Origin of the sequence: Caballeronia sp. LZ033, from assembly GCF_031451265.1 — a bacterium.
Classification (GTDB): Bacteria; Pseudomonadota; Gammaproteobacteria; order Burkholderiales; family Burkholderiaceae; genus Caballeronia.
Window position 1 is genome coordinate 1,134,419 of sequence record NZ_JARUXQ010000001.1, and the last position, 55,474, is coordinate 1,189,892.

Here is a 55,474-nt window from a genome sequence, read left to right on the forward strand (position 1 = left end):
GCGTTGAAGGAACGGCGCAACCGGGCGCTGGAGAATCTCGATGTCTGGCTCGACACCTTCGAGCGCGAAGCAACCCGGCGCGGCGCCACCGTGCTGTACGCCGAATCGACGCAGGACGCCGCGCGGCTGGTGGCCGAGATCGCGCGCAAGCACGACGTGAAGAAGGTCATCAAGACCAAGTCGATGGTGTCGGAAGAGATGCAGCTCAATCGCGTGCTGGGCGAGATGGGCGTGCAGTCGATCGAAACCGATCTCGGCGAATACATCCTGCAGATCAACGACAACGAGCCGCCGAGCCACATCATCGCGCCGGTCGTGCACAAGGATAAGGACGAGATCGCCGATCTCTTCGCGAAGACGCACCACAAGCCGCGCCTGACCGACATTCCCGAAATGACGCGCGAGGCGCGCGAGGTGCTGCGGCCGCATTTCATGTCGGCGGACATGGGCGTGACCGGCGGCAATTTTTTGATCGCGGAAACGGGTTCGGTGGCGGTCGTCACGAACGAGGGCAACGAAGGCATGTGTACGGTGATGCCGCGCGTGCATGTCGCGGTGACGGGCATCGAGAAGGTGCTGCCGACGCTCGAGGATCTGGCGACCGCCATGCGCCTGCTGCCGCGCTCGGCGACCGGACAGACGGTGTCGAACTATTTCTCGCTGCTGACCGGTCCGCGTGCTCCGGATGACACCGACGGTCCCGAGCACATGTACTTCGTGCTCGTCGATGGCGGGCGCACCGGGCTGATCGGCGGCGAGTTCCAGGAGATGCTGCGCTGCATCCGCTGCGGCGCGTGCATGAACCACTGTCCGGTGTATCAGAAGATCGGCGGACATGCGTACGGCTGGGTGTATCCCGGGCCGATGGGATCGGTGCTGACGCCGGCGTATGTGGGCATCGACCGCGCGCTCGACCTGCCGCAGGCCGCCACGCTATGCGGCGAGTGCAACAGCGTGTGTCCGGTGGGGATTCCGCTGTCGGACCTGCTGCGCAAGCTGCGCGAGAAGCAGATGGAGCGGCGCCTGCGCCCGTGGAAGGAGCGCGCCGGGCTCACCGTGTGGGGCTATCTCGCGAAGCATCCGACTGCCTATTCGCTGTTCACGAAACTCGCGGTGCGCGTGCTGGAGCGCATGGGCGGCAAGAACCGGTCGATTGCACGCCTGCCGCTCGGCGCCGCCTGGACCGCAACGCGCGACATGCCGGCGCCCGTCGGCCGGACCTTTCGCGAGCTGTACAAGGCGCAGCGGTCGCATCTGGGCTGAGCGCTGTAACGAAAAACGGCGCCCGACTTGTCGTCGGGCGCCGTTCTTTGGTGTCCGGGTAGCGAACTCAGTTGCCGACAGGCCCGTTGTGCCAGCGGCCGCCATTGCCGCCACTGTTGCCTCCACCACCGCCACGGTTGCCACCCTGATTGCCGCCCGGGTTCGATGGCGGCGGTGCGGCTTGAGGCCGCATCGGCGGCCCGCCGACTGCTCGCGGCAAAGCCCCGCCGTTGGCCTGAGGCGGAGGTCCGCCTGGACGTCCACCGCCCGCCTGGGGAGGCGGCCCGCCGTGCCCGCCACCGGCTTGCGGCGGAGGACCACCGTTGCCGCGGTTCGGCGGCGGACGGTTATTCCAGCCGCCGTTCCATCCGCCGGGCGGCGGACGGCGCCAGCCGGGGCCGTCGTCCCAATAGCGACCTGGACCCGGGCCGCCGTAGTAGTACCCGCCGCCTACGACCACGCCAGGCTGCACGACGGGCGGACCGCCGTAATAACCGTCGTAGCCGGGCGTGTCATACGCGGTGGCGGGATAGCCGCCGCCGTAGTACCCGCCGGCATCGGGATAAGCCGCGCAACCGCCGAGAAGCGCGGCGGACGAGGCGAACAAAAGACCAGCGACTGCGGATTTCATGATCTTGGAATAATTCGTTGGAGCGTGTCTTATTAAGACACGCCCGATGGCCCGATGTCCCGACAACTTTGTAAGCCTTTATGACTGCGGTTCGCCGTATGAACCTGCGTTTCCGGGGGCATCGTCGGCGGGGCCTTGTTGCCCCGGCTGCAACAAAGCTTTGCTTTTCAATACCTTTTTAAGATTCTCTCATTTCCGTAACATTTCGAGTGTCGGCAAGTGGGCGTTCGCTTCGCTCCGACATCGAATCGAGGTAGTCCAAATGAGAAAGACAATATCGACTTACTGGCCCGTGGTGATGCTGCTGCCCATCGCGTTGGCCTTTTGCATGCAAGCGGGCAGCCACGCCGCGGCCGGCGTGCGCCAGGAACAGACCGACGTCGCGAGCGTGAGCGCCGAACTGGCGCGGGCGATTTCATACGGTTTCGTCGAAGCGGACGATGCCGCCACGATCCCGGACGCACCCCGCACGCTGTAGCGCGCAATAAGGCAGCGCACAAAGGCAACACATGAAGGCAGCGCACAAAAAAAATGGCGCCCATGCGATTCACGCAGGGCGCCATTTCTTCGTCCGGCCGCCGCAGCGACCGAACGTCCGGGAACAGCCTTACTTCAGCACGGCGGCCACCGCGGTCGCGACGGCGTCGAGGTTGCGCGTGTTCAGCGCGGCCACGCAGATGCGGCCCGTGCTGACGGCATAGATGCCGAACTCTTCGCGCAGACGGTCGACTTGCGCCGACGTCAGGCCCGAGTACGAGAACATGCCGCGCTGCTGATTGACGAACGAGAAGTCGCGATCGACGCCGCTCGCCTTCAGGCGCTCGACGAGGCCGTTGCGCATGGCGCGGATGCGGTCGCGCATTTCGCCGAGTTCCTGTTCCCAGGTCGCGCGCAGTTGCGGCGAGGCCAGCACGGCCGCGACGATCGAGCCGCCGTGCGTCGGCGGGTTCGAATAGTTGGTGCGGATCACGCGCTTCAGTTGCGAGAGCACGCGCGCCGACTCTTCCTTGCTGGTGGTGATGATCGACAGCGCGCCGACGCGTTCGCCATACAGCGAGAACGACTTCGAGAACGACGACGACACGAACACGTTCAGTTCAGCGCCCGCGAACAGGCGCACGGCGGCCGAGTCCGCCTCGATGTTTTCCGCGAAGCCCTGATAGGCCATGTCGAGGAAGGGCACGAGCTCGCGCGCCTTCACGACTTCGACGATCTGCTTCCACTGCGCGTCCGAGAGGTCGACGCCCGTCGGGTTGTGGCAGCACGCGTGCAGCACGACCACCGTGCCCGCGGCGTAGCTGTTCAGCGCGGCCAGCATGGCGTCGAAGTTCACGCCGTGCGTGGCGGCTTCGTAGTACGGGTAGTTGACGACTTCGAAGCCGGCGCCTTCGAACAGCGCGCGATGGTTTTCCCAGCTCGGATCGCTGATCGCGACCTTGGCGTTCGGGTTCAGGCGCTTCAGGAAGTCCGCGCCGATCTTCAGCGCGCCCGTGCCGCCCAGCGCTTGCGCCGTGACGACGCGGCCCGCAGCGATCAGCGGCGAGTCCTGGCCGAGCAGCAGCGCCTGCACGGCGGCGTCATAGGCGGCGATGCCGTCGATCGGCAGGTAGCCGCGCGGCAGGGCGGCATCGACGCGTGCCTTTTCGGCTTCGCGCACGGCGCGCAGCAGCGGAATCTTGCCTTCCTCGTTGGTGTAGACACCGACGCCCAGATTGACTTTGGTGGCGCGCGTGTCGGCGTTGAAGGCTTCGTTGAGGCCCAGGATGGGGTCACGGGGAGCGAGTTCGACGGCAGAGAAAAGAGACATGATCTATCGGCAGTGAGAAAAAGACGGTGCGGCGGAGTGGCGCCCGGAAGGCCAAGGAGCGCGAAACTGGCGCGAAGCCAGCCCGGAACGGGGACGATGCCCGCGTGGCGTCTTCGGCGGTCCCTGCAGCGCGGCATGCTGCGCCGCTGCGAGAAATGTCCGTTGCCCGCCGTCGAGCACAGTCGCACATTGTAGCGAATCCGGCCCGGCTTTTTGCCGCCACCTTGCCGAGAGCGCGTGTTTTTCACGCCGTGGTCAGTTCGACCGATTCCGCGCGCGTCGTCAAAAAGGGCCGCAAGGCCGATGCTTGAGATCGGCGGCACGGTCCCAATGTGCTATGGACTCAGGCGCCGCGCCGTCAGTCCCGACCGCCGCGCGCTCCCATCCGCCGGGCCGCGCGTGTTTTCGGCAGCCGCTAGAATAAGTGTTTGCTCCGGCGACGACGCATCGAATCTCCATGTCCGACACTCTCATCGACTCTCCCGAAGAACTGGACGAATCGAAGTTCGTCACCTTCGACGGCTCGCCGTTCCAGCTCTATCAGCCGTATCTGCCCGCGGGCGACCAGCCCGAAGCCATCGCGAAACTGGTGGAAGGGATCGAGGACGGTCTCTCGTTCCAGACGCTGCTCGGCGTGACCGGCTCCGGCAAGACCTTCACGATGGCCAACGTGATCGCCCGCATGGGCCGTCCGGCTATCGTATTCGCGCCGAACAAGACGCTTGCCGCGCAGCTCTACGCCGAGTTCCGCGAATTCTTCCCGCGCAATGCGGTCGAGTACTTCGTCTCGTACTACGACTACTACCAGCCGGAAGCGTACGTGCCGCAGCGCGACCTGTTCATCGAGAAGGATTCGTCAATCAACGACCACATCGAGCAGATGCGGCTCTCCGCCACCAAGAGCCTGCTCGAACGGCGCGACGTGGTGATCGTGGCCACCGTGTCGGCGATCTACGGTATCGGCAATCCGTCCGAATACCATCGCATGATCCTGACGCTGCGCACCGGCGACAAGCTCGGCCAGCGCGACATCATCGCGCGCCTGATCGCGATGCAGTACACGCGCAACGAAGCCGACTTCTCGCGCGGCACCTTCCGCGTGCGCGGCGACACCATCGACATTTTTCCGGCGGAACACGCGGAAATGGCCGTGCGCGTGGAACTGTTCGACGACGAAGTCGAAGCCATGCATCTGTTCGATCCGCTCACCGGCCGCGTGCGCAACAAGATTCCGCGTTTCACCGTGTATCCGTCGTCGCACTACGTGACGCCGCGCGACACCGTGATGCGCGCCGTCGAGGCCATCAAGGACGAACTGCGCGAACGGCTCGAGTTCTTCTACGAGCAGGGCAAGCTGGTCGAGGCGCAGCGGCTGGAGCAGCGCACCCGCTTCGACCTGGAGATGCTGCAGGAGCTCGGCTTCTGCAAGGGCATCGAGAACTACTCGCGGCACTTCTCCGGCGCAATGCCCGGCGAGCCGCCGCCGACGCTCGTCGACTACCTGCCGTCCGACGCGCTGATGCTGCTCGACGAATCGCACGTGCTGATCGGCCAGTTGAACGGCATGTACAACGGCGACCGCGCGCGCAAGGAGAATCTCGTCGACTACGGTTTCCGGCTGCCGTGCGCGCTCGACAACCGGCCGCTCAAGTTCAACGAGTTCGAGCGCAAGATGCGTCAGGCGGTGTTCGTCTCGGCCACGCCCGCTGACTATGAAAAGGGCAAGGCCGGGCAGGTGGCCGAGCAGCTCGTGCGCCCGACCGGGCTGGTCGATCCGGAAATCGAAGTGCGTCCCGCGCGTTCGCAGGTGGACGACGTGCTCTCCGAGATCAACGCGCGCGTCGCCGTGCATGAACGCGTGCTCGTCACCACGCTCACCAAGCGCATGGCCGAACAGCTGACCGAGTTCCTCGCCGATCACGGCGTGAAGGTGCGCTACCTGCATAGCGACATCGACACGGTGGAGCGCGTGGAAATCATCCGCGACCTGCGGCTCGGCACCTTCGACGTGCTGGTCGGCATCAACCTGCTGCGCGAAGGGCTGGACATTCCGGAGGTCTCGCTCGTCGCGATTCTCGACGCCGACAAGGAAGGCTTCCTGCGCGCCGAGCGCTCGCTGATCCAGACCATCGGCCGGGCGGCGCGCAATGTGAACGGCAAGGCGATTCTCTACGCCGACAACATGACCGACTCGATGAAGCGTGCCATCGACGAGACCGAGCGGCGCCGCGCCAAGCAGATCGCGCACAACCAGGCGATGGGCATCACGCCGCGCGGCGTGGAGAAGCGCATCAAGGACATCATCGACGGTGTCTATAACGCCGACGAAGCCCGCGCCGAGCTGAAGGAAGCGCAGACGCGCGCGAAATTCGAGGACATGTCCGAGAAGCAGATCGCCAAGGAAATCAAGCGGCTCGAAAAGCAGATGATGGACCACGCCAAGAATCTCGAATTCGAGAAGGCCGCGCAGACCCGCGACCAATTGGCGCTGCTGCGGCAACGCGTGTTTGGCGCGAATGTCGGCGACCACGTGGCCGGAACCGGCGGCATGTAAGGCTTATGTAATAGATTCTTGAGGCCTCGTTTGAAATACGCGGCGGCCCGGCGGGCCGGCCGCGTTTTTTTGCGCCATGCAAGCCCTGTCGATGCCGCGAAAAGCCTTGTCGGCGCTGGGTTTGTAAGCCCGCTCAAATTGTTCCGGGTGTCGAACGATGCTAAACTTGGCAAACTTTGAGAATGGTTCGTATTAACGTTCACAAAGTTGTGCTAGCGCTGCTCACCGTGGACGTTCGAATCGCCCATCCCTGGCAGAAACTTTCAATCCGTCCGGCGCATCGTCCGGATATCCGGCAGTCGGACCTGATGTCCGGGCAGCAGGCGCGCGTGGCGCCCCGAGCCGGTCGATAACAACAAGGAGTATCTATGGGTTCAACGTTGATGCGCGGCCTCGTGGCCGCCGCGGGCCTTACGGCAATGATGGCGGCGTCGGCCGCGGAATATCCGATCGGCAAGCAGCATATCGAGGGCGGCATGGAAACGGGCGCCGTCTACCTCCAGCCGATCACGATGGCGCCGGAAGGCATGATGCGCAAGGCATCGGATTCGGATATCCACCTCGAGGCGGACATCCACGCGGTCAAGAACAACCCGACGGGTTTCGCCGAAGGCGACTGGATGCCCTATCTCAACGTGACCTATGAACTGAGCAAGGTGGGCACGACCCAGACCGTCAAGGGCGACCTGATGGCGATGGTCGCGAACGACGGCCCGCACTATGGCGACAACGTGAAGCTCTTCGGCCCGGGCAAGTACCACCTGAAACTGCACATCGCGCCGCCGACGGAAACCGGCCATATGGCGTTCGGCCGTCACACCGACAAGGAAACCGGCGTGGGTCCGTGGTTCAAGCCGTTCACGATCGAATACGACTTCCCGTTCGCGGGCATCGGCAAGAAGGGCGGTTACTGATCGTCCGTGGCGCCCGGCATCCCGGACCGGGCGCGTACTTAATCAGGAAGTTCGCATGAAACTGACAAGCCAGATGGCGGCGATCGCGATGTCGCTGTGCGCCGCCGCTGCCGGGATGAACATGGCGCACGCCGCCGACCTGCCCACGTTCAAGCTCGAAATGAACGACGGCAAGCTGAATCCGGCGCGTATCGAAGTGCCGGCGGGGCAGCGCATCAAGATCGAGGTGCACAACATCGGCAAGGGCGCGGCCGAGTTCGAGAGCGTGCAGTTGCGCAAGGAAAAGGTGCTCGCGCCGGGCGCGGATTCGTTCGTCGTGATCGCGCCGCTGGATCCGGGCGAATACAAGTTTTTCGACGACTTTCACCAGAGCGCGCAGGGCGTGATCGTCGCCAAGTAAAGGGTATTGGACGCGCCGCGTGCGCGTCCGGTTGAAGTGGAATCGCTGGAGGTTGGGTATGGGGCAGGTACTTTTCATCGTATGGCGTGAGAGCGTCGAGGCATTGCTCGTCGTCGGCATTCTCTACGCGTGGCTGAAGAACGGCGACCATCAGGCGCGCCGCGGCCTGCCTTATCTGTGGGCCGGCGTCGTCATCGGGCTGCTTGCGGCGGTGGCGCTGGGCGCCGCGCTGATCGGCTTCACCGAAGTGCTGTCGGGCAACGCGCAGGATTACTTCCAGACCGCGATGGTGCTGGTGGCGTGCGTGCTGATCGTGCAGATGGTACTGTGGATGAAGCGTCACGGCCGCACGCTCAAGCGCGACATGGAAATTTCGCTGCAGAAGAGCACGCAGGACGGACACTGGTGGGGCATCGCGCTGCTGGTCGCGCTGGCGATCGCGCGCGAGGGCAGCGAGACGGCCGTGTTCCTGTATGGCGTCGGCTTCGGTCAGTCAGGGCACGTCGCCGCGTCACAATACGTGGCCATCATTCTGGGCTTCGGGCTCGCGCTGCTGACCTTCTACGTGCTGCAACTCGGCGGCAAGATCTTCTCCTGGCGCGCCTTCTTCCGTGTCACGGAAATCATGCTGCTGTTCCTCGCGGCCGGTCTGTTCGAGACGGGCGTGGACAAATTGATTGACATGGAAGTGCTGCCGGTCATCGTCAACCAGGTGTGGAACACCTCCGCGCTCCTCGACGATTCGAGCACCTTCGGCTCGCTGGTCGCTACACTGACGGGCTATCGCGCGCATCCGGCCGGCATGAACCTCGTGGCGTACGCCGTGTACTGGATCGTCATTTATCTTCTGCTGCGCCGTTCGAATCATCAGATGGCGCAAAAACAAAAGGCGGCAAGCCGTCCAGCATGAGTTCTGTAATGCCTCAACCCGGCCGGCTTCAGCAAGCCGGCCAATGGATGCAACGTCACGGCAGCGCGATCCGGATGATTCAGTGGGTCGTCGTTGCCGTGTATGCGTTTCTGATCCTCGTTCCCGCCGTGATGCCGCTGCCCGATGGCTCGGCGCATCTGTGGAACAACCTGACGCTCGCCGCACAGTTCGTGTTCTGGGGCATCTGGTGGCCGTTCGTGCTGCTGTCGATGGTCATGCTCGGCCGCGTCTGGTGCGGCGTACTGTGTCCCGAGGGCGCGCTCACCGAGTTCGCGAGCCGCTTCGGCCGCGGCTGGGCCATTCCGCGCTGGATGCGCTGGGGCGGCTGGCCGTTCGTCGCGTTCGGCCTGACGACCATCTACGGCCAGATGGTCAGCGTCTATCAATATCCGAAGGCCGTGCTGCTGGTGCTCGGCGGTTCGACCGTCGGGGCGATGATCATCGGCGTGCTGTATGGCCGCGAGAAGCGCGTGTGGTGCAAGTACCTGTGTCCGGTGAACGGCGTGTTCACGCTGCTCGCGCGGCTGGCCCCGTTCCACTTCAAGGTCAGCGAAGACGCGTGGCGCCGTTCGTACAAGCAGGGCGAGCACGGCCATCGCGTGATTCCGATCAACTGCGCGCCGCTGGTGCCCTTGCGCAACATGAAGGGCGCCGCCGATTGCCACATGTGCGGCCGCTGCAGCGGTCATCGCGACGCCATTGCGCTCACGTGGCGCTCGCCCGCAGAGGAAGTCGTGAAGCTCGGCGACAAGGCCGCGAATCCGTGGGACACGGCGCTCATTCTGTACGGGCTGCTCGGCATCGCGATTGGCGCGTTCCACTGGACTGTCAGCACGTGGTTCGTCGACCTGAAGCAGTTCTTTGCCGGCTGGCTGATCGACCACAACATTCTGTGGCCGCTCGACACCAACGCGCCGTGGTTCCTCTTCACGCATTACCCCGAGCAGAACGACGTCTTCTCGTGGCTCGACGGCACAATGGTCATCGGCTATATCGTCGTGACGGGGCTCGTGTACGGCACCGCGCTGCTCGCGCTGCTCGCGGCGGGCACGCGCATGCTCGGCAAGATGGAAGCGAGGCGGCTGCATCACCTGACGCTCGCGCTGATTCCGCTGGCGGGCTGCGGTGTGTTCCTGGGCTTGTCGGCGACCACGGTCTCGCTGCTGCGCGCCGAACAGCTGCCGCTCTGGTGGGTGACGGATCTGCGCCTCACGCTGCTGTTCATCGCGAACGCATGGAGCGCGTGGCTCGCGTGGCGCGTGACGGGGCGCTACGCCACGACGCTTGTTCCGCGCGTCCTCACGATGGTATGGTTTGTCGCTGCGCTGGCCGTAGCGGACAGCGCGTGGTACCTGATGTTCTGGGGCTTCAGCCGATAAACCGTCCACGCCGTGACCGACGGCCGCGAGAACGCACGTGAGAACCAAACCCGTACTGACCGACGACGACGTCAAGTCGATGGCCGCCGCCGCCGAGGCGCACGCGAATGATCACAACTGGAACGTGACGATTGCGATCGTCGACGATGGCGGGCATCTGCTGCATCTGCATCGGCTGGAAGGGGCGGGGGCGAGCACCGTCGAGATGGCGACGGGCAAGGCCCGCACCGCCGTGCTCGGCCGCCGCGAGACGAAAGTCTACGAAGACACCATCAAGCAGGGCCGCACGGCGTTTCTCAGCGCGCCGATGACCGCGATGCTCGAAGGCGGCGTGCCGATCTTCGTGGGTACGGACATCGTGGGCGCGGTGGGCGTCTCGGGCGTGAAGTCGGAACAGGATGCGCAGATCGCCAAGGCGGGCATCGCTGCGCTGGGTATCGAGAACGTCTGACGCTTTTCATCAAAGACAAAACGGCACGCCTTCGGGAAGAAGGGCGTGCCGTTCGCTTGTTCATCATTGCGCTGGCCTCATCAGGCGGACCATCACGCAGACGCGCGGGAACCAAAAAAAGCGGCTTCGCTTGCTATCGACGACTGGCTGGTGTTTGCACGAAGGGGTCTAAATTCTCGCGTGCAAGTCGTCCTCGCTGGCTAAGGCCAAACACCTCTTGGAGAGGTGGTCCCCACAATACACGGTACTACTGCTGTTCTTTGCGCTACTTCGTCAAGATCAGCTTGCCCAGACGAGTCGCGCGCAACTGATAGGTCTCCCCGTTATGCAGGATGCTGACATGACTGCGTCCCTGCAACAGCGCATCGCTTTTCAGTGACCGCTCGCCCGGGCTTTCCGCGGCGTGCTGGACGTGAACGGTGGTCACGGTGGTCGCTTTCGGGCGGGTAATCGCGGCGTCGCGGACAGCCGGGCGGCGCAGCCTGAGCGTGGAAGATCGCAGCGTGTCGGTCATGTCGGAAGAGTGCGCTCGTTGATTCGATGGGTCTATAGTAAATGATAACTATTCCTATTTGCAAATAGACTTTCTGATCGAAGCACAATTTTTGATAGCCAAGCTCGATGTAGCGGCGAAGCATTCGCCGCCACGTTTGAACGAGGCTCAGTGCAGCGGCTTGTCGTCGTTCCGGCCGTGCGCGAATTGACGGATCAGATGCACGGTGTCGATGTCCGACTCGCGATACGCCGACTTCACGATCTCCTGCGTCTGCAGTTCATCGGGCGTCGGGTTGGCTTGCTCCGGCAGCGTGGTGCTGTAGGTGAAGCGCAGGAAAAGCTGTTGATCGTCGGGCTCCTCGATCGCCATTGTCAGCGAGCCGCCCACATATTCGGCGGTCGGCAGAATGTCGTAGCGCACGCTCGACTGCGGGTTGAGCGTCACGCGATCACGCACGATGGCCTGGCCATAATGCAACTCGCGCTCCATGCTGTCGCCGTCGCGCGAAAGGATGTCGCAGCGGTCCAGTCCCAGCACGAACAACTGCGGCTGCTCGGCGCGCAGGACAAGGCCTTCCCACAGTTGCTCGCGTGTCAGCGACTGGACCAGCGGATTCTGCGGATCGTTGATCTGGATGAGGTGTTCGAAATTCAAAACGACGTTTCCTTGAACGTTCAGTGTGCCCGCGACGCGTTACGGCGCCAGTACGGAATCGATGTGGATCGGACCGGACAGGACCTTGTGGATCGGGCACGCATTGGCAATTTGCAAGAGACGTTCCCGCTGCTCGTCACTGAGCGGACCGGTCAGCGCGATGCGGCGATCGATACGCGTGCCCGCTGCAGCGCTCTCTATCGACAGTTCCACATGCACGGCCTCGAGCGGCCATTCCTTGCGCTTCGCGTACATCTTCAGCGTGATGGACGTGCAGGCGCCGAGGCTGCCGAGCAGAAGCGAGTGCGGGTCCGGAGCCGTGTCGCCGCCACCGAGGCTGACGGGTTCGTCGGCGCTCCAGTCGTGCGAGCCGTCCGCGAGGCGAACGTGGAAATCGGTAGCGCCGATCTCGGCGGTCACGACGGGGCGGGTCATGCGCTGCTCCTCGATTGATCCGGTGAAATGAAAGTGTGAAACGAAACGGCGCGGAACGAACGGTCATTGTGACGCAATGTGTCCGTTCATGCCGCGCCGGAGTCGCTGAAAATCAGCGCCCTTGCATGTTCAACGCTGAATGCTCAATGCGCGATCGCGCCCATCCGGCCCGCCTGATAATCGATGACGGCCTGGCGGATCTCGTCCTCGGTGTTCATCACGAACGGACCATAACGCACGACCGGCTCCTTGAGCGGCACGCCGCCGATCAACAGCAGTTCCACGGGCTCGTCGCCGGCGGCGAGCGAGACCGTATCGCTGTCGTCGCGGAAGATCACCATCTGCTGGGCGCGCACCGGCTGCTTCTGCGGGCCGTACAGCGCCGTGCCCGACAGCGGATACGCGAACACGCGGAACTCGCGCGGCACGTTCAGCGAGATCGTCGCGCCCGGTTGCAGCGAGACGTGCTGATACAGGATCGGCGTGCGCGTTTCGATCGCCGCCTTCACGCCGAGCGCCTCGCCGGCGATGACCTTCACACGGACCTTGCCGTCCTCGCTCATCGCGACCGGAATGCGTGCCGACGGAATCTCCTGATAATGCGGCGCGACCATCTTGTCGCGCTGCGGCAGGTTCACCCACAGTTGCAGGCCATGCACGCGCCCGCCGCGCTGCGTGAAAGCCTCGGCGGGAATCTCGCTGTGCACGACGCCCGCGCCGGCGGTCATCCATTGCACGTCGCCGGGCAGCAGCGTGCCGGAATGACCTGCCGAATCCTTGTGGCCGAACTCGCCTTCGAGCATGTACGTGACGGTCTCGAAGCCGCGATGCGGATGATCCGGCGCGCCCTTGGCCTCGCCGGGCGCGTAATCGACCGGACCCATTTCGTCGAGCAACAGGAACGGGTCGAAGTCCATCAGGAGACGGGTCGGAAACGGGCGATGCACGACGAACCCGCCGCCTTCGACGGTGCGGGTCGCCGGAATGATGCGTTCGATGCTGCGGCTGTCGGTCATGATGTCTCGCTTCGTGAATCCAGCGTTCAAAGGGGAATAGCGATATTTTTGAAACACAGGGCTATTATATGGGCCGCATTTCGCGTAAAAAGCCGCCTCGGCGCAATGGATTGTCCCGCTGGCGATAACGAACCACAGCAACGCGCCTTCTCGAGTTTTCCGATCGACCATGAAAGTTGACTCGCACGACCTGAACGATCTGATGTATTTCTCGCACGTCGTCGAGCACGGCGGCTTCTCGGCTGCGGAACGCGTGCTCGGCATTTCGAAGTCGCGTTTGTCGCGCCGCGTCTCGGAACTCGAGGCTTCGCTCGGCGTGCGCTTGCTGCAGCGCTCCACGCGCAAGCTGGCGCTGACTGAGGCGGGCCAGCTGTTCTACCAGCATTGCCAGGCGATGCTGGCCGAAGCGCAGGCGGCGGTGAATGTCGTGCAGAGCCTGCGCGATTCGCCGCGCGGCACGGTGCGCGTGAGCGTGCCGGTGACCATCGCGCAGACCTTTCTGTCCGCCGTGATGCCGGACTTCATGCATCGTTTTCCGGAGGTGCGGGTGGTGCTGCGCGTGACCAACCGCGTGGTGGATTTGTTCGAGGATGCCATCGATGTCGCGCTGCGCGTGCGCTCGGAGCCGCCCGCCAGTTCGAACGTGGTCGCGCGGCCGCTGTGGCGCACGGAACAGATGCTGGTGGCGGCGCCGTCGCTGCTGAAGTCGAATGCGCCGCCGATGACGCCCGCCGAACTCGCGCAGTACGACACGCTCGATACGCCCTCGGCGGACGGCCGCCATGTCTACCGGCTGATCGCGCCGGACGGCACGCGCCACGAGTTCGAGCACGAGCCGCGGCTGGTCACCGCCGACCTGTCGATGATCCGCGAGGCCGTGATGCGCGGCGTCGGCATCGCGGCGCTGCCCGAGATGATGTACGGCGCGCCGCTGCGCACGGGGCAACTGTCGCCGGTCATGCCGGGCTGGACCTTTCCGTCGCCGCAACTCTATGCGGTGTTTTTGTCACGGCAAGGCATGGTCCCTGCAGTGCGGGCGTTCGTCGATTTTCTGGTCGAGTCGATCGGCAGCGGACAGCTCTTCCCCGGAGAATGTCCTGTTCATGAACGGCCGGAACGAGAAACAGTTTCAACGCAATGACGCGCGTCATTGATTCGAGGCGGGGCAGTGCGGATAAGCGATGGTCAGATTCAATTGATGCCCGAAAATGGCGGCAGTATATTGAAACCTCTTTCGCTAAGGAGCTCCTATGCGAAAACTCACGGCTGCTCTGATAGTTAGCCTGATAGGGTTGATTGCACTGTCCGTGTCGACCACGGCTGCTGCATGTGACGGGACTTCTGGTTCTGGCTATACGAACCCAAAGTGACCGCCTCGCCCGAATGCGCCGAGCGCGCACAAAAAAAGGCCTTCATCTGACGATGAAGGCCTTTTACTTTGGAGCGTGCGAACGTTCGAAAGCGCGCGCGTTGCTTGAGCCGGCTTACTTGCCGCTCTTCGGCTCGGTGACGAAGCCGATCTTGGTCAGCCCGCCCGCCTGCGCCGCCGACATCAGGTCGGCGACCTTCTCATACGCGACCTTGCGGTCCGCGCGCAGCTGGATCTCCGGTTGCGGCGTTTGCTGCGCCGCCTGCGCGATGCGCGCGTTGAGCGTCGCTTCGTCGACAGGCTGTTCGTCCCACAGCGTCGTGCCGTCGGCCTGGATTGCGATGTTCACGTGCGCGGGCTTCTCGTCCTGCGGCTGGCTGCTCGCGTGCGGCAGGTCGATCTTCACCGCGTGATGCATCGCGGGGATCGTCACCAGGAAGATGATCAGCAGGACCAGCATGACGTCGACGAGCGGCGTCATGTTGATCTCGCTCATCATGCCGTCGTCTTCATCGCCGGCAAAAGGGCTCATGGCCATGATGCGAACCTCCCGGGCTTACGACGCGCGCGTCGCGAGACGCAGGCTGTCGGACGAGGCGTTCGTCGCGCGCTTCGTCGACGAAAGCTTCGTGCCCGTGACGAAGAACGCGTGCAGGCCGTGTGCAAAGCGGTTCAGCTTCGTGACGATGCCCTTGTTCGCGCGCGTCAGCGCGTTGTAGCCGAGCACTGCAGGGATTGCAACGAACAGGCCGAACGCGGTCATGATCAGCGATTCGCCGACCGGGCCGGCGACCTGGTCGATCGACGTCTGGCCGGTCGCGCCGATGGTCAGCAGCGCGTGATAGATCCCCCACACCGTGCCGAACAGGCCGACGAACGGCGAAGTGGAACCGATGGACGCGAGAACCGCGAGGCCCGACTGCATGCGGCCGACGCCTTCGTCCATCACGTCCTTCAGGCAGCGCGTGATCCAGTCCGACACGTCCATGCGGTCGTGCAGATGCGGTTGCGTCTGGTGATGATGATCCGCCGCTTCCTGGCCGGCGAGGGCCAAGGCGAGGAACGGGTTGTCTGCCGGGCTCGACGACTGGCTGCCGAGCTTCTTGATGCCGTCGTTGAAGTCGTCGGAGTGCCAGAAGGCCTGTTCGGCGTTCTTGGTCAGGCGCTTCAGGCGCACGACATTCCATGCCTTCACGATGATGACGGTCCACGACAGTACCGACATGATCACCAGCGCGAGCGCGATGCCCCGCGTGACGAAGTCACCTTGCGCCCAGACGTGCGCAATCCCGTAGTTTTGCATTGCTCTTTCCTTGTATCTAAAAAAACCGGTCAGTCGTTGAGACTGAATACGAATGGCACCGTGGCGGTAGCGCGGATCGCTTCGCCATTTTCCTTGTACGGACTGCACGCGCTGCTGCGTACCGCCGCGAGCGCGGCGTCATCCAGCCGCGACGAGCCGCTGCTTTTCTGCAGCGTGATGTTCTCGATCTTGCCCGACACGCCGACCGTCAGCCGCACGGTCGCCGTGCCTGTTTCGCCGCGGCGCTTGGCCATGGCCGGATACTCCGGCTCTGCGATATTGCAGCTCAGCCGCGCGACGTTCTTCGGCGCGGCGAGATCCATGCTCGGCTTGCCGATGGCGGGCGCGGTGGGCGGCGGGGCCGGCTGCGCCGGCGCGGGCGGAGTGGGATCCGGCGCGGGCGCGGCGATTTGCGACGGCGCTTCGGTGACCGGCATCGGCGTGGGCTTCGGCTCAATCTTGGGCTTGACCTTGGGCTTGGGCAGCGGCTTCGGGACCGGCTTCGGAAGCGGCTTGGGCGGCGGCGGCGTTTCGACCGCGACCGGCTGCGGCGCGGGCTGCGGCGTTTCGCTGATGAGCTGCGCGGTGATCGACTTGGCTTCGATCGGGCGCGGCGGCGGCTCGTTGTGCATCGTCATCGCGACGCCGAGCAGGACTGCATGAAGCACGACGACGGCGGCACACGCGGCAATCACGCGCGGACTGGCGCTCGATGCCGGCGCTGTCTGGAAAGCGGCGGGAGTAGTGGTCGGGGACTGCATTCTTATTGGCTGCTTTGAGTGCTGCTTGTGGTGCGGTGTGAATTGATGCCGATCATGCCGCGGGTTCGTTTCAGCTTGAAGTCCAGCAACTGGGCGGATCCGGCGCAACGGAGAAACAGGAAACCAGGCGACGTCATGTTCGAAAGATCAGCAATGAAATAAACAGGGTGGTCACGAAACCGATCAGCAATTCCATGGTTCCCTCCAGGGATAAGGGTTGCTCGGGGGAGGTGCTTGGCTAGCTGGAAGTGACCGGATGTTCGAAGGTAACCTGGCTTGCTGAAGGCGTTTCGGAGATCGGACAGCGAAACTGGCAAAAAAGCTTGAAAGACTGCGGGCGCCGCCGCGGAAGCGCGACGCCGGAACCTGCGGCCTGGCTTCAGGCCGCCTTGCGCTCATAGAACGTCAGCGGCGCCACGTGCTCGCGCGGCTCGACGCCACACTGCGCGGCGCACACGCCGCTCTGTGCCATCACGTCGCGAACGCTCTCCTCGCACTTGCCGCAGCACATGGCCACGCCGAGCTCGAACTGGAGTTCGTCGAAGGTGTCCACACCCTCGGCGATGGATGCTCGGATCTTGCGGTCGGACACTGATTTGCAAACACAGACAATCATGATCGTTCGCGAAAGCTTGCGTTAATGCGAATTATTATCATTCGACTTGCGCACCAATGCAAGCAGGGCTCTGTGTTTTTTGTAACAGACCAGGCAAGTTAGCAGATTTGTTGCTAGCGGCCAGCGCTGGCGCGGGAAAGCGCGCGGCGCAGGGCGCGCGGCGGGCGAGAAACCCTCACGCGATGTCGGGTTCGGCGAGCCGCGGGAGGCCGGATGGGATGCTGACATGCTCGACTGGCGCGTCGAGCCTGAGCAGGGCAGCGGCGAGCTGGCGCTGCGATTCGCCGTCCGCCGTGGAACAGAAGCGGGGCAAAAGATCCGCCGACGCCGCGTCCGAACGGCGCGCGTGGGTATCGAGCAGGCGTTCGAGCTGCCGGGCGATGGCCACGCTCGTGTCCACGATGTGCAGGCGTTCGCCGGCAATCGCGCGGATGGCGCCGTCCAGGAAAGGGTAGTGCGTGCAGCCGAGCACGAGCGTGTCAGCGCCCGCGTCCAGCATGGGGGAAAGGTAGCTTTCGAGCAGCGCCATGAGCGCGGGCGACGACGTGTCGCCGCGTTCCACCGCCTGCACCAGGCCGTGTCCCGCCTGGCAGATGAAGCGGCAGTCCCCGGCGTAGCGGTCGAGCAGCGACTGGAAACGCGCCGAACGCAGCGTCACCGCTGTCGCCAGCACGCCGACCACGCGCGAGCGCGACACGCCCGCCGCCGGCTTGACGCCCGGCTCCACGCCGACGAGCGGAATGGACAAACGCTCACGCACCAGCGCGATGGACTGCGCGGTTGCGGTATTGCAGGCGACCACCAGCGCCTTCGCGCCCTGCGACACGAGCCATTCGCCGATGGCCAGCGTGCGTTCGCCGATGAATGCGTCGGTTTTTTCGCCGTATGGCGCGTGAAGCGAGTCGGCGACGTAGATCAGACGTTCGTGCGGCAGGATGGCGCGCACGGCGCGCAGCACCGACAGCCCGCCCAGGCCGGAATCGAAAATGCCGACCGGCGCGCTCGCGTCCAGCGCGGCGCGTGGGGGCAGGGCAAGCGGGGATCCTGCGCTGACGGGCATCGTGACGAACGGATTACTCGTGATCGCCCATCATGGTTTGCTGGTAGTTCTGGATGCCGACCTTGTCGATCAGATCCAGTTGCGTTTCCAGCCAGTCGATGTGCTCTTCCGTGTCGTGCAGGATCTTTTCGAAGATCTCGCGCGAGACGAAGTCACGCACGGATTCGCAATAGGCGATGGCTTCCTTGCAGGTGGACTGCGAGATCTGCTCGAGCTTCAGATCGCACTCGAGGATTTCCTTGGTTTCCTCGCCGATCAGCAGCTTGTGCAGGTCCTGCAGGTTCGGCAGTCCGTCGAGCATGAAGACGCGCTGGATGAGCCAGTCGGCGTGCTTCATTTCGCCGATCGATTCGTCGTACTCGTGCTTGTTGAGCTTTTCGAGGCCCCAGTGCTGGTACATCCGGGCGTGCAGGAAGTATTGATTGATCGCGGTCAGTTCGTTCTTCAACTGCGAGTTCAGATATTCGATGACTTTCGCGTCGCCTTGCATGGCTTGATTTCCTGTCTGTAACGTGGGATTTTGAGAAAGATAAACCTTGTGCGTGACAAAGCCAAGGTTGAGTAGAAAATTTTTTTTCGAGATGAAACTGAGAATGAAAACCCTTCTCGATGGGCGCGATCTTAAAGAAAAGAGCCGGGCGCGTGCCCGGCTCTTTCGTTGACGGGTTGCCTGTCAGCTGACCATTGCGACAGGCAACCGTCGATCCCGCCTCAGACCGTGGCGACCGGAATCTTGCCGATCTTCGCCTGCCATTCGGCCGGTCCCGTATTGTGGACCGAGGTGCCGTTCGAATCGACGGCAACCGTCACCGGCATGTCCTGCACGTCGAATTCGTAGATGGCTTCCATGCCGAGGTCTTCGAACGCGAGCACCTTCGCCTCGCGAATCGCCTTCGACACGAGATACGCCGCTCCGCCGACCGCCATCAGATAGGCCGCCTTGTGCTTCCTGATCGACTCGATGGCGACCGGGCCGCGTTCGGCCTTGCCGATCATCGAGACGAGGCCGGTTTGCGCCAGCATCGTTTCCGTGAACTTGTCCATGCGCGTGGCCGTGGTCGGGCCTGCCGGGCCGACGGCTTCGTCGCGCACCGGATCGACCGGGCCTACGTAATAGATCACGCGGTTCGTGAAGTCGACCGGCAGCTTTTCGCCGGCGGCGAGCATGTCGGCGATGCGCTTGTGCGCGGCGTCGCGTCCCGTGAGCATCTTGCCCGACAGCAGCAGCGTCTGGCCGGGCTTCCACGAGGCCACTTCCTCGGGCGTCAGCGTGTTCAGGTCGACGCGCTGGCTCGTCTCGGTGTTGGGCTGCCACGTGACGTCGGGCCACGCGTCGAGCGGCGGCGCTTCGAGCTTCGCGGCGCCGCTGCCGTCGAGCGTGAAGTGCGCGTGACGGGTCGCGGCGCAGTTCGGGATGATCGCGACGGGCTTCGAGGCCGCATGCGTCGGCGCGGCCATGATCTTGACGTCGAGCACGGTGGCGAGGCCGCCGAGACCCTGCGCGCCGATGCCGAGCGCATTCACCTTCTCATGCAGCTCGACGCGCAGTTCCTCGATCCAGTCCCTGGGGCCGCGCGCGATGACATCCTGGATGTCGATGGGGTCCATCAGCGATTCCTTCGCCATGACCATCGCCTTTTCCGCGGTCCCGCCGATGCCGATGCCGAGCATGCCTGGCGGACACCAGCCGGCGCCCATGGTCGGCACGGTCTTGATGATCCAGTCGACGATCGAGTCCGACGGGTTCAGCATCGCGAACTTCGACTTGTTCTCCGAGCCGCCGCCCTTGGCCGCGACCTGCACGTCGACCTTGTCGCCCGGCACGATCTCGTAGTGGATCACGGCCGGCGTGTTGTCCCTGGTGTTCTTGCGGCCGCCTTCGGGCGGCGAGACGATGGACGCGCGCAGCACGTTGTCCGGGTTCAGGTAACCGCGGCGCACGCCTTCGTTGATCATGTCGGTGACGGACATCGTCGCACCGCCGTTGTCGCTGCCCCAGCGCACGTCCATGCCCACCTTCACGAACACCGTCACGATGCCCGTGTCCTGGCAGATCGGGCGCTTCCCTTCGGCGCACATGCGGCTGTTGGTGAGGATCTGCGCGATGGCGTCCTTCGCCGCCGGGCTTTCTTCCAGCTCGTAGGCGCGGCCGAGCGCCTGGATGTAGTCGAGCGGATGGTAGTAGCTGATGTACTGCAGGGAATCCGCAATGCTCTGGATCAGGTCTTCCTGTTTGATGACGGTCATGGCTCGAGGCTCTGGGGGACGAAATTTTTTCTGGTGTGCGTTCAGGCGACGCTTCATGTGACGCTCATGCGGCGTTTCAGGTGACGTTCAGTCTGCTGCGCCGCGCGGCGGCGCGAAGGACTCGTCGTGAAAGTGCCGCGGATGCGTGTGCGTGGTCAGCTTGTCGACATACGCCATGATGAGCGCGGACAGCAGGAAGGCCACGTGGATGATCACTTGCCACAGCACGGTATGGAAGGTGTGCTGATCGGGGTTGATGAAGGTCTTGAGCAGATGGATGGACGAGATGCTGATGAGCGCCATCGAGAGCTTGACCTTCAGCACGCCGGCGTTGACGTGATCGAGCCATTCGGGTTCGTCGGGGTGGCCCTCGACGCCCAGCCGCGACACGAAGGTCTCGTAGCCGCCGACGATCACCATGATGAGCAGGTTCGAGATCATCACCACATCGATCAGGCCGAGCACGACGAGCATGATGTTAGTTTCGTCGAGCGTCATTGCGTGCGTGACGAGATGCCAGACTTCCTTCAGGAAGAGCACGACATACACGCCTTGCGCGACGATCAGCCCGAGATAGAGCGGCACCTGCAGCCAGCGGCTCATGAAGATGATTCTGGGCAGCGCCTTCATCGCGCCGGGCCGAACGGAACCGGGAGTGTGCTTGGGAGCGGACATGAGCGGCTTTTCAGTCGACGAGAAACAGACGAAACAGATGAAACGGACGAAGCCGACGGCGGCTGAACCTGAAAGCAATGGCAAGAGCCGGCGGAATGCGGACTCGATGCGGATTCGAGCACGTTCGCGGTCAGGGAAAGCCCGGTATTGTAGCGCGTCGGCGTGACAGTCTGCGCGAACGTTGCGCCGCATGGGCCGGGGTGACGCAAAGGGAGCGGCGCAAGGGGGCGCGCGGCCGAAACCATGGTTTCGATCAAAAGAATCGCGCGCCGGTCAGGGCTGGGTACCGCACCGGGAGTCAGTTCAGTTACGATTGCGGGGCGCATGCGCAACACGCGCTCACTTCGCGTATACCCCGTGTTCATTGGCCGGCACGCGTAAGAAGCGGGTAAGTTGGGCGGCTTATCTTGAAGTCGATGCTTGAAGTCGATGCGGCATGTCCGCGGCCACACAGGGCGCCGCGACATGTGCCCGTGCCGCCCGGCGCGGGCCTTCGCAATGGCCGGACGCGCGCGCCATGACGGCGGCGCCGGCCACAAGAACGGAGACAGGATCGGGTCCGGAAACGCCGCGCGTTTCCGCCGACGGATCCCACAACATGCGGCGCACGCAGCCCATTCAGCGATGCGGGCGCCGGCGGATTTTGGAAACACCATCAGAGAGGTTGTCGATGTCTGCGATCGAATCAGTTCTTCACGAAAAACGCATCTTCCCGCCGTCGGCCAAGGCAACGGCGGATGCGGCCATTGCCGGCATGGACGCGTATCAGGCGCTCGTCGCCCAGGCAGAGAAAGATTACGAAGGTTTCTGGGCCGGCCTTGCACGTGAGGCGCTCGCCTGGCACAAGCCATTCACGAAGGTGCTGGATGAAACGAAGGCGCCGTTCTATACGTGGTTCGAGGACGGCGAACTCAATGCGTCGTACAACTGTCTCGACCGCCATATCGAAGCGGGCCGCGGCAATGACAACGCGATCATCTTCGAAGCCGACGACGGCACCGTCATCCACATCACCTATCAGGACCTGCTCGAGCGCGTGTGCCGTCTCGCCAATGCGCTCAAGAAGCGCGGCGTGAAGAAGGGCGACCGCGTCGTCATCTATCTGCCGATGTCGGTGGAAGGCGTGGTCGCGATGCAGGCGTGCGCGCGCATTGGCGCCACGCATTCGGTGGTGTTCGGCGGGTTCTCGTCGAAGTCGCTCAACGAGCGTCTCGTCGATGTCGGCGCGGTCGCGCTCATCACGGCGGACGAGCAGATGCGCGGCGGCAAGGCGCTGCCGCTCAAGAGCATCGCCGACGAAGCGCTGGCCGCGGGCGGCTGCGACAAGGTCAAGGACGTGATCGTGTATCGCCGCACCGGCGGCAAGATCGGCTGGACCGAAGGGCGCGACGCGTGGCTGCACGAGATCGTCGAGAACGAATCGAGCCAATGCGAACCGGAGTGGGTGGGCGCGGAACATCCGCTGTTCATCCTCTACACGTCGGGTTCGACGGGCAAGCCGAAGGGCGTGCAGCACAGCACGGCCGGCCTGTTGCTGTGGGCCGCGCAGACCATGAAGTGGACCTTCGACATGAAGCCGGGCGATGTCTTCTGGTGCACGGCGGACATCGGCTGGATCACCGGGCATAGCTATATCGCGTACGGGCCGCTCGCCATCGGCGCGACCCAGGTGATGTTCGAGGGCGTGCCCACTTATCCGCACGCGGGACGGTTCTGGGAGATGATCGGCCGCCACAAGGTCACGATCTTCTACACCGCGCCGACGGCCATCCGCTCGCTCATCAAGGTGTCGGAAGCGGATGCGAAGGTGCATCCGAAAAGCTTCGACCTGTCGACGCTGCGCATCCTCGGCACGGTCGGCGAGCCGATCAATCCGGAAGCGTGGGTCTGGTATCACGAGAATGTCGGGCGCGGGCAGTGTCCGATCGTCGATACGTGGTGGCAGACCGAGACCGGCGGCCACATGATCACGCCGCTGCCGGGCGCGACGCCGCTGGTGCCGGGTTCCTGCACGCTGCCGCTGCCGGGCATCATGGCCGCGGTGGTGGACGAGACCGGTCAGGACGTGCCGAACGGGCAGGGCGGCATCCTGGTCGTGAAGCGGCCATGGCCGTCGATGCTGCGCAACGTCTGGGGCGACCCGAAGCGTTACCAGACCAGCTACTTCCCCGAGGAACTCGGCGGCAAGCTGTATCTGGCCGGCGACGGCGCGGTGCGCGACAAGACCACGGGTTATTTCACGATCATGGGCCGCATCGACGACGTGCTGAATGTCTCGGGGCATCGTCTGGGCACGATGGAAATCGAGTCGGCGCTGGTGGCCAATCCGCTGGTCGCGGAAGCGGCGGTGGTCGGCCGTCCGGACGACACGACCGGCGAAGCCGTGGTGGCGTTCGTCGTGCTGAAGCGCGCGCGTCCCGAAGGCGACGAAGCGAAGCAGATCGCGACCGAGTTGCGCAACTGGGTCGGCAAGGAGATCGGCCCGATCGCGAAGCCGAAGGACATCCGCTTCGGCGAGAACCTGCCGAAGACGCGTTCCGGGAAGATCATGCGGCGCTTGCTGCGCTCGCTCGCGAAGGGCGAGGAGATCACCCAGGACGTGTCCACGCTCGAAAACCCCGCGATCCTCGATCAACTGGGCGAAGCGCGCTGATGCTTCAAGGATCGCGGCTGCTCGTTGAGCGCCGCGGTCGATCCTGATTGCCGATGCCATGCGGTTTTGTTAAAAAACCGCATGGCCACCCCTCCCGCCGATTCCTCCAGCCAGCCGCCCGCCTCCCCCCCGCCCGTCTCGGCCGCGATGGCGCGCGCGCATCGCACGTACTGGCGCTTCAACCTCGCACTCATTGCCGTGCTGATGACGATCGGCTTCGTCGTCTCGTTCGGCTTGCCGCTGGTGGCGCAACGCGTCGATCACGTGCGCGTCGCGGGCTTCCCGTTGCCGTTCTATTTCGGCGCGCAGGGCGCGATCCTGGTGTATGTCGGGCTGATCGTCGTCTATATCGTGCTGATGCAGGTCGCCGATGCGCGCCTGCTGCGCGTCGCCCGCGCGGAACAGGGCGAGGGCGCATGAAGCTCACGAACCGGCTGATCCTGTCCTACGCGCTCTATACGCTCGGCTTCCTGCTGTTCATCTTCCTGATGGAGCGCATCGAGCGCACGACGGGACCGGGCACGTGGATCGGCTATGTGTTCCTGTTCGTGCCGATCGCGGTCTATGCGGTGATCGGCCTGCTGTCGCGCACCTCGGACCTGGTTGAGTACTACGTGGCGGGGCGCCGCGTGCCGTCGGCGTTCAACGGCATGGCGACGGCCGCCGACTGGCTGTCGGCGGCTTCGTTCATCGGCCTCGCGGGTTCCATCTATGCGAGCGGCTACGACGGCCTCGCCTACGTGATGGGCTGGACGGGCGGCTACTGTCTCGTCGCGTTCCTGCTTGCGCCGTACGTGCGCAAGCTCGCCCGCTACACGATTCCCGACTTTCTCGGCACGCGCTTCTCGAGCAACCTGGTGCGCGCGCTGGCGGCCGTCGCGGCGATTCTCTGTTCGTTCGTGTATCTCGTTGCGCAGATCCAGGGCATCGGGCTGATTGCTTCGCGCTTCATCGGCATCGAGTTTTCGATCGGCATCTTCTGCGGGCTCGCGGGCATCCTCGTGTGCTCGTTTCTCGGCGGCATGCGCGCCGTGACGTGGACGCAGGTGGCGCAGTACATCATCCTCATCAGCGCGATGCTGATTCCCGTGTCGATGATCGCGCATCGTGAAGGTCTCGGCTGGTTCCCGCAACTGAACTATGGCCGCGTGATGGAGCGGGTCGAGGCGCTGGAGCGGGCGGTGGCGGTGTCGCCGGACGAGGCGCGCGTGCGTGCCGATTTCCAGCGGCAGGCGGCGCGGGTGCAGGAGCGCATCGACGCGTTGCCGCAGTCGTTCCACGTCGAGCATGCGCGGCTGACGGCGGAGATCGCCGAGTTGCGGCGGCATAACGGGCCGCTGCGCGAGATCAACGAGCGGGAGCGGGAACTGGCCGCGTTTCCGCGCGATCCCGCCGATGCGCAGGTCAAGTGGACGCGCGAGCGCGATGCGCTGAGCGAACGCGTGGCCGCTCCCGTGCCGATGGCCGAAGCCTTCGCGCCAGGCTCCGCCAGCGACGAGAGCCCGCGCGTGCACAAGGTGAACTTCCTGGCGTTGCTGCTGTGTCTTTCGATCGGCACGGCGAGCCTGCCGCACATTCTCACGCGCTACAACACGACGACGTCGGTGGCGTCGGCGCGGCGTTCGGTCGGCTGGACGCTGTTCTTCGTCGCGCTGTTCTATCTGACGGTGCCGGTGCTCGCGGTGCTGATCAAGCACGAGATCCTGACGGGACTGGTGGGGCATCGGTTCGCGGATCTGCCGCAATGGGTTACGCAGTGGCGACGCGTGGAACCCTATCTGATCCGGATCAGCGACGTGAATGGCGATGGCATCGTGCGCTGGGCAGGCATCCAGATGCAGCCGGACATGGTGGTGCTGGCCGCGCCGGAGATTGCGGGGCTACCGTATGTGATCTCGGGGCTGATTGCGGCGGGCGCACTGGCGGCGGCGCTCTCGACAGCCGATGGACTGCTGCTGACGATCGCCAATGCGCTCTCGCACGATGTCTATTACTGCATGGTGGATCGCGGCGCGAGCAGTCAGCGGCGCGTGACCATCTCGAAGATCCTGCTGCTGGGCGTGGCGCTGCTGGCATCGTATGTGGCGTCGTTGAATGCGGGCAACATCCTGTTCCTGGTGGGCGCGGCGTTCTCGCTGGCGGCGTCGAGTCTGTTTCCGGCGCTGGTGCTCGGCGTGTTCTGGAAGCGCACGACGCAGCGCGGGGTCGTCGCCGGGATGATCGCGGGGCTGGTGGTGTGCGTGTACTACATCGTGTCGACTTATCCGTTCTTCGTGCAGCTCACCGGGTTTGCGGGGGCGCGCTGGTTTGGCATCGAGCCGATCAGTTCGGGGGTGTTCGGCGTGCCGGCAGGGTTCGCGGTGGCGATCGCGGTGAGCCTGCTGGACCGCAAGCCGGACGCTTATACGCGCGCACTGGTGGATTACATTCGCCATCCGTAGGGGCTGGCGCAGTGGCGGGAACTTGGTATAATCGCGGTCTTCCGGAGAGATGGATGAGTGGTTTAAGTCGCACGCCTGGAAAGCGTGTATAGGGTAAAACCTATCGGGGGTTCGAATCCCCCTCTCTCCGCCAGGACAGACATCGGATCCCGCATGGTCATCGGCCATGCGGGATTTTTGTTTTGTACCACTGGTTTGTATCAAAGTCTTTGGGCGCGCCCGCCGCGCTAACTATCCGGTTACTCGCAGTTACTCGCGGCGACGGCGTTGATCCAGATTCACCCATCGATGCAGCTCAAACGTTCGACGGTCGTCCCGTCTTCACCGTCTCGAGCGCCTTGATCGCTGCGATCAACTTTTTCTCCGGCGCGGCGTCGAGCATCGCGATTGCGGCGCGCAGCAGTTCGCTCTTCTTCACGTGCACGCCGCCTTTCTGGCAGCGCCTTGACGTGCGGTGTGCTCATCCGTTCTCTCCTGGTCATGTGGAGAAAACAGCATATACGCTTCATGCGCACGGTCCCGCGCGAAGCAAGATCGGTTCAGGCGAACCCGAGGTCTTGAATGATGTGGTCACGTGGCGTCGCATGCTTCATCGACGCCACGCGCATGCACCACTCACTGCTTCATGGTGCCGGTCGATTGCGGCGGGTTGGACGGCGCATCGGACGACATGCCGTGTTCGCGTTGCTGCATCAGTGTTCCGCTTCCCGAGGTACTCGAAGGTACGCCGCCGCGCGATGCATCGCCGGTGCGAGGCGTCGGCACGGACTCGTGCTTGCCGGGCTGCATTTGCTGAGGCTTCTGCATGAGTTGATCGCGCGACATGTCCTGGGCGAACGCTGTTGCGCTGCAAAGCGCGAGTAGGGCACCGCTGATGGCGAAAGTGGCTTTCATGACCGTCTCCTTGAAAGTCGACGCGAGTGCGCCGCTTACAGGGATGTCAGCATCGACCATGCCGCACCGGCGGACGATGCTTGCCTTTCGGACGCATTCTGATAATCATAATATTCATTGGGCATCCCAACGATTCGCCGAGACCTGCGTCAAACGATTCGTACGAAGTAAGGCTATTTACTTCGCGTAAAATGCGTGGTTCGAGCAGCTAAGCGATCCGTTTGGCATACTCCGCGCCAAGCCGTGAAATATAGGTGCTGAGACCACGGCCGCTCAGGGCCAGGCGTTTCATTGCTTCCACGTGCGTACGCCCAGGCACGTGATAGTCATACAAATAAGTCCCGCCGCTGACGAAACGCACCATGATGCCGGTACGCAGGATGTCGAATGCTGCGACACCCGAATTTCCGGCAAGGTTTAGATAGCTTTGCATTGGAATCAGGGCATTCCCTCGCGCAAACGATTGCGTACCGTGTGCCCTTCTCAAGTTTCGTCGGCAAGGACCGTAATAGGTACCATGAACAAAGACCAACTCCCCTTCATCGATTCGGACGACCCGCACTTCCAGCACGCACGCGCGTTGAGTCTCTCGGTAGGAGCGATTCGCCGGGCGCAAGGGAAGAGCAATCCGAACGACTTCGCCGTCGGCACGATCGAGTGGCACCTTGCCATCGAAGATTTTGCGTCAGACGTTCTCCGCGCCCTGACCGATGAAACGGAAGGCACCAACATGCAGGTCGGCGAGCGGCCGCTCGACTGATCTCGCGGCCGGTCAACGCTGTCGGTTACCTCGTCAGAGCTTGACCCCGCCCGCCTCGGGCGCATCGACGCCCTCGGGCGGAATGGCCCCGGCCTGACTCACGTCCCTCGCGCGATCCGTCGCCCAGTACGGCTCGCGCCCGTAGTGCTGATGCACCGTGCTGGCCCAGACGTGATCGGCCATCGACGGCCACGCGTCCTTGTCGAAACCCGGAGAGTTGCGAACCTGTTCAGCTGTTGCATCGAGACGGAAGCAGCGGTTGTCGGTGTCGAGCGTGAGCGCGCTCCATGGAATGGCAAGCAACTTATTGCCGATTCCGAGAAATCCCCCGCTCGACAGCACCGCATACGCAATCTGCCCATTGCTCACGTCGAGCATGATGTCCTTCAGCGAGCCGACATCGTGGCCATCGCTGCTGATCACCGAATTGCCATCGAGCGTGCTGGCTGCCATCACATCCGGCCCCGGTCCCGCGGCGGTTGCCGCGCCCTTGCCGACGATCTTCGCGCCGCCGGAAGACGATCCCATCGAATCACTCATGTTCTGCTCCTTGGCTCAGTTGCGGACAGACCTCCCGCGGCTCCTGGACTGCGCGCGACGGTCCTGCATTGAGTGAGCAACAGCCGTACCCATACGGACGGGCAGTGCACGGCCGCCCCATCCGGGTCTGCTAAGCTCGGCGTTCGCTCATTTCGCCCGGGTCTCATGATCGATTTCGACGAACTGCTGGCCGTTGCCTACAAACGAGAACGCATGCAAAGCCGCAGGCTCGCCCGGGGCGCGGCCATCAGCGAACATGCGGCGCTGTACAGGACGCTGACCAAGGCCGCTGCCGGAGAGACCGTACAGGCGCTCGTCGATGCCCGCCGTGCAACCCAACGCAAGGATGAAGCTGCGCGGCGCCAGCGCGAGATGCGCCGGGCCGAACGATCGATCGCCGCGCAAGTGCGCGAGCCTGAGTGTGTCGCGGGCGCATGGCGCGCGTGGTTCGACGGCTCGGCGCTGCCGAATCCGGGCCGGCTCGGGATCGGCGGAGTGCTGGTCGGGCCGTGCGGCCGGACGGTGGAGATCAGCGCCGCGTGCGGCCATGGCGACAGCAGCGTGGCGGAATATCGCGCCCTCATCGCGGTGCTCGAAGCCGCGCTGCGCGAGCGGGCGCAGGGCATCGTGATTCACGGCGACAGCCGCGTGGTGATCGATGACGTGAACGCGGCTGAACCCTCCGGCATTCGCGCGCTTGCGGCTCACGCGCATCAGGCGCGCGCGCTTCTCGCGCAACTCGGCGATGCGCGCATCCAGTGGCTTCCGCGTGCCCGCAATCAGCGCGCCGACGCGCTCTCGCGCGCGGCGCTCGAACGGCCGCCCGCGGCAGGCGCGGCCGCCTGAGAGGCGGCTTCCGCAGTCAGGGCAAGTCGCGGACATCGGCGGTCGGGTGACTGCCGAACGTATCGCTCAGAAGATGTTGAACGAGCTTGCAAGCCGAGTCTTCCGGCGTCGCGAGCTGGCCGTCGCGTTTCAAGGCGTCGAAGCGTTCCCGCAGCGGAAAGCGGTCGAGCCCGGTGCCGCGGATTTCCGCCTGCATGTCGGTATCAACGACACCCGGCGCCACGCTGCTTATGCGCAGCAACGGGCTGCCGTCCAGCGCGACCGCACGGGCGTGCTGATCGAGCGCGGCCTTGGTCGCGCAGTAGATGCTCCAGCCGGGATAGGCATTGCGCGCGGCGCCGCTCGAAACATGGACGATGCGCGTATCCGGCGACTGCCCGCCGGAACGCGCGGCGCACTCCGCGACGGCCGCCGCCAGCATCATCGGCGCCGCCACGTTCACGCTCACCGCGCGCGCCACCTGCGCGGGCGACTGGTCGGCAAGGCCGCCGACCGGCGCAAGCACGCCGGCATTGTTGACGAGCAGCACCTGTTGCGCATCGTCCATGAAGCGGATCAATGTATCGCCCGCGAGCCAGTCGGTGAGCGCGGACAAGTCGGCGAGATCCAGTTCGACCTGGCTCAGCGCTCCAGGATAGCGGGCGGCAAGCCCGGCATTGGCGGTGCGCGAGAGGCCGAGCACCTCGATATTCTGGGCCAGCAGTTGAGCGGCTATCGCGGCGCCGAGTCCGCGTGTGTGGCCCGTGAGGATGGCGCGAGTCGGGTAGGGCATGGTGGCTTCGACGGAGTCGGTGAGTGAGGAAAGGGCGTGTCGATTCTAGCGGCAAGCCGGATGCGGCGTCGGCCGGGCTCAATCGGCTCAATCGGCTGAATAGGCTGAATAGGCTCAAGCGCGACGAATCGGCAAGACAAAAAAAAGCGCTGCACGACTGTTCGTTGGTTCCAGGACACAGATGCAGTCACCGCGGATTTTTTTCTGACAAGCCTCTTCACAAAACTGACAATCTTTCTCAAACGGAGAAACAACGGAGACTGTCATGCCGACCCGACCAAGCCCGCCTTCCTCTGTGTCGTCATGCTCCGAAGCAGATGCTCCACTCGTGCCGCTCGCGGCCGTGCGAGCCGTTTCCATGGCCGTGGCCGCGTCCTTGCTCGGCGTGCCCTGCGCCGCCTGGGCGCAAAGTTCGGTGCAACTGTATGGCGAACTGGATTCAGGACTGGCCTGGACCAGCAACGTCGGCGGCCATTCGCAGTATCGGCTGACCACCGGCACCATCGACGGCAGCTACTGGGGCCTGCAGGGCTCGGAAGACCTCGGCGGGGGCGCGCGGGCGATCTTCCGTCTCGAACGCGGCTTGTCGGTCGCGACCGGCGAAGGCCTCAACGATCATCCGATCTACGTCGGCATTGGCTCGGACCGGCTCGGCACGGTCACCTTCGGCCGTCAGTACGATTCCATCCACGATTATTTCCAGACCTTCACGCTGACCGGCAACATCGGCGGCACGGCCTTCGCGCATCTGCTCGACAACGACAACGCCAACAACTCGTTCCTGGCATCGAATTCAGTCAAGTACACAAGCGCTTCCTATGGCGGCTTCAGCTTCGGCGGGCTGTACGCGTTTTCCAACGAGGCGGGCGCGTTCTCGGACAACCGCGCGTACAGCGTCGGCGCGAATTATTCGCTCGGCTCGTTCAATGCCGGCGCGGCCTATCTGCACAACAACGGCCGCGGCAACACGACGACCGGCGCCTACGAAGCCCTCGCGCTGCCCGGTACCACCCAGGGCAGCGTCTTCACCGCGAACGTCCAGCAGCAGAACACCTTTGGCGTCGGCATGAGTTACGAGCTGGGCGAATTCACGCTGAGCGGAGCGTTCTCGCGCGCGATCAACTCCGGCGTCATCGATGCCGACAGCGGCGACCTGGTCCCCTCGCTCGGGCTCAACAACTACGAGATCAACGGCATCTACAAGCTGACGCCGGCCATCATGCTGGCCGGCATGTACGTCTACACGAATGGCGGCGGCGCGCACTGGCACGAAGGCGCGCTGCAGGTCGACTATCTGCTCTCCAAGCGCACGGACGTGTATCTGGAGTCGATCTATCAACGCGCGTCCTCGAATGCGCCGGCGGTGATCAACACCAACGATCCGTCGAGCGGGCGCAATCAACTGATGATCGGTACGGGCATCCGGCATCGCTTCTGATGCTTTCGCGGGCAGGATGCGCGTGCTAGCTTGACGGTTTCAATCCGTCCGTCTCGCGGGTGTCCCATGTCGCTGCAAAGCTTCTTCGTCTTCCTGCCCGCCTGCTTCGCGATCAACATGGCCTTCGGGCCGAACAACGTGCTGTCGCTGTCGAACGGCGCCCGCGACGGCGTGCGCACGTCGGTGCGCGCATCGTTCGGACGGCTCGCCGCCTTCGCGGTGATGATCGCCATCGCCGGACTGGGGCTCGGCGCGCTGTTGCTGGCCTCGCAGACGCTCTTCACGGCGATCAAGTTCGCGGGAGCGGGGTATCTCGTGTGGATCGGCGTGAAACTGCTCCGTTCGGGACCAGCGCTGCTTGCGACGGAGCCGAAAAGCGCGCCGCGTACGGCGAGCATCGCGCGACTGACGAAACAGGAGTTCTGGGTGGCCGCGGGCAATCCGAAGGCCATTCTGGTATTCACTGCGTTCTTTCCGCAGTTCGTGGACCGAAGCGCCTACGCGACCAGCTTCGCGATCCTCGGCGCCACCTTCCTGGTGCTCGAACTCGTGGCCATTTTCATCTACGCGCTGCTGGGGGCGCGGCTCGGCTCGATGTCGCGGGGCGCGCGCGGCTTCGCCTGGTTCAACCGGATCAGCGGTGCGCTGATGATCGGTTTCGGCGTCATGCTGGCATTCGTTCGACGGCCGGCCGCCTGATTATGTTCTTTTATGACGACTGCATTTTTTCGATTATCACATCCGGTTATTGCGAATAAAAGAAGGTTTATGTGTCAGGGCTATTCCCGAGTGACCGCATGCACGAATAACCGGAAAATCCGGCACTCGTCAGTCGCAATAACCTTGCGATTGACTTAAATCAACTGACGCGCCCGAAAGCGATCCTTTTGAGTGCGTCGAGACGCCGAGATCATCGTTGTGCGATAAGTTCGTAAAACGATGTGGCAATGGACGGTCGATGAATACTTCCTCTCCGCACGTCCGGCGCGCCTGCGCCGCGCGCTGTTCACGCATCAATCGCCGATTTTCTCTGTTACGCCCTTTGCGGATTGTCATTCTTCCCGCGGCGGCTACCCTCCATGATTTGCGATAATCACGGGTTCTGCGTCTACGCTGATTCTTCCGTTACGCATTCATCATCGCTGTGAAAACCGGTGCTCATGTATTGCCGTGTTTTCTGCCGAAGAAGACGACTCTCATCCGGCCGTCTCACCCCTCGCTGTTCGAAGGATTTTCTTGCTCATGATTAACTCATCGCCTGGCACGTCGCAGACACGTTCAATAACGCAGACTTCAATATCGCAGACACGTTCATTCACGACGGTCTCCCTGATCGAGATGTGGGAGCGTTTTGGCTATTACGGGATGGCCGCGTTGCTCGTGCTGTTCATGATCGACAAGATCGGTTTCGCCGACGATCACGCCAACCTGACCTGGGGCGCCTTCACCGCGCTGGTGTTCTCGGCGCCGTCGATCGGCGGCTGGATCGGCGACAAGGTGCTCGGCGCGCGCCGCACGATGATCGCGGGCGCGATCGTGCTCGCGTGCGGCTATCTGATGCTGGCGCTGCCGGTGGACACGCTCGGCTTCATGTATGCGTCGCTGGGCGTGATCGTGGTCGGCAACGGGCTGTTCAAGTCGAACGCGGCGAACCTCGTGCGCCGCATCTTCGAAGGTGACGATGCGCGCATCGACAGCGCCTTCACCATCTACTACATGGCGGTCAATATCGGCTCGACGTTCTCGATGCTCGCCACGCCGTGGATCAAGGATCACTGGGGCTGGCACGCCGCATTCGCCGTGTGCTGCGGCGGCATGCTGCTCGGACTGCTCAATTTCGCGCTGCTGCGCCGGTCGCTTGCACATGTCGGCTCGGCGCCCGATGACGAACCGCTGCGCGGGTCGCGCGTGTTCGCAGTGATCGCGGGATCGCTTGCGCTGGCCGCTTCGACCGTCTTCATCCTGCAGCACAAGCAGGTCGCGGTGGCCTGCGTGTATGCGGCGGGCGTCGCGATCCTGGCGATCTTCGGCTTCATGCTCAAGACCTGCGACCGCAGCGAGCGCGCCGGCCTGATCGCCGCGCTGATCCTGACGCTCCAGGTGATCCTGTTCTTCGTCTTCTACCAGCAGATGTCGACGTCGCTCACGCTGTTCGCGCTGCGCAACGTCGACCCGGCGTTCTCGATCGGCGGCATCGCGTTGTTCACCTGGAGCGCCGCCCAGTTCCAGGCGCTCAACCCGATCTGGATCATGGTGCTGAGCCCGCTGCTCGCCTTCGTGTATGCGCGTCAGGCCCTGCGCGGACGCGACATGCCGGTGGCCGCGAAGTACGCGCTGGGCTTCGTGGTGGTGGCCATCGGCTTCTTCGTGTTCGGTCTGAGCGGGCGCTACGCGGTGGAAGGGCGGGTCTCGTCGTGGTTCATGGTGGCCGGCTACGGGCTGTACTCGTTCGGCGAACTGCTGGTCTCGGGCCTGGGACTCGCGATGATCGCGCGGTACGCGCCGGCGCGCATGGGCGGTTTCATGATGGGCGCGTTTTTCGTCGCGACGGGCGTGTCGCAGTATCTCGGCAGTGTCGTCGCCAACTTCGCGCGCATGCCGGCCGGCAATCTCGATGCGGCGCAGTCGCTGCCGCTCTATACGCACTTGTTCTTCGGGTTGGGATGGCTGGCGGCCGGCGGAGCGGTGGTGGCCATTGCGCTGCTGCCGTTGCTGGGCAAGCTGTCAAGGGCGCATCAGCAGGCGACACAGGCGGCAAGCCGACGCGAATCGCTTGCGCCTGCTCCGATATCGCTGAACGCAAAGAATGTTTGACTCCGATCGCCGCTTCAGTCTATAATTTAATTCTTCAGACGCGGGGTGGAGCAGTCTGGCAGCTCGTCGGGCTCATAACCCGAAGGTCGTAGGTTCAAATCCTACCCCCGCAACCAAATCGTCAAGCAAAGAGCCCGGTCAAGCCGGGCTCTTTGCTTTTGTGCGTCCGTTTCCTGCACATCGAGTCGAGTCCCGTACGGGATGGACCCGGGGGATGGACCCAGGGTTGGACCCCACGCCTCATCCGCGCAGCCGAGCACACCTTCTCTCAACAACACCCGCCCCGGAAACACGAAAAGCCTGCATGAGCACTCACTCATGCAGGCTTTGAGCAATCTTGCCCACCTCTATCGACCGGGGCGCACCAGATTGTGCGTCACTCCGCGAGCTTTCGCGCAACCTTCTCTGCGCGAAACCGCGACCCGATCGAACTCAGGCGGCGATGCCGAACTGATATGAACCGATGCGGGCAGGGCCCCGCAATCGATCAATAGAATTTCTTCGGCAGTTGTGCGCGGCGGATCTGCTTGCGCAGGCGAGCAACAGCAGCAGCTTTCTTGCGCTTGCGCTCGGTGGTGGGCTTTTCATAAGCCATGCGCGACTTGAGTTCCTGGATCAGGCCCGTACGCTCGACGGTACGGCGGAAGCGGCGCATTGCAACATCAAACGGTTCGTTTTCTTTCAGCAGAACTTTAGTCATTGAAATCTCGGTTGATCTGGCCCTGCCAGAATTTTGGGCAAAGCGCAATTGTACACTTTTTGAGAGCCGTTCTGCACGCCCTTTGCGTGGATTGTTCCTCTGCCGGCTCCGGGAATCCAATCGTAGATCGTTGATTCAAGACGACAATACCGACAAACCCGGGTCAGAAGCCGCGCCGGCGCACGGGGCGCGTGTCCGGGACGGCCATGCGGGTGTCGGGCTGATGGATCGTCACGTCGCCGTGCGGCAGCGCCACGCAGGGCAGGATCCAGCCCTGCGCCTTTTCCTCCTTTGTCAGCCCTGGCCAGTCGACGCGATACGACACCGCGCCATCGACAAGCCGGCACATGCACGCGCGGCATGTGCCGTTGCGGCATGAGCGCGGCAGCGACAAGCCGGCGCGCAGCGCGGCTTCGAGCAGACTCTCGTTCTCCCTTACGGCGACCAGGAGTCCATCCGGCTCTATGACAAGGGCAAAGGCGCGTGGCTCCGCGGCCGGCTCCGTCACGTCCGTACCTCGATGCCCGCGCGGCCGTTGGTCAGATCGCGCAGTTCGAGCGCCGCCGGTTCACGCGCGGCGGCGGCCATGCGCACGACGAGGCGCACCGTCATCCCGTACGCGCTCTCGACGAGTTCCGCCTCATGCTGCTCGATCCAGCGACGCACACGCGCTTCGTCGGCGTAGTCGAGCTCGATGCCGATCAGCCCGCGCTCGACCCGCTCCACGCGCTCGGCCTGCTGCATCGCGGTGGCGATCGCGTCGGTGTAGGCGCGCACGAGACCGCCCGCACCCAGCTTGATGCCGCCGTAGTAACGCACGACCGCGGCCAGCACGCCGTCCACTTCGTGATGGCGCAGCACTTCGAGAATCGGGCGGCCGGCGGTGCCGGAGGGCTCGCCGTCGTCGGACATGCCGGACTGGCCGCCGGCGAGCAGGGCCCAGCAGACATGCGTCGCGCCGGGATGCGCGGCCCGCAGGCCGTCGAGTTCACGCATGGCTTCGTCGCGATTGGCCACGGGAATGGCGCACGCGATGAAACGGCTCTTGCGGATATCGATTTCCGCGCTGACGGAGGAGGCGAGGGTGTAAGTCGGCAAGGCTGGAAGCGCGCGGGACGTAAAGCTCGAATCTTAGCTGCTGTGCGCGGGCGGTTGCGCGGCGGGCTGCGGAAGCGGATCGAGCGCGCGCTGCATCAGCACGGTATCGACCCATTGGCCATGCTTGAAGCCGACGTCGCGCAACACGCCCGCATGCTCGAAGCCGAGCCGCGCGTGCAGCGCGATTGATCCGGCATTGCGGCTGTTGCCGATCACCGCGATCATCTGCCGCCACGGCCCGCGTTCGCAGCGTTCGACGAGCGCCCCGAGCAGCGCCCGGCCGACGCCACGCCCGTGAAAGCGGGCGGCGACATAAACCGAATCCTCGACGGTATGCCGGTACGCCGAGCGCGGCCGGTAGGCCGACGCGTAGGCATAGCCCGCGATCACGCCATCGAGTTCGGCGACCAGATACGGCATGCCGGCAGCCGCGATGGCCGCGTGGCGGGTGCGCAATTCGTCGGCGGACGGCGGCACTTCCTCGAAGGTCGCGAGCGCGTGCTCGACGTAATGCGCATAGATCCGGGCGATGCCGTCGAAGTCGGCGGACGCGGCGTCGCGCACGAGCGGAGAGGAGGGTGGGTCTTGAGCCATGGCGGGCAGAGATCAGTGCAAAAAAGGAGAATTTCGCACCGGCGATTCTCGCATGGCGTGACCACGGCAAAAAAAGGGCCGGGGAGCCGTGCGGAAACCCACCAAAACGGTGTGCTTTCAGGCAAAGAAATCGTTGAACGCGGCTGGGCGCGCCCCCTACACTAAGTCGTTTGTCCGGGACTGCGCGGTGACGGCGTGGGATGCGTCGTTTCACTGTCGTCGGGGAACGAGAAAACGCGCGCGAGTCGCCTGCCTCGCGCCGCGGACCATAACACGCAATGAACAACACTCAACGTGGGGCGCTGGCGGCGCTTCTGATCGTCATCGTGGTGATTGCGGCGCTGGCGCCGGCGGGCATCGGCTTTCTGTTCGCCCAGCGCAGCCAGCGGCTCGAGGAAACCAGGCGTCTCAACCTGTTCGCCGATGCCACGCTGCGGCGCGCCGAGGATCTCACCCAGCACCTCTCCGGCGCGCTCGGCGAGATCGGCCGGGTGTCGGCGGCGCCGTGCTCGCGGCCGTATCTGACCGAACTGCGGCGCATCGCACTCACGCATGCGCAGGTGCGCGATGCCGGCGCCTATGACCGGGACGGCCGCTGGCAATGTTCCTCGCTGCTGGGCGCGGTGTCGGTAGGCGCGCTCGACGGCGTCACCGGCGGTCTGATGCTGCCGCCGCCGGACTGGCGTTCGCGCGACGGCATGCGCGCGTGGTACGGCCTCGCGCGGCTGCCGGGCGGCAAGGCGTCGCTGGTCATGGGGCGCGACGGCTTCTATATCGCCGCCGATCCCGCGCTGTACGTGGACAGCCATGGCGCGCCCGCCGCGCCGGTGGAAGGCGTCGCGGTCATCAATACGGAGGTGAGCCGCGTGATCGCGAGCGCGCCCGCCGCCGATGCCGCCGCCACCGCCGCCGTCCTCGCCGTGTACCGGACCGCGCCGCCCGTGCGCGACTGTTCGCCCTACGTGGTGCGGCGCTCGGCCTCGATGCCGTTGGCGGTCGTCGTCAGCGCCCCGCATCAGCCGTGGCGCCAGCGCGTGCGCACGCTGCCGTGGGGCTGGCTGCTGGGCGGCGTGGCGGCGGGCTTGCTGGTGGCCGGCTGGGCGGCGTATTTCATCCTCCGCAGGCTCTCGCCGCGCGGCCAGCTGAGCGACGCCGTGCGCCGTCATCAGTTCATCGTCGCGTATCAGCCGATCGTCGAACTCGCCACGCGCCGCTGTGTCGGGGCGGAGGCGCTGGTGCGCTGGAAGTATCACGACCGGATCGTGCGGCCGGACGATTTCATTCCGCTCGCCGAACATCGCGGGCTGATCCAGGCCATCACGGACCAGGTGCTCGATACCGTGCTGCTCGAACTCGGCGACTTTCTGCGGCGCTATCGCGAGTACTACGTGTCGGTGAATCTCTCCGCGCCCGACCTGACGACGCACCGTTTCCTCGACGTGCTCGGCCCGGCGCTCGCGCGGCAGGGCGTGCGGCCGGGGCAGATCCGCATCGAGGCGACCGAGCGCAGCTTTCTCGACGCCGATGCCGCCAAGGAAGTCATCGGCGCGTTCCGTCACGCGGGCCACGCGGTCTATCTCGACGATTTCGGCACCGGCTATTCGAGCCTGTCGCACTTGCAGAACTTCCGCGTCGACGGCTTGAAGATCGACAAGTCCTTCGTCGATACGGTCGGGCAGGATGCGGCGTCGAGCAGTGTGGCCTCGCACATCATCGACATGGCGGCGACGCTCGAGGTGCAGGTGATCGCCGAGGGCATTGAGCGCGAGGAGCAGGCCGCCTATCTGCATGCGCGCGGCGCGCAGTTCGGGCAGGGCTGGCTGTTCTCGCCGCCGCTGACCGCGGCCGAATTCATCCGCTACGCGGGCCGCACGCGGGGTGCTTGATCGCGGGCAAAACGGCCTTACTTAGGGAGCTTCCTGAAACGCAACTGAAGCGCAACTCCTACGACGAGGCCCGCCATGACCGCCATCACCGACCAAGCCGCCACCGCTTTTCTGCGCGACGTGCGCCATCCGCTGCTCGCGCTTCATCGCAGCGTGCTCGCGCATCTGCGCGCGCGGCACGAGGCCGAGTTCGGCGCGGTGTCGCCGGGCGAGTTCCTGCAGATCGTGATCAATGGTTCGGCGTATCGCTGGCTTGCGCCGTTCTCGACGCTGATCGCAGCCATCGACGATGTCCTCGACGACAGCGAGGCCACGCCCGACATGCGCATCGAGCATGCGAAGGCCGTGCTCGGCATGTTCCGGGCCGGTACGCGCGATCCGGCCTTCGCGGAGCAGTTCCTGCCCTTGCTGCAGGACAGTCCGGAAATCGCCGTCGCCAACGGCGAAGTGGCGCAGCATCTGCGCGCCCTGGTCGGCAAGTAAGCCTGAGCCGCGCGCCGTCCGCTATCGGAAATGCGACCTGAAAAGCGCATTTTTCGTCGGCGGCGGTGCTGCGGGTTTTCCTGTCTGTCGCGATAAGGCCATGCGTTTCGACGGGGGCGCGCGGCCGCAGCCCGCCCCGGACGTTGCATGTTGCGTCGCAGCACGCAACCGCCTGCCGCCTTGAGCAAATAAAGCCGTCCTGAGAGCATCGCCGCCATTCCATTCATCGAAGGAGGCGGCTCGTGGTCCTGCATGGTTTCGGTCCGCTCCTGTGGGCGGGCGCAAAAGAGACGCTGGCGCTCGCGCTGCTCTCCCTGACAGTGGCGGTGCTGCTCGGCCTCGTGGGCGCGGCGGCGAAACTCTCCCGGCATGCGCCGTTGCGCGGCATCGCGACCGCCTATACGACGCTGATCCGCGCGGTGCCCGACCTCGTGCTGATGCTGCTGCTGTTCTACGGCATCCAGATCGCGCTGAACCATCTGACCGACGCACTGGGCTGGGACCAGCTCGACATCGATCCTTTCACGGCCGGCGTCATAACGCTCGGCTTCATCTACGGCGCGTATTTCGCCGAGACCTTCCGCGGCGCCTTTCTCGCCGTGCCGCGCGGCCAGCTGGAGGCGGGCAGCGCCTACGGCATGAATGGCCTGCGCGTGTTCTGCCGGATCCTGTTTCCGCAGATGATGCGCTTCGCGTTGCCGGGCATCGGCAACAACTGGCAGGTGCTGGTGAAGGCGACGGCGCTGGTGTCGATCATCGGTCTCGCGGACATCGTCAAGGCCGCGCAGGATGCCGGCAAGAGCACCTTCCACATGTTCTTCTTTATCCTGGTCGCGGCGCTGATCTATCTCGCGATCACGAGCGCGTCGAACGTCGTGCTGACGCTGCTCGAGCGGCGCTATTCGACCGGCGTGCGTCACGCCGAACTTTGAACCCGCCGATCCCGTCCGCGAGCGCCAAGCCATGATCCAGATCTTCGCCGAATACTGGCGCCCCTTCCTCTATTCCGACGGCCTGCGCGCGTCGGGTCTCGTCGTGACGCTGTGGCTGCTGGCGACGTCGCTGGCGCTCGGCTTCTGCGCGGCGGTGCCGCTGGCGTGCGCGCGGGTATCGCGTAACCGCTGGCTGGCGACGCCGGTGCGCCTCTACACCTTCGTGTTTCGCGGCACGCCGCTCTATGTGCAACTGCTGCTGCTTTATACCGGCATGTACAGCCTGGAGTTCGTGCGGACGCAGTCGCTGCTTGAGGCGTTCTTTCGCAGCGGCTTCAATTGCGCGATCCTGGCGTTCGCGCTCAACACCTGCGCCTATACGACCGAGATCTTCGCCGGCGCGATCCGCGCGATTCCGCACGCTGAAGTGGAAGCCGCGCGCGCCTACGGCATGAGCACCTTCACGATGTACCGGCGCGTGATCCTGCCGTCCGCTTTGCGCCGCGCGTTGCCGCTGTACAGCAACGAAGTGATCCTGATGCTGCATGCAACGACGGTTGCCTTCACCGCGACCGTGCCGGACATCCTGAAGGTCGCGCGCGACGCCAATTCCGCAACCTATCAGTCATTCGAATCGTTCGGCGTGGCGGCGCTGCTCTACGTGGCGATTTCGTTCGCGCTGGTGGCGGCGTTCCGGCACGCGGAGCGGCGCTGGCTCGCGTATCTGCGGCCGGCCGGCGCGGTGCGGACACGCCGCGCATGAGCCGCCACATCAGCCATCGCATCAGCCGCCGCAGCGGGCGGTAGAATCCGATCCCATGCACCACACCCTGTCATCACTCGAGGAGAACGCGTTGGAGCCCACCGTCAAGGACGTTGCGACCAAGCTCGTCGCCGAGGACATTCACAAGCGCTACGGCGACAACGAAGTGCTGAAGGGCGTCTCGCTCGCCGCGAAAGCCGGGGACGTGATCAGCATTATCGGCGCGAGCGGCTCGGGCAAGAGCACGTTCCTGCGCTGCATCAACTTTCTCGAACGGCCCAACGCGGGGCGCATCATCGTCGATGGCGAAGCGGTGCGCACAAAAGCCGACAAGACCGGCAATCTCGAAGTCGCGGATCACAAGCAGTTGCAGCGCGTGCGCACCAAGCTCGCGATGGTCTTCCAGCATTTCAACCTGTGGTCGCACATGACGGCCATCGAGAACGTGATGGAAGCGCCTAGCCACGTACTCGGCGTGTCGAAAAAGGAAGCGGAAGAGCGTGCGCGCGAGTATCTGGAAAAGGTGGGACTGCCGCCGCGCGTCGAGAAACAATATCCGTCGCATCTGTCGGGCGGGCAGCAGCAGCGCGTCGCGATTGCACGCGCGCTGGCGATGCATCCCGATGTCATGCTGTTCGACGAACCCACGTCCGCGCTGGATCCGGAACTCGTCGGCGAAGTGCTGAAGGTGATGCAGCGGCTCGCGGAAGAGGGCCGCACGATGATCGTCGTCACGCATGAAATGGGCTTTGCCCGCAACGTGTCGAATCACGTGATGTTCCTGCATCAGGGCCGCACCGAAGAGGAAGGCGCGCCCGCGGACGTGCTCACGGCGCCGAAGAGCGAGCGCCTGCGCCAGTTCCTGTCGGGCAGCCTCAAATAACGTGGCGAATGGGGCCGGCGCGCCGCGGCAGGTGACCATCGTTGCGCTCGCGCCGGTCTCGATGAGCGGCATCGCGCCGATCATCGACAGTCTTGCGCTCGCCAACGAAATCGACGGGCATCGCCTCTACGAGTGGCGCATCTGTTCCTGGGACGGCCGTCCGGTGCCGCTGTCGGGCGGCGCGCAACTGCCCGCCGACGGCGCCTTCAACGACACCGTCCGCTGCGACTGGCTGATCGTCGTCACGGAGCGCTACCAGCAGTTCGCCGACTACCGGCTGTTTCTCGCCAGCCTCGCGCGGGTGGCGCCGCGCACGCCGCTCGTGAGCGGCATTCATCACGGCGTGTGGTGGCTCGCGATGGCCGGACAGCTCGCGCAGTATCGCGTCGCGGTGAACTGGGAAACCTACCAGCAGTTCACCGAGCAATTCGAGCGCGCGATCGTCAGCCAGCAGATTTTCGAAATCGACCGGGACCGTGCCACGTGCACAGGCGGACAGGCCAGCATCGACTTCATGCTGGCGATGATCTCGCGCGATCACGGCCCGGACCTCGCGGAACGCATCGCGGATTCGCTGGGCATCGGCGTGTTGCGCGCGGGCACGGAGCGCCAGCGCATTCCCTTCGTCACCGCGCCCGGCGAACGTCATCCGCGCCTCAACGACGCGCTCCAGCTGATGGAGGCCAACATCGAGGATCCGCTCACCACCGACGAGATCGCCAGTCTCGCCGGCATCTCGCGGCGGCAGCTGGAACGGCTGTTTCGTCAATATCTCGGGGCGATGCCGTCAAAGTACTACCTCAACTTGCGGCTCACGAAGGCGCGCACGCAATTGCAGCGCACGAACAAATCGGTGGTGCAGATCAGCCTGGCGTGCGGATTTTCGTCGGCGGCGCATTTCTCGAACGCCTACCGCGACCGATTCGGCGTGACGCCGCGCGAGGAGCGCCGCAACTGGATCGAGAAACAGCGCGGCACGCCCGACGAACCGCGCGGCGGCGCACTGATCGAGCCGCCGGGCGCTGCGTGAGTAGACGGGCAAAGCGGTGGAAGCATGTCGCGAACGCGCAAGACGGAACCCGCGCGATTGCCTAATATCGAACCTGATACCGATGCGGAACCTGAAGAGGAGTGGCTCATGACCGAGATCAATGTGAATCGCGCGACCTTCGACGAGGTCATGGTGCCGGTGTTCGCGCCCGCCAACTTCGTGCCCGACCGGGGGCGCGGCTCGCGCGTGTGGGATACGGACGGACGCGACTACGTGGATTTTGCCGGCGGCATCGCGGTGACGGCGCTGGGCCACGGCCATCCGGAACTGCTCAAGGTGCTGCACGAACAGGGCGACAAGCTCTGGCACATCGGCAACGGCTACACCAACGCGCCGGTGCTGCGTCTCGCGAAGCGCCTGACCGACCTGACCTTCGCGGATCGCGCGTTCTTCGCCAACTCGGGCGCGGAGGCCAACGAAGCGGCGCTCAAGCTCGCGCGCCGTCATGCCATCGACCAGCACGGTGACGACAAGATCGAGATCATCTCGTTCACGCAGTCGTTTCACGGACGCACGTTCTTCACGGTGAGCGTCGGCGGCCAGCCGAAGTACGCCGAAGGCTTCGGCCCGCAGCCGCAGGGCATCCGCCATCTGCCGTATAACGATCTGCCGGCCGCGCTCGCGGCGATCGGCCCGAAGACCTGCGCGGTGATCGTCGAACCGGTGCAGGGCGAAGGCGGCGTGCTGCCGGCCGATCCGGCCTTCCTGCAAGGTCTGCGCGACGCGTGCGATCAGCACGGCGCGCTGCTCATCTTCGACGAGGTGCAGACCGGCGTCGGCCGCACGGGCAGCTTCTATGCGTACATGCAGTACGGTGTGACGCCGGACATCCTCACGAGCGCGAAGGCGCTGGGCAATGGCTTCCCGATCGGCGTGATGCTGACGACCGACGCCATCGCCGCGCACTTCAAGGTGGGCGTGCATGGCACGACTTACGGCGGCAATCCGCTGGGCGCGGCGATCGCGGAAAAGGTGGTCGAGCTGATCAGCGATCCGCAACTGCTCGAAGGCGTGCACGAACGCAGCCGGGCGATCAAGGCGCATCTCGCGCGGCTCAACGAACGCTTCGGCCTCTTCAAGGAGATTCGCGGCCGCGGCCTGCTGATCGGCGCGGAACTGAACGATGCCTACCGCGACCGCGCGAAGGACGTGCTGAACGCGGCCGCAGCAAACGGCGTCATCATGCTGATCGCCGGGCCGAACGTGCTGCGCTTCGCGCCCTCGCTCATCATGCCGATGACCGATCTCGACGAAGGTTTCGCGCGCATCGGCCGGGCGTTGGAGCAGGTGGTCAGTGCGGCGGCGGTCAAGTGAACCCCGGGACCCGATGATGCTCTTCGTCCGTCCCGCCAGACTCGCCGATCTCGACGAACTCGAACGCATGGCGCGCGCCGCGCAACCGGTGCTGCACTCGCTGCCGCGCGAGCGGCGCGCGCTGGAGCCGCGCGTCGCGCTCTCGGAAGATTCGTTCCGCGCCGAAGTCGAGTTTCCCGGCGAGGAGTTCTATCTCTTCGTGCTCGAAGAGTCCGAAACGAAGCGGCTGCTCGGGACTTCGAGCATCGTCGCGTCGGCGGGTTATGCCGAGCCGTTCCACGCGTTCCGCAACGATGCGCTGATCCACGCATCGCGCGAGCTCAAGGTGAGCCGCAAGATCCACGCGCTCACCATGTCGCACGAACTGACCGGCAAGAGCCGTCTGACCGGCTTCTACATCGATCCATCGTTGCGCGATGAAGACAACGCCGCGGCCGCGCATCTGCTGTCGCGGGCGCGCATGATCTATATCGCCGCGAATCCGCGGCGCTTCTCGACTGAAGTGTTCTCGCTGATGCTGGGCGTCACCGACGACGCGGGCGCGTCGCCGTTCTGGGATGCGGTCGGCCGCAAGTTCTTCGGACGCGACTTCGAACAGGTGGAAGCGGAGTCGGGCGGACGCAGCCGCACGTTCATCGCCGAGGTGATGCCGAGCTATCCGCTCTACGTGCCGCTGCTGCCCGCGGACGCGCAGCGCGTGCTGGGCGAACCCAACGAACATACGCTGCTCGCCTACGACATCCATCTCGAAGAAGGCTTCGAGCCGGACCGCTACGTCGATATCTTCGACGCGGGCCCGGTGCTGACCATTGCGGTCGACAAGAGCGCGTCGGCGAGTTCCGGCGAACTGCGCGCGGTGCGTGAGCGTGGCGCGGACGATGGCGCGGGCGCGCCGTATCTCGTCGCGGCGGGCGGCGCGCATGCGTTTCGCTGCGTGATCGCGCGGCTGAGCGGCACGCGCGCCGACGGCGCCGCGCTCACGGCGGCGGCGCGCGCGGCACTCGGCGTCAGCGACGGCGACACGGTGCGCTGCGTGCCTTTGCACCAGGCCTCGGGAGAATTGCCATGATCGTCGTGCGTTGCACGCAGCCGGGCGACGTCGACGCATTGCTCGCGCTCGCCCAGGAAACAGGCCCCGGGCTGACCACCTTCAAGCCGGACCGCGCGGCGCTGGCCGCGCGCGTCGAACGCGCGCGCCGCACGCTGGAAGGCTCGGCCGCGCCCTTCGAAGCGGGCTACTTCTTCGTTATGGAAGACACCGCGACGGGCGACGTAGCGGGCGTATGCGGCATCGAAACGGAAGTCGGGCTGGAGCAGCCGTTCTACAACTATCGCGTATCGACGGTCGTGCATGCCAGCAAGGATATGGGCGTATGGACGCGCATGGCGCTGCTCAACATGTCGCACGACCTGACCGGTTATGCGGAGGTGTGCTCGCTGTTCCTGAGCCCGCGTTATCGGACGGCGGGCGTGGGCGGGCTGCTGTCGCGCTCGCGCTTCATGTTCATCGCGCAGTTCACGGAGCGCTTTCCGCAGCGCCTGTGCGCCGAATTGCGCGGCCATTTCGACGAGAACGGCGAGTCGCCGTTCTGGAACGCGGTGGGCTCGCACTTCTACCAGATCGATTTCAACGAAGCGGATTACCTCAGTTCGCACGGCAAGAAGTCGTTCGTGGCGGAACTGATGCCGCGTTATCCGGTGTATCTCGACCTGCTGCCCGACGCCGCGCAGCGCGCGGTCGGCGTGACGCACAAGGACACCGCGCCCGCGCGCAAGATGCTGGAGGCGGAAGGCCTGCGCTATGAGAATCACGTCGATATCTTCGACGCCGGTCCGGTGCTCGAGTGCCATATCGGCGACTTGCGCACGGTGCGTGAAAGTGTGCTGGCGAGCGTGCATATCGGCACGCGCCCGGACACGGACAACGATGTGAAGAGCCTCGTGTCCAACACGCTGCTGGATGACTTCCGCTGCGGCGCGACCGTCGGCGTGGTGCAGGGCGGCACGTTCCTGCTGACGGCGGACGAAGCAGGAGCCTTGCGCGTGAAGGAAGGCGACGCGGTGCGCGTGCTGAGTTCGGCTTCGCGATCCCGATGACAGAGACACGACATGGAAATTTCGAATCAGTTGTATATCGACGGTGACTGGCAGGAAGGCCGCGGCGCGGCATTCGGCTCGCGCAACCCGGGCACCGATGAAAGCGTCTGGCAGGGCAACAGCGCGTCGGCGGAAGATGTCGAGCGCGCGGTGTCGTCGGCGCGGCGCGCGTTTCCCGCGTGGGCCGCGCGCGCATTCGACGAACGCGTGGCGATCGCGAAGCGCTTCGCCGCGCTGCTCAACGAGAACAAGGACGCACTGGCGCACGTGATCGGCCGCGAAACCGGCAAGCCCTTGTGGGAAGCACGCACGGAAGTGGCCTCGATGGCAGCCAAGGTCGATATCTCCGTGCAGGCCTATCACGAACGCACCGGCGAAAAGCGCGCGCCGATGGCCGATGGCGTCGCGGTGCTGCGGCATCGGCCGCACGGCGTCGTTGCCGTGTTCGGGCCGTACAACTTTCCGGGGCATTTGCCGAACGGCCATATCGTGCCGGCGCTCATCGCGGGCAATGCGGTGGTATTCAAGCCGTCGGAACTCGCGCCCGGCGTCGCGGCCGCGACCGTCGCGCTGTGGATCCAGGCGGGGTTGCCCGCGGGCGTGCTCAATCTCGTGCAAGGCGAGAAGGACACGGGCGTGGCGCTCGCCAATCACCGGCAGATCGACGGCCTGTTCTTCACTGGCAGCTCCGACACCGGCACGCTGCTGCACAAGCAGTTCGGCGGCCGGCCCGAGATCGTGCTCGCGCTCGAGATGGGCGGCAACAATCCGCTCGTCGTCGCGCCGGTGGAAGACATCGACGCCGCCGTGCATCACACGATTCAATCGGCGTTCCTGTCGGCGGGCCAGCGCTGCACGTGCGCGCGGCGTCTCTTCGTCCCCGACGATGCCTTCGGCGAACGCTTCCTGCACCGCTTCACTGAAGTGAGCGCGAACTTGCGCGTCGGCGCCTATGACGAGGAGCCGCAGCCGTTCATGGGCGCGGTGATTTCGGCGCGCGCGGCGGCGCGGCTCGTCGAGGCTCAGCGGCACCTCGTCGAGGCGGGCGCCGTGCCCGTGCTGTCGATGCAGCAACGCGACGCGCATCTCGGCTTCGTCACGCCGGCGATTCTCGATGTCACGCAGGCGCGCGACGTGCCCGACGAAGAGCACTTCGGCCCGCTGGTTCAAATCACGCGCTACCGCAGCTTCGACGAAGCCATCGAGCGCGCCAACGACACCGCCTACGGTCTCTCCGCCGGCCTGCTCGCCGATGACGAACACGCGTGGACGCACTTCCAGCGCACGATTCGCGCGGGCATCGTCAACTGGAACCGGCCGACCAATGGGGCATCGTCGGCGGCGCCGTTCGGCGGCATCGGGCGGTCGGGCAATCAGCGGCCGAGCGCGTTCTACGCGGCGGACTACTGCTCGTATCCGATGGCATCGGTGGAGAGCGCGCAGCTCCAGATGCCCGCGAGCCTGTCGCCGGGCATGCGGTTTTGAGTTTTGTGTCACGCGCCATGTCGCGCGAAGTTCCGGCACGGCAAGCAGTCATCGCGAAGGATTCATGATGCAGGCATCGAAAGAGGCACCTAAAGAAGCGCCGAAGGCTTACGAGGCGAATTTCGACGGGCTGGTCGGCCCGACGCACAACTACGCCGGACTGTCCTTCGGCAATGTCGCGTCGCGCAGCAACGAGAAGTCGGTGGCCAATCCGAAGGCCGCAGCCAGCCAGGGTCTGCGCAAGATGAAGCGTCTCGCGGACGCGGGCTTCCGGCAAGGCGTGCTGCCGCCGCTCGAACGGCCTTCAGTGCGGCTGTTGCGCGCGCTGGGCTTCTCGGGCGACGACGCCAGCGTGATCGCCCGCGCGGCGCGCGAAGCGCCCGAACTGCTGGCGGCGGCGAGCTCGGCATCGGCGATGTGGACCGCGAACGCGGCGACCGTGAGTCCGTCCGCCGACACCGCCGATGGCCGCGTGCATTTCACGCCGGCCAATCTGGCGGCGAAACTGCATCGCGCGATCGAGCATGACGAGACGCGCCGTTCGCTCGGCGCGATCTTCGCCGATGACGCGCACTTCCAGATACATCACGCGTTGCCTGGAACGCCCGCGCTCGGCGACGAGGGCGCGGCGAACCATACGCGCTTCGCCAGCGCGTACGGCGCGCCGGGCGTCGAGTTCTTCGTGTATGGCCGCAGCGAGTATGGCGCGGGTCCGCAGCCCCGGCGCTACCCGGCGCGGCAGACGCTGGAGGCGAGCCGCGCGGTGGCGCGCCTGCATGGCCTGGACGCCGACGCGGCCGTGTTCGCGCAACAGTCGCCCGATGTGATCGATGCCGGCGTGTTCCACAACGACGTGATCGCGGTGGGCAATCTCACGACGCTGTTCTGCCATGAGCAGGCCTTCGTCGATCGGCACGCGGTGTATGACGCGCTGCGCACGCGGCTCGAGGCACGCGGCGCCACGTTCACCGCGCTCGAAGTGCCGGCGGACGAAGTGAGCGTCGAGGACGCGGTGACGTCGTACCTGTTCAACAGCCAGTTGCTGTCGGCGGCGGATGGACGGCAAGTGCTGGTGGTGCCGCAGGAATGCCGCGAGAATGCGCGCGTGGCGGCCTATCTGGACGGGCTCGCGGCGCGCTCGACGCCCATTGACGAGGTGCTCGTCTTCGACCTGCGCGAGAGCATGAAGAACGGCGGCGGCCCGGCCTGCCTGCGCTTGCGCGTCGTGCTGAACGAGGCCGAGCGCGCGGCCGTGAACCCGCACGCGTGGATGAACGACGCGCTGTTCGCGCGGCTCGACGCGTGGATCGAGCGGCATTACCGCGATCGCCTCGCGCCGGCCGATCTCGCCGATCCAAAGTTGCTCGTCGAGTCGCGTACGGCGCTCGACGAACTGACGACCATCCTCGGACTGGGTGCCCTCTATGATTTCCAGCGCTGATGCTTCGCGCATGCTCGACGATTTTCTCGGCTTCACGCTCGGCAACGGCGTACCCGCGACGCACGCCGGCACGACGGCCTCGGGCGTGCGCTGGACGTGGCTGGGAGACGGCGTGCTGCGCCTCGAACCGGAGCATGCGCCTTCGCATAGCGTGCTTGCCTCGGCGGGCATTCACGGCGACGAAACCGCGCCGATCGAACTGCTGACGCGGCTCGTGGCGGATGTCGCAAGCGGCCGCGCGCCGCTGGCTGCGCGGCTGCTGGTGATTCTGGGCAACATCGGCGCGATGCGCGCGGGCGAGCGTTATGCCGACGACGATCTGAACCGGCTCTTCGGCGGCCGTCACGCGCAGTTCGGCGCCAGCCGTGAAGCGCCGCGCGCGGTGGAACTGGAACAGGCGGCGCTGGCTTTCTTCGCGGACGCCGCGCACGACAAGTGGCACATCGACATGCATACGGCGATCCGCGCCTCGGTGTTCGAGCAGTTCGCGTTGCTGCCGTACACCGGCGCGCCGCCCGCGCGCGCGATGTTCGACTGGCTGCGCGACGCGCGTCTCCAGGCCGTGCTGCTGCATCGGGAGAAGGGTCATACGTTCACGCAGTTCACCGCGCAGCATGCGGGCGCGCTGGCCTGCACGCTGGAACTCGGCAAGGTGCGGCCGTTCGGGCAGAACGACCTGACGCGCTTCACGGCGGCGGATGCCGCGCTGCGCCGCTTGCTGGCGGGCGCGCCGGCAGCCGCTTCAGCGGCAGGGGAGGCGTCGTTGCGCGTATTCAGCGTGGTCGCGCAGATCGACAAGCGCAGCGAGCATTTCGTGCTGAACGTAGCCGGCGATGTGCCGAACTTCACCGCGTTCGCAGCGGGCACGGAACTGGCCCGGGACGGCGATTATCGCTACACGGTTTCACACGACGAAGAGCGCATCGTGTTTCCGAACCCGAAGGTGAAGCCGGGATTGCGCGCGGGCCTGATGGTCGTCGATACGACCGATGCCACGCTCGCGACGCTTGCCTGACACGGGAGCAATGGGCAAGACCGTCGCCGGTCATTGTTCCGGCGGCGCGGGATCGTCCTTGACGAAGAGCATCGAGATATACAGCACGGTCGATACCGCGATGATCCCGACGCCCGTGAACACCTTGGTCCGGTTGAACTCCAGTCCGCCGTTGATCGCCATGCCGATGCCGAAACACGCCGCCAGCGTGCCGGCCGCGGCCAGCGCCACGTGCGCGCGGCTCAGGAACATGCGGCGCCGTCTCCTGCCTGCCTCGCTGAACGGTCCTCGTTTCATCGCATCCTCCGCTTGAGTCTGCCGTGTCCGGGTAGCTCATCACCAATATCACAATCGGCATGGCGGTCAGCGAGGACTGCGCACTGCGCGGCCCTACATGGATGGCGCGATCACCACGGTGGCCGTCGTTCCGGCCGAGAGCAGCACGCCGTCCGGGATGTGATCGATACCCACGCGCACCGGCACGCGCTGCGCGAGCCGCACCCAGTTGAAGGTCGGATTGACGTCGGCGAGCAGTTCGCGGCTCTGCGGATTGTCGCGGTCATAGATGCCGCGCGAGATGCTCTCCACGTGGCCCTGCAGTTCGCCGCCGCTCATCAGGCGGATCGACGCGCGGTCGCCCACGCGCACGTGCGGCAGCTTGGTTTCCTCGAAGTAGCCGTAGACCCAGAACGAGTGACTGTCGACGATCGCGAGCTTCGCCGTGCCCGCCGTCGCATAGTCGCCGCGAAACACGTTCAGGTTCGTCACGTAGCCGTCCACCGGCGACACCACCCGCGTGCGTTCGAGATTGAGCTGCGCGGCATCGAGCGCGGCCTGGGCCTGCTGGAGCTGCGCCGCCGCCGTCGAGGCGGTCTGTTGCGCGTTGTCGCGGGATTCCTTCGAGACGACGAGACTGTCCATGTCGGCGCGGCGCGCGGCGTCCGCGCGGCGCATGCGCAATTCGGCGGCGCGCGCCGCCACGTTCGCCTGCGCCTGCTCGACGGCGATCCGGTAATGCGACGGATCGATCTCCATCAGCAGGTCGCCCTTCTTGACGAACTGGTTGTCGCGCACCGGCAACTGCACGACCGCGCCCGACACGTCCGGCGCAACGTTGACGACATCGGCGCGCACGCGGCCGTCGCGGGTCCACGGCTCATCCATGTAGTGGACCCACAGCACGCGCCCGATGAGGAGCGCCACCGCGAACATCGCGAGGGTCAGCACGAGGCCGATGATCTTTCTGAGAACCATGATGCAACTCTCTGGACTGGGTTGAAGGTTTGAACGGCTAGCTCAGCGATACGCCACGAGCCCGAGCGTGCCGCAGATGCAGACCAGCAGGCTCGCGCGGAACAGCGCCGGATGCCAGACCACGCGATACAGCCCGGTCAGCGCCAGCACGCGGTCGATGAACCACGCCAGCACCGCGCCGGCGATGAAGAGCAGCAGGATCGTCGGCACATACGCTTCGAGGATCGCGACGTTACGCGGGAACATGGGGCGCTCCTTCGGGTGTGGCTGGATCAACCGACGCGTGTCGTGCGAACGGTGCTTCGGGGTCGAGCAGCGCGGTACGGATGAGATGCAGATGACTTGTCACGCGCCGCAGTTGGCGCGGGTTTTCGGACGCCGCCTGCACTTCCTGGATTGCACGCGCGGTGGCGGCGAGCGTGGTGTCGAAGCGTTGCGGACCCGGACGTTCGAACAGCCGCGCGACGGCATCGAGCGTCGCCTCGACCTGGCGTTGCCACTGCATCGGAGCATCGCTTTCGGAAGCCGCGAGTTCGTGCCGCAGGTCGATCACCGCATTGCCGAATTCGAGCACCGCGAAGAGCCATTGCAGCGCGTCGCGCTGCAAGTCGGCACGGCCGGCCGCGATGGCGTTGATCTGCGCGAGCAGGTCGCGCGTGCGGCTCTCGAAGTGCGTCTTGATGCGCGGCAGGCGGCCACGGCGCGCGTGCGCCACTTCACGGCGCAGGTCGGCGAGCAGCAGCTTGCGCAGCCACGGCGCATCGGTGGGCAGCAGCACGGCGAAGGCGATCGCGGCGACGATCATCGACAGCACCAGCGCGAGGGCGTCGTTCATGAAGCCGGTCGGATCGTAGTGGACGAGATTGTCCGGGCCCGCAAGAAAACAGAAGAAGATGCAGTAGCCGATGCCCGCGCCCGCGAACCGGGGCCGCGTGCTCAGATACGCGCCGAACATGAGCGCGGGGGCGAGCGCGGCGCACATCATCGGAAAGCCGTCCACATGCGGGAACACGCCGAAGACCACTACCATGCCGGCCAGCGCGGCGAGCAGCGTGCCGGCCGCCATCTGCGCCGACATCAGCGCGGGCCGCGGCGACGACGACGCCAGCGCGCACACGGCGGCCGCGTTGAGGACCATCGTGCCGCCGCTCGGCCAGGCCGTGCCGATCCAGAACGCCGACAGCGCGAACATGACGACCGCCCCGCGCAGCCCCGACACGGCCGCCGCGAACAGGTTGGTGCGCGGCACATAGCGGGCGACCCAGCGCTCGCGTTCGTGCGACGGCGCGCTCAGCGACGCATAGGTTTCGGCGTAGGCGAGCATGTCGTCGACGAAGCGATGGAGCAGTTCGGTGGCCGTGTCGAATTCGAGCGGCACGAAGTCCGGATGCGTGTCGACGCCGGCGCGCGCCGCGCGCACGCGTGGCGGCAACGCGGCCCGGTAGGCGCGCAACTGCGTGGCGGCTTGTGCGGCGTCGGCGGCGTTGCGCACCGGCTCGCCCGCGATCGAGAACAGCGGCGGCACTTCGCGAAAGAACGGTTCGAGCGCGGCGATGGTGGTCACCGATGCGTTCTCGCGCAGCCGGTTCATCAACTGATGCAGCGCGTGGAAGCGCGTCGAGGCGTTCATGAATTCGCTGTTCAGCCGCGCGAGCCGGCCGCCGCGCCTGCGCGATTCCGGATTCTCGAACACCGCGACGCTGCGCGCCGCCTCGAAGCCGACGATATCCGCGACGAACGCCAGGTTGGTCCGCTCGATCTGCGCACGCGGCATGGCGCCGGACATCGCGCGGCACACGTAATCGACGAATTGCGTGAAGCGGCGGCGCACGGTGGTGCGGACCTGTTCGCCCGCGTGCTGCGGAAAGATCAGCGCGCTGACCGCGCCCGAGCAGAGGATGCCGAGCGTCACTTCGCCGACCCGCGTCAGCGCCGACAGATACGCGCCGTCCGGATGCTGCGCGGCCGGGATGCCGATCAACGCCGCCGTGTAGCCCGCCAGCACGAAGCCGTACGAGCGGAAGTTGCGGTTGCGGGCCGCGCCCGCCGTGCAGATGCCGACCCACAACGCGGTGGCCGACAGGAACAGCACCGGCTGCTGCGCGAACAGACCGATGAAGACCATCATCACGACGAGGCCCACCATCGTGCCGCAGAAACGGTAGAAGCTTTTCGCGAGCACCATGCCGCTTTGCGGCTGCATCACGACGAACACCGTGGTCATCGCGGTGCGCGGCTGCTGCATGTCGAGGCGCATCGCGAGCCACAACGCGAGCAGCGCCGCGAGCACGGCCTTGAAGATGTAGATCCAGGCGAGCCCGTCGGTGCGCGCCCAGTCGGCGAGCGCCCGCATGAACGTGTGCCGTGCGCCTGCTGGATGAGTGGAGGAGGTCATGGGCGCCGCCTCACTTCGGTCCGTGCGCGCTCAGCTGCCCGAGCGTGCTGATGTGCCGAGACGGCGCGAGCGCGGTCTGCTCCGGCCCGTTCGACGGATCGTCGAGGCCGCCGCCGAGCGCCGACGTAAGCGTTGCATAGGCCGCGAGCCGTGCCGCGCGCACGCGCGCCTGGCCATCCTGCGCCTTGAGCAACTGCGTCTGCGCGACGAGCACGTTCAGGTAATCGGTGAGACCGCGCCGGTAGCCTTCGTTCGCGAGGTCGTAGCTCTTGCGCGCGGCGGCGACCGAGCGGCCCGAGGCGTCGAGCTGGGTATCGAGCGAATGCACGCGCACGACCTGATCCGCGATGTCCTTCAGCGCCGCGACCAGCGTCGCGTTGTAGTGGTCGACGGCTTCGTCGTATTGCGCCGATGCCGCGCCCAGTTGCGCGCGCAGGCGTCCGCCTTCGAAGATCGGCAGCGAGATGGCCGGGCCGAAGCTGTAGCCCGACGCCTTGCTCGTGAGGAAACTCAGCAGCGCGCCGCCCGCGAAGGCCTGGGTGAGCGACGCGGCCAGGTTGATGTTCGGATAGAAACCGGCCTTCGCGACGTCGATGCCGCGCGCCTGTGCCGCCACCATCCAGCGGGCCGCGACGATATCGGGACGGTGGCCGACGAGTTCGGCCGGCAGCGCGGAAGGCAGCGGCAACGGCGTGGCGAGCGACAGGGCGGGGCGCGTCAGCGCTTCTCCCGCGCCCGGCCCTGCGCCTGCGAGCGCGGCCAGCTGATGACGCGCGAGTGCGATCTCTTCCTGATAGATGTCGACCTGCCGCTCGTACTCGGGCAGCGGCGCTTCGGCCTGGCTGAGTTCGAGCTGCGTGCCGATGCCGCCATTCAGACGGCGGCGGGCATGGTCGGCGATATGTTGCTGCTGTTCGAGCGTTTGCTGCGCGATGTCCAGCAGCGCGAACGCCTGCGAGAAGCCGATATAGGCGCGCACCACGTTGGTTTCGAGATCGAGCTGCGCGGCGCGGGCGTCGGCGGCGCGGACGTGGGCGACATCGAGCGCGCGTTCGGCATTGTTCTCGTCGCGGCCCCACAGGTCGAGGTTGTAGGACAGCGTCAGTCCGGCCGTGTCGTCCCAGGTGGTCGTGTCCGCGTAAGGGCCGGGGCCATAGAAGTCGTTGTTGGGCCAGTTCTTGCGCGCGACGCTCATGGCGGCATCGACGTGCGGATACAGGTCCGAGCGCGCAATGCCCGCGGCTTCATGCGCCTCGCGCACGCGCGCCGCGGCCATCGCGAGCGTCGGATTGCCGCTCGTCGCGCGTTCGATCCACTGGTCCAGTTGCGGGTCCTGATAGGCGCGCCACCATTGTTCGGCGGGCCATTGGGCATCGGCGTTGGCTTGCCGGATCGCGGTGCCGACGTCGAGCGTCGCGGCGTCGTTCAGCGAATCGTGAGGCGCGATGTTGCCGGTGCTGGCGCACCCGGAGATGATCAGGATAGTTGCAAGAACTGTGGCTGAAGCAGTCTTGCGGATTACTCGCCCTCGCACGATTTACTCCCAAATTTGAATCAATTTCCTGGAAGTGATTATATTTTTGCAGTATTTGTCGAATAACCCGCGAGCACGCAAAGCATTTTTACGAATTGTGTGATAATCCCTCTTGCGAGAAGTGCAACAATTCGTCACGTCACCAGTTTCATTGTCGGAAAAGCGCTATGGACACGCTGCAGAACATGCGCGTATTTGTGCGGGTCGTGGAGGCGGGCAGCTTCACGGCAGCCGCGCAGCATCTCAACACGACAACCGCGTATGCATCGCGGGCCGTTTCGGATCTCGAGGCGCATCTGCGTGCGCGCCTGTTGAATCGCACGACGCGCCGCATCGCGCTTACCGAGGCCGGCGAGCGCTATCTGCAACGTTGCGAGCAGATTCTGGCGTACGTGGACCAGGCGGAAGCCGAGGCGGGCGACGCCCATGCGCGGCCCTCCGGCAAACTGA

At 65.1% G+C, this 55,474-nt stretch carries 57 protein-coding genes and 2 tRNA genes (2 of these 59 cut by a window edge); 32 read left to right on the forward strand and 27 right to left on the reverse strand.

What is annotated here, in order from left to right; genetic code table 11:
* Both QCE62_RS05070 and QCE62_RS05075 read left to right on the forward strand, forming a co-directional pair.
* Window positions 1–1,263, forward strand: the 3' portion of a protein-coding gene (locus QCE62_RS05070; RefSeq protein WP_309915062.1) for a lactate utilization protein B. The gene continues 150 nt to the left of window position 1, outside the view; the window shows 1,263 of its 1,413 coding nt (coding positions 151–1,413); the start codon falls outside the window, past its left edge; its stop codon occupies window positions 1,261–1,263.
* Between the two features lie 893 nt (window positions 1,264–2,156).
* On the forward strand, window positions 2,157–2,372 hold the full coding sequence (locus QCE62_RS05075; RefSeq protein WP_309915065.1) for a hypothetical protein: 216 nt from the start codon (window positions 2,157–2,159) through the stop codon (window positions 2,370–2,372).
* 129 nt (window positions 2,373–2,501) lie between these two features.
* Here the strand turns inward: QCE62_RS05075 and QCE62_RS05080 are convergent, their stop codons facing one another.
* Window positions 2,502–3,701: an amino acid aminotransferase gene (locus QCE62_RS05080; protein WP_309915068.1), complete on the reverse strand. Its 1,200-nt coding sequence runs from the start codon at window positions 3,699–3,701 to the stop codon at window positions 2,502–2,504.
* A gap of 457 nt (window positions 3,702–4,158) precedes the next feature.
* On the opposite strand from QCE62_RS05080, the gene uvrB reads away from it, so the two are divergent.
* The 6 genes from uvrB (at window position 4,159) to QCE62_RS05110 (ending at window position 10,330) form a co-directional block, all read left to right on the forward strand.
* Window positions 4,159–6,255: an excinuclease ABC subunit UvrB gene (gene uvrB, locus QCE62_RS05085; protein ID WP_309915071.1), complete on the forward strand. Its 2,097-nt coding sequence runs from the start codon at window positions 4,159–4,161 to the stop codon at window positions 6,253–6,255.
* Between the two features lie 368 nt (window positions 6,256–6,623).
* Window positions 6,624–7,169 (forward strand): iron transporter, encoded by a 546-nt coding sequence (locus QCE62_RS05090; RefSeq protein ID WP_309807937.1) that lies wholly within the window; start codon window positions 6,624–6,626, stop codon window positions 7,167–7,169.
* Window positions 7,170–7,224: 55 nt separating this feature from the next.
* Window positions 7,225–7,569: a cupredoxin domain-containing protein gene (locus QCE62_RS05095; RefSeq protein ID WP_309807938.1), complete on the forward strand. Its 345-nt coding sequence runs from the start codon at window positions 7,225–7,227 to the stop codon at window positions 7,567–7,569.
* A 58-nt stretch (window positions 7,570–7,627) separates the two neighbouring features.
* Complete coding sequence (locus tag QCE62_RS05100) at window positions 7,628–8,479, forward strand: FTR1 family protein (protein ID WP_309915074.1); 852 nt, start codon at window positions 7,628–7,630, stop codon at window positions 8,477–8,479.
* Complete coding sequence (locus QCE62_RS05105) at window positions 8,476–9,879, forward strand: 4Fe-4S binding protein (RefSeq protein WP_309915077.1); 1,404 nt, start codon at window positions 8,476–8,478, stop codon at window positions 9,877–9,879. Before QCE62_RS05100 ends, QCE62_RS05105 begins: the two co-directional genes overlap by 4 nt.
* A gap of 37 nt (window positions 9,880–9,916) precedes the next feature.
* The gene (locus QCE62_RS05110; RefSeq protein WP_309915079.1) at window positions 9,917–10,330 is read left to right on the forward strand and encodes a heme-binding protein; all 414 of its coding nucleotides are present in this window, start codon (window positions 9,917–9,919) and stop codon (window positions 10,328–10,330) included.
* A gap of 265 nt (window positions 10,331–10,595) precedes the next feature.
* Here the strand turns inward: QCE62_RS05110 and hemP are convergent, their stop codons facing one another.
* From hemP to QCE62_RS05130, 4 genes are all read right to left on the reverse strand, one after another.
* Window positions 10,596–10,844, reverse strand: a complete 249-nt coding sequence (hemP, locus tag QCE62_RS05115) for a hemin uptake protein HemP (protein WP_309807942.1) — start codon at window positions 10,842–10,844, stop codon at window positions 10,596–10,598.
* Between the two features lie 147 nt (window positions 10,845–10,991).
* Entirely contained in the window at window positions 10,992–11,480 is a 489-nt protein-coding gene (locus tag QCE62_RS05120; RefSeq protein ID WP_309915082.1) for an SRPBCC family protein, read from the reverse strand.
* Window positions 11,481–11,519: 39 nt separating this feature from the next.
* Window positions 11,520–11,915, reverse strand: a complete 396-nt coding sequence (locus QCE62_RS05125; protein WP_309915083.1) for an OsmC family protein — start codon at window positions 11,913–11,915, stop codon at window positions 11,520–11,522.
* A gap of 143 nt (window positions 11,916–12,058) precedes the next feature.
* Entirely contained in the window at window positions 12,059–12,931 is an 873-nt protein-coding gene (locus QCE62_RS05130; protein ID WP_309915086.1) for a pirin family protein, read from the reverse strand.
* Window positions 12,932–13,100: 169 nt separating this feature from the next.
* Here QCE62_RS05130 and QCE62_RS05135 point away from each other — a divergent pair, with 169 nt between their 5' ends.
* The gene (locus tag QCE62_RS05135) at window positions 13,101–14,072 is read left to right on the forward strand and encodes a LysR family transcriptional regulator (protein WP_309915089.1); all 972 of its coding nucleotides are present in this window, start codon (window positions 13,101–13,103) and stop codon (window positions 14,070–14,072) included.
* Between the two features lie 343 nt (window positions 14,073–14,415).
* On the opposite strand, the gene QCE62_RS05140 is transcribed toward QCE62_RS05135, so the two are convergent.
* The 8 genes from QCE62_RS05140 to QCE62_RS05175 form a co-directional block, all read right to left on the reverse strand.
* Window positions 14,416–14,838: a biopolymer transporter ExbD gene (locus tag QCE62_RS05140; RefSeq protein ID WP_309915092.1), complete on the reverse strand. Its 423-nt coding sequence runs from the start codon at window positions 14,836–14,838 to the stop codon at window positions 14,416–14,418.
* An 18-nt stretch (window positions 14,839–14,856) separates the two neighbouring features.
* On the reverse strand, window positions 14,857–15,603 hold the full coding sequence (locus QCE62_RS05145) for a MotA/TolQ/ExbB proton channel family protein (protein WP_309915095.1): 747 nt from the start codon (window positions 15,601–15,603) through the stop codon (window positions 14,857–14,859).
* Between the two features lie 29 nt (window positions 15,604–15,632).
* Entirely contained in the window at window positions 15,633–16,364 is a 732-nt protein-coding gene (locus QCE62_RS05150) for an energy transducer TonB (RefSeq protein WP_309915098.1), read from the reverse strand.
* Between the two features lie 379 nt (window positions 16,365–16,743).
* Window positions 16,744–16,980: a (2Fe-2S)-binding protein gene (locus QCE62_RS05155; RefSeq protein WP_309915102.1), complete on the reverse strand. Its 237-nt coding sequence runs from the start codon at window positions 16,978–16,980 to the stop codon at window positions 16,744–16,746.
* Between the two features lie 175 nt (window positions 16,981–17,155).
* On the reverse strand, window positions 17,156–18,040 hold the full coding sequence (gene murI, locus QCE62_RS05160) for a glutamate racemase (protein ID WP_309915105.1): 885 nt from the start codon (window positions 18,038–18,040) through the stop codon (window positions 17,156–17,158).
* Window positions 18,041–18,053: 13 nt separating this feature from the next.
* Entirely contained in the window at window positions 18,054–18,530 is a 477-nt protein-coding gene (gene bfr / locus QCE62_RS05165) for a bacterioferritin (protein WP_035506542.1), read from the reverse strand.
* A gap of 221 nt (window positions 18,531–18,751) precedes the next feature.
* On the reverse strand, window positions 18,752–20,287 hold the full coding sequence (locus tag QCE62_RS05170; RefSeq protein WP_309915108.1) for a fumarate hydratase: 1,536 nt from the start codon (window positions 20,285–20,287) through the stop codon (window positions 18,752–18,754).
* Between the two features lie 87 nt (window positions 20,288–20,374).
* Window positions 20,375–20,962: a TIGR00645 family protein gene (locus tag QCE62_RS05175; protein ID WP_309915111.1), complete on the reverse strand. Its 588-nt coding sequence runs from the start codon at window positions 20,960–20,962 to the stop codon at window positions 20,375–20,377.
* 670 nt (window positions 20,963–21,632) lie between these two features.
* Between QCE62_RS05175 and acs the strand changes: the two genes are divergently transcribed.
* The 4 genes from acs (at window position 21,633) to QCE62_RS05195 (ending at window position 26,189) form a co-directional block, all read left to right on the forward strand.
* A complete protein-coding gene (gene acs, locus QCE62_RS05180) occupies window positions 21,633–23,615 on the forward strand; it encodes an acetate--CoA ligase (protein ID WP_309915114.1) in 1,983 nt (660 codons plus the stop codon).
* Between the two features lie 81 nt (window positions 23,616–23,696).
* Window positions 23,697–24,035 (forward strand): DUF4212 domain-containing protein, encoded by a 339-nt coding sequence (locus tag QCE62_RS05185; RefSeq protein WP_309807956.1) that lies wholly within the window; start codon window positions 23,697–23,699, stop codon window positions 24,033–24,035.
* A complete protein-coding gene (locus QCE62_RS05190) occupies window positions 24,032–26,056 on the forward strand; it encodes a sodium:solute symporter family protein (protein ID WP_309915117.1) in 2,025 nt (674 codons plus the stop codon). Before QCE62_RS05185 ends, QCE62_RS05190 begins: the two co-directional genes overlap by 4 nt.
* A gap of 43 nt (window positions 26,057–26,099) precedes the next feature.
* A tRNA-Ser gene (locus tag QCE62_RS05195) sits at window positions 26,100–26,189 on the forward strand.
* A 162-nt stretch (window positions 26,190–26,351) separates the two neighbouring features.
* Here the strand turns inward: QCE62_RS05195 and QCE62_RS05200 are convergent.
* The 3 genes from QCE62_RS05200 to QCE62_RS05210 form a co-directional block, all read right to left on the reverse strand.
* On the reverse strand, window positions 26,352–26,474 hold the full coding sequence (locus QCE62_RS05200) for a hypothetical protein (protein ID WP_309915119.1): 123 nt from the start codon (window positions 26,472–26,474) through the stop codon (window positions 26,352–26,354).
* Window positions 26,475–26,671: 197 nt separating this feature from the next.
* Complete coding sequence (locus QCE62_RS05205) at window positions 26,672–27,010, reverse strand: hypothetical protein (protein WP_309915121.1); 339 nt, start codon at window positions 27,008–27,010, stop codon at window positions 26,672–26,674.
* 148 nt (window positions 27,011–27,158) lie between these two features.
* Window positions 27,159–27,383, reverse strand: coding sequence for a hypothetical protein (locus tag QCE62_RS05210; protein WP_309915124.1), 225 nt, complete (start codon window positions 27,381–27,383; stop codon window positions 27,159–27,161).
* A gap of 84 nt (window positions 27,384–27,467) precedes the next feature.
* Between QCE62_RS05210 and QCE62_RS05215 the strand changes: the two genes are divergently transcribed.
* Entirely contained in the window at window positions 27,468–27,710 is a 243-nt protein-coding gene (locus QCE62_RS05215) for a hypothetical protein (protein ID WP_309807961.1), read from the forward strand.
* A 33-nt stretch (window positions 27,711–27,743) separates the two neighbouring features.
* On the opposite strand, the gene QCE62_RS05220 is transcribed toward QCE62_RS05215, so the two are convergent.
* Window positions 27,744–28,250: a PRC-barrel domain-containing protein gene (locus QCE62_RS05220; RefSeq protein ID WP_309915125.1), complete on the reverse strand. Its 507-nt coding sequence runs from the start codon at window positions 28,248–28,250 to the stop codon at window positions 27,744–27,746.
* A 165-nt stretch (window positions 28,251–28,415) separates the two neighbouring features.
* Between QCE62_RS05220 and QCE62_RS05225 the strand changes: the two genes are divergently transcribed.
* Window positions 28,416–29,096, forward strand: coding sequence for a ribonuclease HI family protein (locus tag QCE62_RS05225; RefSeq protein ID WP_309915129.1), 681 nt, complete (start codon window positions 28,416–28,418; stop codon window positions 29,094–29,096).
* Window positions 29,097–29,112: 16 nt separating this feature from the next.
* Here the strand turns inward: QCE62_RS05225 and QCE62_RS05230 are convergent, their stop codons facing one another.
* Window positions 29,113–29,868 (reverse strand): SDR family oxidoreductase, encoded by a 756-nt coding sequence (locus QCE62_RS05230; protein WP_309915132.1) that lies wholly within the window; start codon window positions 29,866–29,868, stop codon window positions 29,113–29,115.
* 358 nt (window positions 29,869–30,226) lie between these two features.
* Here QCE62_RS05230 and QCE62_RS05235 point away from each other — a divergent pair, with 358 nt between their 5' ends.
* The 4 genes from QCE62_RS05235 (at window position 30,227) to QCE62_RS05250 (ending at window position 34,236) form a co-directional block, all read left to right on the forward strand.
* Window positions 30,227–31,306, forward strand: a complete 1,080-nt coding sequence (locus QCE62_RS05235) for a porin (RefSeq protein WP_309919631.1) — start codon at window positions 30,227–30,229, stop codon at window positions 31,304–31,306.
* Between the two features lie 66 nt (window positions 31,307–31,372).
* Entirely contained in the window at window positions 31,373–32,005 is a 633-nt protein-coding gene (locus QCE62_RS05240; protein ID WP_309915135.1) for a LysE family translocator, read from the forward strand.
* 543 nt (window positions 32,006–32,548) lie between these two features.
* On the forward strand, window positions 32,549–34,120 hold the full coding sequence (locus tag QCE62_RS05245) for an oligopeptide:H+ symporter (protein ID WP_309915138.1): 1,572 nt from the start codon (window positions 32,549–32,551) through the stop codon (window positions 34,118–34,120).
* 39 nt (window positions 34,121–34,159) lie between these two features.
* Window positions 34,160–34,236, forward strand: a tRNA-Met gene (locus tag QCE62_RS05250).
* A 371-nt stretch (window positions 34,237–34,607) separates the two neighbouring features.
* On the opposite strand, the gene rpsU is transcribed toward QCE62_RS05250, so the two are convergent.
* The 4 genes from rpsU to QCE62_RS05270 all read right to left on the reverse strand — a co-directional run bounded on the left by rpsU (window position 34,608) and on the right by QCE62_RS05270 (window position 36,512).
* Window positions 34,608–34,820: a 30S ribosomal protein S21 gene (gene rpsU / locus QCE62_RS05255; RefSeq protein WP_006999077.1), complete on the reverse strand. Its 213-nt coding sequence runs from the start codon at window positions 34,818–34,820 to the stop codon at window positions 34,608–34,610.
* A 163-nt stretch (window positions 34,821–34,983) separates the two neighbouring features.
* Window positions 34,984–35,328: a 2Fe-2S iron-sulfur cluster-binding protein gene (locus tag QCE62_RS05260; RefSeq protein WP_409017789.1), complete on the reverse strand. Its 345-nt coding sequence runs from the start codon at window positions 35,326–35,328 to the stop codon at window positions 34,984–34,986.
* Window positions 35,325–35,918 (reverse strand): YigZ family protein, encoded by a 594-nt coding sequence (locus QCE62_RS05265; protein ID WP_309915140.1) that lies wholly within the window; start codon window positions 35,916–35,918, stop codon window positions 35,325–35,327. The genes QCE62_RS05260 and QCE62_RS05265 overlap by 4 nt, the downstream gene beginning before the upstream one ends.
* A gap of 33 nt (window positions 35,919–35,951) precedes the next feature.
* Window positions 35,952–36,512: an N-acetyltransferase family protein gene (locus QCE62_RS05270; protein WP_309915143.1), complete on the reverse strand. Its 561-nt coding sequence runs from the start codon at window positions 36,510–36,512 to the stop codon at window positions 35,952–35,954.
* Between the two features lie 278 nt (window positions 36,513–36,790).
* Here QCE62_RS05270 and QCE62_RS05275 point away from each other — a divergent pair, with 278 nt between their 5' ends.
* The 12 genes from QCE62_RS05275 to astE all read left to right on the forward strand — a co-directional run bounded on the left by QCE62_RS05275 (window position 36,791) and on the right by astE (window position 49,862).
* On the forward strand, window positions 36,791–38,398 hold the full coding sequence (locus QCE62_RS05275) for an EAL domain-containing protein (RefSeq protein ID WP_309915146.1): 1,608 nt from the start codon (window positions 36,791–36,793) through the stop codon (window positions 38,396–38,398).
* Window positions 38,399–38,473: 75 nt separating this feature from the next.
* Window positions 38,474–38,881 (forward strand): hypothetical protein, encoded by a 408-nt coding sequence (locus tag QCE62_RS05280; protein ID WP_309915149.1) that lies wholly within the window; start codon window positions 38,474–38,476, stop codon window positions 38,879–38,881.
* A 242-nt stretch (window positions 38,882–39,123) separates the two neighbouring features.
* Entirely contained in the window at window positions 39,124–39,813 is a 690-nt protein-coding gene (locus QCE62_RS05285; protein WP_309915151.1) for a histidine ABC transporter permease HisQ, read from the forward strand.
* Window positions 39,814–39,844: 31 nt separating this feature from the next.
* The gene (locus QCE62_RS05290; RefSeq protein ID WP_309915153.1) at window positions 39,845–40,576 is read left to right on the forward strand and encodes an ABC transporter permease; all 732 of its coding nucleotides are present in this window, start codon (window positions 39,845–39,847) and stop codon (window positions 40,574–40,576) included.
* A 55-nt stretch (window positions 40,577–40,631) separates the two neighbouring features.
* Entirely contained in the window at window positions 40,632–41,459 is an 828-nt protein-coding gene (locus QCE62_RS05295; protein WP_309915156.1) for an ATP-binding cassette domain-containing protein, read from the forward strand.
* Window positions 41,460–41,520: 61 nt separating this feature from the next.
* Entirely contained in the window at window positions 41,521–42,489 is a 969-nt protein-coding gene (locus QCE62_RS05300) for a GlxA family transcriptional regulator (RefSeq protein WP_309919638.1), read from the forward strand.
* A 108-nt stretch (window positions 42,490–42,597) separates the two neighbouring features.
* Window positions 42,598–43,824 carry an aspartate aminotransferase family protein gene (locus QCE62_RS05305; protein WP_309915158.1) on the forward strand — a complete coding sequence of 409 codons (1,227 nt, stop codon included), beginning with the start codon at window positions 42,598–42,600 and terminating at the stop codon, window positions 43,822–43,824.
* 16 nt (window positions 43,825–43,840) lie between these two features.
* The gene (gene aruF, locus QCE62_RS05310; protein WP_309919640.1) at window positions 43,841–44,893 is read left to right on the forward strand and encodes an arginine/ornithine succinyltransferase subunit alpha; all 1,053 of its coding nucleotides are present in this window, start codon (window positions 43,841–43,843) and stop codon (window positions 44,891–44,893) included.
* Window positions 44,890–45,921: an arginine N-succinyltransferase gene (gene astA, locus QCE62_RS05315; RefSeq protein WP_309915161.1), complete on the forward strand. Its 1,032-nt coding sequence runs from the start codon at window positions 44,890–44,892 to the stop codon at window positions 45,919–45,921. Before aruF ends, astA begins: the two co-directional genes overlap by 4 nt.
* Window positions 45,922–45,933: 12 nt before the next feature.
* Window positions 45,934–47,406 (forward strand): succinylglutamate-semialdehyde dehydrogenase, encoded by a 1,473-nt coding sequence (astD, locus tag QCE62_RS05320; RefSeq protein ID WP_309915164.1) that lies wholly within the window; start codon window positions 45,934–45,936, stop codon window positions 47,404–47,406.
* A gap of 67 nt (window positions 47,407–47,473) precedes the next feature.
* A complete protein-coding gene (gene astB, locus QCE62_RS05325) occupies window positions 47,474–48,847 on the forward strand; it encodes an N-succinylarginine dihydrolase (RefSeq protein WP_309915167.1) in 1,374 nt (457 codons plus the stop codon).
* The gene (gene astE / locus QCE62_RS05330) at window positions 48,831–49,862 is read left to right on the forward strand and encodes a succinylglutamate desuccinylase (RefSeq protein ID WP_309915170.1); all 1,032 of its coding nucleotides are present in this window, start codon (window positions 48,831–48,833) and stop codon (window positions 49,860–49,862) included. The genes astB and astE overlap by 17 nt, the downstream gene beginning before the upstream one ends.
* 30 nt (window positions 49,863–49,892) lie before the next feature.
* On the opposite strand, the gene QCE62_RS05335 is transcribed toward astE, so the two are convergent.
* The 5 genes from QCE62_RS05335 to QCE62_RS05355 form a co-directional block, all read right to left on the reverse strand.
* Window positions 49,893–50,138, reverse strand: coding sequence for a hypothetical protein (locus tag QCE62_RS05335; protein ID WP_309807985.1), 246 nt, complete (start codon window positions 50,136–50,138; stop codon window positions 49,893–49,895).
* A 93-nt stretch (window positions 50,139–50,231) separates the two neighbouring features.
* A complete protein-coding gene (locus QCE62_RS05340) occupies window positions 50,232–51,095 on the reverse strand; it encodes an HlyD family secretion protein (RefSeq protein ID WP_309915173.1) in 864 nt (287 codons plus the stop codon).
* 42 nt (window positions 51,096–51,137) lie between these two features.
* Window positions 51,138–51,341, reverse strand: a complete 204-nt coding sequence (locus QCE62_RS05345) for a DUF1656 domain-containing protein (RefSeq protein ID WP_309915175.1) — start codon at window positions 51,339–51,341, stop codon at window positions 51,138–51,140.
* A complete protein-coding gene (locus QCE62_RS05350; protein WP_309915178.1) occupies window positions 51,328–53,490 on the reverse strand; it encodes an FUSC family protein in 2,163 nt (720 codons plus the stop codon). The genes QCE62_RS05345 and QCE62_RS05350 overlap by 14 nt, the downstream gene beginning before the upstream one ends.
* Window positions 53,491–53,500: 10 nt before the next feature.
* A complete protein-coding gene (locus QCE62_RS05355) occupies window positions 53,501–55,024 on the reverse strand; it encodes an efflux transporter outer membrane subunit (protein ID WP_309915180.1) in 1,524 nt (507 codons plus the stop codon).
* 167 nt (window positions 55,025–55,191) lie between these two features.
* Between QCE62_RS05355 and QCE62_RS05360 the strand changes: the two genes are divergently transcribed.
* Window positions 55,192–55,474, forward strand: the 5' portion of a protein-coding gene (locus tag QCE62_RS05360; RefSeq protein ID WP_309915183.1) for a LysR family transcriptional regulator. It continues 656 nt past the right edge of the window; only the first 283 of its 939 coding nucleotides appear in the window; it begins with the start codon at window positions 55,192–55,194; the stop codon falls past the right edge of the window.

Excerpts from the sequence above, each read along its gene's own strand:
- QCE62_RS05075 (WP_309915065.1), top strand. The coding sequence starts at position 2,157 with ATGAGAAAGACAATATCGACTTACTGGCCCGTGGTGATGCTGCTGCCC.
- QCE62_RS05080 (WP_309915068.1), bottom strand. The coding sequence starts at position 3,701 with ATGTCTCTTTTCTCTGCCGTCGAACTCGCTCCCCGTGACCCCATCCTG.
- uvrB (WP_309915071.1), top strand. The coding sequence starts at position 4,159 with ATGTCCGACACTCTCATCGACTCTCCCGAAGAACTGGACGAATCGAAG.
- QCE62_RS05090 (WP_309807937.1), top strand. The coding sequence starts at position 6,624 with ATGGGTTCAACGTTGATGCGCGGCCTCGTGGCCGCCGCGGGCCTTACG.
- QCE62_RS05095 (WP_309807938.1), top strand. The coding sequence starts at position 7,225 with ATGAAACTGACAAGCCAGATGGCGGCGATCGCGATGTCGCTGTGCGCC.
- QCE62_RS05100 (WP_309915074.1), top strand. The coding sequence starts at position 7,628 with ATGGGGCAGGTACTTTTCATCGTATGGCGTGAGAGCGTCGAGGCATTG.
- QCE62_RS05105 (WP_309915077.1), top strand. The coding sequence starts at position 8,476 with ATGAGTTCTGTAATGCCTCAACCCGGCCGGCTTCAGCAAGCCGGCCAA.
- hemP (WP_309807942.1), bottom strand. The coding sequence starts at position 10,844 with ATGACCGACACGCTGCGATCTTCCACGCTCAGGCTGCGCCGCCCGGCT.
- QCE62_RS05125 (WP_309915083.1), bottom strand. The coding sequence starts at position 11,915 with ATGACCCGCCCCGTCGTGACCGCCGAGATCGGCGCTACCGATTTCCAC.
- QCE62_RS05130 (WP_309915086.1), bottom strand. The coding sequence starts at position 12,931 with ATGACCGACAGCCGCAGCATCGAACGCATCATTCCGGCGACCCGCACC.
- QCE62_RS05135 (WP_309915089.1), top strand. The coding sequence starts at position 13,101 with ATGAAAGTTGACTCGCACGACCTGAACGATCTGATGTATTTCTCGCAC.
- QCE62_RS05140 (WP_309915092.1), bottom strand. The coding sequence starts at position 14,838 with ATGGCCATGAGCCCTTTTGCCGGCGATGAAGACGACGGCATGATGAGC.
- QCE62_RS05145 (WP_309915095.1), bottom strand. The coding sequence starts at position 15,603 with ATGCAAAACTACGGGATTGCGCACGTCTGGGCGCAAGGTGACTTCGTC.
- QCE62_RS05150 (WP_309915098.1), bottom strand. The coding sequence starts at position 16,364 with ATGCAGTCCCCGACCACTACTCCCGCCGCTTTCCAGACAGCGCCGGCA.
- QCE62_RS05155 (WP_309915102.1), bottom strand. The coding sequence starts at position 16,980 with ATGATTGTCTGTGTTTGCAAATCAGTGTCCGACCGCAAGATCCGAGCA.
- murI (WP_309915105.1), bottom strand. The coding sequence starts at position 18,040 with ATGCCCGTCAGCGCAGGATCCCCGCTTGCCCTGCCCCCACGCGCCGCG.
- bfr (WP_035506542.1), bottom strand. The coding sequence starts at position 18,530 with ATGCAAGGCGACGCGAAAGTCATCGAATATCTGAACTCGCAGTTGAAG.
- QCE62_RS05170 (WP_309915108.1), bottom strand. The coding sequence starts at position 20,287 with ATGACCGTCATCAAACAGGAAGACCTGATCCAGAGCATTGCGGATTCC.
- QCE62_RS05175 (WP_309915111.1), bottom strand. The coding sequence starts at position 20,962 with ATGTCCGCTCCCAAGCACACTCCCGGTTCCGTTCGGCCCGGCGCGATG.
- acs (WP_309915114.1), top strand. The coding sequence starts at position 21,633 with ATGTCTGCGATCGAATCAGTTCTTCACGAAAAACGCATCTTCCCGCCG.
- QCE62_RS05185 (WP_309807956.1), top strand. The coding sequence starts at position 23,697 with ATGGCCACCCCTCCCGCCGATTCCTCCAGCCAGCCGCCCGCCTCCCCC.
- QCE62_RS05190 (WP_309915117.1), top strand. The coding sequence starts at position 24,032 with ATGAAGCTCACGAACCGGCTGATCCTGTCCTACGCGCTCTATACGCTC.
- QCE62_RS05205 (WP_309915121.1), bottom strand. The coding sequence starts at position 27,010 with ATGGTCGATGCTGACATCCCTGTAAGCGGCGCACTCGCGTCGACTTTC.
- QCE62_RS05210 (WP_309915124.1), bottom strand. The coding sequence starts at position 27,383 with ATGCAAAGCTATCTAAACCTTGCCGGAAATTCGGGTGTCGCAGCATTC.
- QCE62_RS05215 (WP_309807961.1), top strand. The coding sequence starts at position 27,468 with ATGAACAAAGACCAACTCCCCTTCATCGATTCGGACGACCCGCACTTC.
- QCE62_RS05220 (WP_309915125.1), bottom strand. The coding sequence starts at position 28,250 with ATGAGTGATTCGATGGGATCGTCTTCCGGCGGCGCGAAGATCGTCGGC.
- QCE62_RS05225 (WP_309915129.1), top strand. The coding sequence starts at position 28,416 with ATGATCGATTTCGACGAACTGCTGGCCGTTGCCTACAAACGAGAACGC.
- QCE62_RS05230 (WP_309915132.1), bottom strand. The coding sequence starts at position 29,868 with ATGCCCTACCCGACTCGCGCCATCCTCACGGGCCACACACGCGGACTC.
- QCE62_RS05235 (WP_309919631.1), top strand. The coding sequence starts at position 30,227 with ATGGCCGTGGCCGCGTCCTTGCTCGGCGTGCCCTGCGCCGCCTGGGCG.
- QCE62_RS05240 (WP_309915135.1), top strand. The coding sequence starts at position 31,373 with ATGTCGCTGCAAAGCTTCTTCGTCTTCCTGCCCGCCTGCTTCGCGATC.
- QCE62_RS05245 (WP_309915138.1), top strand. The coding sequence starts at position 32,549 with ATGATTAACTCATCGCCTGGCACGTCGCAGACACGTTCAATAACGCAG.
- rpsU (WP_006999077.1), bottom strand. The coding sequence starts at position 34,820 with ATGACTAAAGTTCTGCTGAAAGAAAACGAACCGTTTGATGTTGCAATG.
- QCE62_RS05270 (WP_309915143.1), bottom strand. The coding sequence starts at position 36,512 with ATGGCTCAAGACCCACCCTCCTCTCCGCTCGTGCGCGACGCCGCGTCC.
- QCE62_RS05275 (WP_309915146.1), top strand. The coding sequence starts at position 36,791 with ATGAACAACACTCAACGTGGGGCGCTGGCGGCGCTTCTGATCGTCATC.
- QCE62_RS05280 (WP_309915149.1), top strand. The coding sequence starts at position 38,474 with ATGACCGCCATCACCGACCAAGCCGCCACCGCTTTTCTGCGCGACGTG.
- QCE62_RS05290 (WP_309915153.1), top strand. The coding sequence starts at position 39,845 with ATGATCCAGATCTTCGCCGAATACTGGCGCCCCTTCCTCTATTCCGAC.
- QCE62_RS05295 (WP_309915156.1), top strand. The coding sequence starts at position 40,632 with ATGCACCACACCCTGTCATCACTCGAGGAGAACGCGTTGGAGCCCACC.
- QCE62_RS05300 (WP_309919638.1), top strand. The coding sequence starts at position 41,521 with ATGAGCGGCATCGCGCCGATCATCGACAGTCTTGCGCTCGCCAACGAA.
- QCE62_RS05305 (WP_309915158.1), top strand. The coding sequence starts at position 42,598 with ATGACCGAGATCAATGTGAATCGCGCGACCTTCGACGAGGTCATGGTG.
- aruF (WP_309919640.1), top strand. The coding sequence starts at position 43,841 with ATGCTCTTCGTCCGTCCCGCCAGACTCGCCGATCTCGACGAACTCGAA.
- astA (WP_309915161.1), top strand. The coding sequence starts at position 44,890 with ATGATCGTCGTGCGTTGCACGCAGCCGGGCGACGTCGACGCATTGCTC.
- astD (WP_309915164.1), top strand. The coding sequence starts at position 45,934 with ATGGAAATTTCGAATCAGTTGTATATCGACGGTGACTGGCAGGAAGGC.
- astB (WP_309915167.1), top strand. The coding sequence starts at position 47,474 with ATGCAGGCATCGAAAGAGGCACCTAAAGAAGCGCCGAAGGCTTACGAG.
- astE (WP_309915170.1), top strand. The coding sequence starts at position 48,831 with ATGATTTCCAGCGCTGATGCTTCGCGCATGCTCGACGATTTTCTCGGC.
- QCE62_RS05335 (WP_309807985.1), bottom strand. The coding sequence starts at position 50,138 with ATGAAACGAGGACCGTTCAGCGAGGCAGGCAGGAGACGGCGCCGCATG.
- QCE62_RS05340 (WP_309915173.1), bottom strand. The coding sequence starts at position 51,095 with ATGGTTCTCAGAAAGATCATCGGCCTCGTGCTGACCCTCGCGATGTTC.
- QCE62_RS05345 (WP_309915175.1), bottom strand. The coding sequence starts at position 51,341 with ATGTTCCCGCGTAACGTCGCGATCCTCGAAGCGTATGTGCCGACGATC.
- QCE62_RS05350 (WP_309915178.1), bottom strand. The coding sequence starts at position 53,490 with ATGACCTCCTCCACTCATCCAGCAGGCGCACGGCACACGTTCATGCGG.